Consider the following 57,671-nt stretch of genomic DNA (forward strand, 5'->3'; position numbering starts at 1 on the left):
CAATGCAGGGGCACAGATTTTAAAGGCTGAAAACAGGATGAACAGGGCGATGACCAGCGCACCTGCCAAGTCTATCCATGCAAACTGCGGCAGAAACATCGACACCAGCACGGCAATGGCTGCAGGCATGGAACTTAAAGCATCACTGCGGTGGTGCCAGGCGTTGGCAATCAGGGCAGACGAATTAACCTGTTTGCCCTTGTACAAGGTCCAGTGAAACAAGCCCTCTTTTATGACAATAGAAATGAGCGCGGCAATCAGGGCAATGGGCTCAGCACTGGCAATATTTCCCGCATCCCAGGAAACAAAGGCATCCCATGCGATACCGATGCCGGTTCCAACCATCAACAATCCGATAAACAGAGTCACCAGAGTTTCAAAACGCTGATGTCCGTAGGGGTGACAACTGTCAGCAGGCTTTGACCAGACTTTTACGCCAGCCAGAACGGCAAAGTCGCTGACAAGATCAGACAAGCTGTGCAAACCATCAGCGACCACTGCCCGGCTGTTGCCCAGTGTTCCGGATAAAATTTTCAGAATGGAAAGTGCCAGATTAACGATTAAACCGACCCAGGTGGTACCGGTAACCGTTCGGGTGGCCAGTTCTGCATCATGCATAGACGGCGATAGTTGTTTGTCAGTCATTGAATCTACGGTTGTGCGCGTTTTTATGAATTATCTGGCTTGAACCTTAAAGCGATCAGTGTGTTTTGAAAATACCGGATTACCCCATTGACCCCATGCAGAGAGACCGATAAGGTTCACAGCCTGCAAATTATGTACTTTCGTACATATCCTATACCCATTGGATTTGGAGATGTGGGTAGGCGGCAAACGAGCGAAGCCCCGTTATCTCCAAGGATGGAGTGTATGCTGAGCAACGTCAGGAACGTTGTCAGTGAGCCTACGAAAAGTAGGTGATCGGGGTGAGTGACGACTGCATGGATGCAGGAGCTAGAGCAACGCAGGAGCAGTTGCCGTGAGCAGCCAACACCCCCACATCTCCAAAGACGATGGGTATATAAACGACAGCGGTTTCAAACGAGGAGTCTCTTCATGAGTACCCGGGAATACCCACTGCCGAGAATGATCGTATTTTCACTGTTCTTCTCTGGCATGGCCATCGCAGCTGTTCTGGCTGCAAAAATCATCAACATTGCCGGCTTTGCCGTACCTGCCGGGGTATTGGCTTACGCAATTACTTTTGCCTGCACCGACATCATTGGTGAAGTGTATGGCGAAAAGGTGGCGCGTAAAATGGTGCTGGCAGGCTTTGTTGCCATGATTTCAGTGACCTTGCTGATTCAACTGGCCATTGTCTGGCCGGCTGCCTACTTCTGGCAGGGACAGGAAATGTTCGAACAGGTATTAGGCAGCAGTCCACGAATTATCATTGCCAGTATGGCCGCATACATTTGCAGCCAGTATCTGGATATCACCATTTTCAGTCGTCTGAAAAAGGCCACCAATGGTAAACATCTGTGGCTGCGTAACAACGTTTCCACTTTTTCATCGCAACTGATTGATTCTGCCGTTTTTGTAACGGTTGCCTTTTATGGTGTGTTTCCGATCAGTGAAATGATTATTGGTCAGTGGATCGTTAAAATGCTGATTGCGGCGATTGACACTCCGGTTGTTTACATGGGCGTTTCCATGTTGAAGAAACATCCTGTTTCCAAAACACAACCTGCTTACGCCTGATCGGTACTGGTCGTCTGGTAAAGCCAGACGACTTAAGACGCTTTATTTGACCTGCCCTCCTTATTTCTTTGTTTCCCCGAAGATACAATCGAACATTTCCAGCCATTTGCCGGAGTGTGTGAGTGTCTTTTCCATCATCGTATTTCTGTGACTGCTCCCCCAACTGAAGTAGGGGGCTTCTGACTTCAAGGGCTACAGCCAGTCTATAACGACTGGACTTACACAGAAGCCTCCATCAGCAGAACCGGACAGTCCTTCCGGTTTAATTTTAAATTCTGGGCTTTCTAACATTGGTTGTCACTTGGTTTTCGATAACAGCCAATTAAAAGCCAAGAGCAGCATAGAGTACGATAAGAGCTATGTCAAAATCTCAACCGGAGTCCTTGCGGACTCCCGACTTATATCTCCCTACTCAAAGTAGGGAGGCTTACGTCGAAAATGCTAAAGCCCTGTTGCTGGTTGCCATCTGTACGGTTTCTTTTCAAGCTGTCTCTGCGCCACAGAATTTCTCACAGGCCAAACGAGAAGCTGAAAAAATTTACGAAAATAATATGACCAGTTTTTATTGCGGCTGCGATATCAGGCGTGAAGGTAAAAGGTTGGTGCCTGACCTTGAATCCTGTGGTTACGAAGTACGAAAGCAAGAAGTTCGTGCGAATCGCATAGAGTGGGAGCACGTTGTACCCGCCTGGGAGTTTGGTCATCAGCTGCAATGCTGGCAGGACGGTGGCCGCAGAAACTGTGGACGCAATGAGAAGTTTCGCCGGATGGAGGCCGACCTGCACAATCTGGCACCGGCAGTGGGCGAAGTGAATGGTGATCGATCCAACTACCGGTTTGGCTTTCTTCTGGATACGCCGGAAATGTATGGGCAATGCGATTTCAAAGTGAATTTCAGGGAGCGTAAAGCACAGCCTCCTATTGCCAAGCGGGGCAAGATTGCCCGAATCTACCTGTATATGGAAGATCGCTATCCGTTCAGGCTGAGCGATGGTCAACGAAAACTGTATGAATCCTGGAATAAGTTGTATCCACCCACCGAGTGGGAGTTAAGGCGCAATGACAAGATTTCGCGGGTTCAGGGTTGGGAGAACCCTTACGTTTCAGCACATGCCGGTTAGTCTGATATCATAACTAGCTGACTATTTAACGCTTCCGGGTTTTATCAGAATGGAACAAACCGTTATTGGCGACGACGGAATAGAACGCCAGTCATTGCGCGCGTATACAGAAAGCGCTTATCTGAATTATTCCATGTATGTCATTCTGGACCGGGCTTTGCCTCATATTGGCGACGGTCTCAAGCCGGTACAGCGGCGCATTGTTTATGCAATGAGTGAGCTGGGGCTGAAAAACACAGCCAAGTTCAAAAAGTCTGCCCGTACTGTGGGTGATGTGCTGGGTAAGTTTCATCCCCACGGTGACAGTGCCTGTTATGAAGCCATGGTACTGATGGCGCAGCCGTTTTCCTATCGCTATACGCTGGTGGATGGTCAGGGTAACTGGGGTTCTCCTGATGACCCCAAGTCGTTTGCGGCGATGCGTTACACCGAATCCCGCCTGACCAAATACTCGGATGTGCTTCTGGGTGAGCTGGGGCAGGGTACCGTAGACTGGGTACCTAACTTTGATGGAACTCTGGAAGAACCGTCTATCTTGCCAGCTCGCCTGCCGAACCTGCTGTTGAATGGTACAACCGGCATCGCGGTGGGCATGGCGACGGATGTGCCCCCCCATAACCTGAGTGAAGTCGCGGATGCCTGCGTGCATTTGCTGGAAAACCCTAAGGCAACGGTTGCTGATCTGGTTGAGCATATTCAGGGACCGGATTACCCGACGGAAGCCGAGATTATTACGCCCCGTGAAGACATTCTGAAAATGTACGAACAGGGTCGTGGTTCTATTCGCATGCGGGCGGTTTACCAGAAAGAGTCTGGTGACATCATCATCACTGCCCTGCCTCATCAGTGTTCCGGTGCCAAGGTGCTGGAACAGATTGCAGCCCAGATGCAGGCCAAGAAGCTGCCGATGGTGGCAGATCTGCGTGATGAATCTGACCATGAAAATCCGACTCGTCTGGTGATTGTGCCCAAATCTAACCGCATGGATGTGGAAGGACTGATGAATCATTTGTTTGCGACCACGGATCTGGAAAAGACCTACCGCGTGAACATGAACATGATTGGCGTCAATGGTCGTCCACAGGTGAAGTCGCTGGATCGTATGCTGACCGAGTGGCTGTCGTGGCGGACGGATACGGTGCGCCGTCGTTTGCAGTATCGTCTGGACAAAGTGCTGGCTCGCCTGCACCTTCTGCAAGGTTTGTTGGTAGCGTTCCTCAATATTGATGAAGTCATCGATATTATTCGCAACGAAGACAAGCCCAAAGAAGCCCTGATGGCGAAATTCGGACTGTCTGAACTTCAGGCTGATGCTATTCTCGAAATCAAGCTGCGTCAGCTGGCGAAGCTTGAAGAGATGAAGATTCGTGCCGAGCAGGAAGAACTGGATAACGAACGTAAGCAACTGGAGCTGGTATTAAGCTCCGAGCGTCGTTTGAAGACCCTGATTAAGAAAGAGATCATTGCAGACAAAGAGCAGTATGGTGATGAGCGTCGTTCTCCTATCGAGCAGCGTCAGGAAGCCAGAGCGTTGTCTGAGACTGACCTGATGAGCTCAGAGCCGGTTACTATCATTCTGTCTGAAAAAGGCTGGGTTCGCTGTGCCAAAGGGCATGAAGTGGACCCTACCACCATGAATTATAAGTCGGGTGATAAATATCGATTGTCGGCACGGGGCAAGAGCAATCAGTCGTCTGTCTTTATCGATTCCACCGGTCGCGCCTATTCGGTGCAAACCCACAGCCTGCCATCTGCCCGTGGACAGGGTGAGCCTTTGACCGGGCGGGTTAATCCGCCATCCGGCGCGACGTTTGAAGGTTTGTGTGTCGGTGATAACAGCGACTGCTATCTCATGGCGTCCGATGCCGGTTACGGTTTTGTGGTTCAGCATGGCGATATGGTCAGCAAGAACAAAGCCGGTAAGGCGCTTCTGACATTACCTAAAAATGCCCGCGTAATGTTGCCGGTGCCGGTTGTAGGTGATGATCAGTTGTTGGCTGCAGTCACCAATGAAGGGCGCATGCTGGTATTCCCGTTATCTGAATTGCCCAAGCTGGGTCGGGGTAAAGGCAACAAGATAATCAGCATTGCAACGGCAAGGGCAGCAGACCGTGTTGAAATTCTGGTGGCTCTGGCTGTCTTCAGTCGAGATGATTCTCTGGTGTTACGTGCGGGTAAACGTCATGTGAAGTTAAAACCTGCTGACCTTGAACATTATCATGGAGAGCGTGGCCGCCGGGGTAACAAGCTGCCCAGAGGTTTCCAGAAAGTGGACAGTGTTGAAGTAGCAGACGACAGTGAATAGTAAGCTCATTCACTGTCCTGTTGGCTGGAAGTAGTGGATCAGGCGTAGCGCTATGCCTTGACACTATGCCTTGACACTATGCCTTGACACTATGCCTTGACACTATGCCTTGACACTATGCCTTGACACTATGCCTTGACACTATGCCTTGACACTATGCCTTGACACTATGCCTTGACACTATGCCTTGACACCACAGCCTTTGATAACCAGGTTGCACAGATGATCGGTAGCAGCCTGGATATCTTCCTCGCTGAGTTCTTCCTTCCCCACAACGCAGGCTACCTGTGGGTTGTAGTCCACATAGTATTGAGTCGTGGCCCAGATAGTAAACAACAGGTGTAATGGGTCAACCGGATCCATTTTGCCCTGCTCGATCCAGGCTTGAATCACTTTGGATTTTTCGTCGATCCAGTCTTTGAAATGTTTAAAGTGTTCTCTAAGGTGCTGACCTCCGTGAATAATTTCACTGCTGAAAATGCGTGACGCATTAGAGTGAGCCAGACAATATTGCATTTTGGCATTGATGTATTGTCGTAAGGCGCTGGCCGGATCATCATCCGGATTCAAACCACTGAAAACAGCTTCCCATAAGTCCATGATGTGGGAGAGTACGGCACTGTAAAGATCCATTTTGCTGTTGAAGTAGTAGTGCACATTGGCTTTAGGAAGCCCGGCCCGGTTAGCAATATCCCGAATCGAAGCCCCTTTGAACCCGCTGATGACAAATTCGTCTTCAGCGGCTTTTAGTATGACCTGGATATTTTTCTGTCGGACCCGGCTGGTCTTTATTCCTGTATGCCCAATGGTGGATGCAGAAGATTGCATGACAGGTACCATGTTTAAGTTGTGAGTTATGACTGTCGAGTACCAATATAGACAAGGGTTACATAATTGCCATCCAACTATGCCGATTTTTAAACGTCGAACGACTTTTAAATTGAAAATAATAGTTAATATAAACTTATTATTATTCAGTGATATAGAAGGTTGTATTCAAATTATATAAATCAATCGTCGTTTTAAATTAAGGTCTTGGTGCATAGTCGAAAACATCTGAATGCATGTTTTTCCGATTAAAACCCGCATTTTCGATAACGTCAATCGTCGCATAAACCATTTGCGGCGATCCACTTAGATAGATATTGCCGTCCAGCAGCTGTTCCTTGTCAGCCAGAATGGCCTCGTAGAGTAAGCCGTGGCGGCCACACCAGTCGTCATCAGCAATAGCATCACTGACAACAGGGTGGTAATGAACGCCCCTGGCTGACCATTGGATCGGCAGGTAAGGCAAATAGAAACCGGCAGGTGTTCGGGCTCCCCAATACAGGTGAATGCCTTTGGCATGATTCTGGTTCAGGCAATGCTCAACCATGCTTTTCATCTGGGCAAAGCCTGTGCCGGCTGCGACAAACACCAGTGGTGTTTCCGGTAATGGGTCTGGCAAAAAACAGTTCCCTGAAGGCAGGCGTACATCAACACGGCCTTTGTTCAGCTGATCAAACAGTTCGGTCGAGGTTTGACTTTCCGGCAATTGCTGCACGTGGAGCTCAATGTCTTCCTGTTGAAAGGATGGTGCAGAAGCAATAGAAAAAGCACAGGGTTGTCTGCCGGGCAAAAGAATTTCCAGGTATTGCCCGGCTCGATAAGGTGGAACGAAGCCTGAACGGGGTTTCAATTTAATCCGGTAAACGTCGGAACCTGCGGGATGCATGTCGATGACATTAAAAGCCTGTTCCGAAACGATATTACCCATTTTGATTATTCCTCTGGAAAAATACCCAGTTCATGCCAACGGTCATCGACCCTGCTTTTAATGTCATCACTCATGGTGATGACCCTGCCCCACTCTCGCTCGGTTTCTCCCTGCCATTTATGAGTGGCATCAAAACCCACCTTTGAACCCAGACCAGCCACCGGAGAAGCAAAGTCCAGATAATCAATGGGTGTGTTTTCAATAAATACCGAGTCCCGTTTGGGGTCCATTCTTGTGGTCATTGCCCAGATGACATCGTTCCAGTCCCGTGCATTGACATCATCGTCTGTAACAATCACGAACTTGGTGTACATAAACTGTCTGAGAAAAGACCATACTCCCAGCATAATACGCTTGGCATGACCGGGGTACTCTTTACGCATGGTGACGACCGCCATACGGTATGAACAGCCTTCCGGCGGCAGGTAGAAATCCACGATTTCAGGGAACTGTTTTTTCAGAATAGGCACAAACACTTCATTCAGTGCTACCCCAAGTACGGCGGGCTCATCGGGTGGACGGCCTGTATAAGTGCTGTGGTAAATCGGATTTTTACGATGGGTGATGCAGTCAACCGTGAAGACCGGGAAGGATTCAACTTCGTTGTAATAGCCGGTGTGATCGCCATAAGGGCCTTCCTCAGCCATTTCCCCCGGATGGATATGCCCTTCCAGAACAAATTCGGCACTGGCGGGTACCTGCAGGTCGTTAGTTTTGCATTTTATCAGTTCAGTGCGGGAACCCCTCAAAAGCCCTGCAAACGCGTATTCGGATAGTGAATCGGGTACTGGTGTAACGGCTCCCAGTATTGTCGCAGGATCTGCGCCCAGTGCGACGGAGACCGGGAAAGGTTTATCCGGATGTTTCTGTTGCCAGTCCCTAAAGTCCAGTGCGCCACCGCGATGTGAGAGCCAGCGCATGATCAGTTTGTTGGGTCCCAGAAGCTGTTGGCGATAGATTCCCAGATTCTGCCGTTCTTTTTCAGGCCCTTTGGTGATGACCAGAGGCCAGGTCACTAAAGGTGCGGCATCTCCGGGCCAGCAGGTTTGTATGGGCAGCCGGGTTAAATCAATGTCATCCCCTTTTAAAACCACTTCCTGACAGGCCGCCTTGCTGACCATCTTTGGCCCCATGTTCAGAACCTGTTTAAAGATAGGCAGTTTCTGTAAGGCGTCTTTAAACCCTTTGGGTGGATCGGGTTCTTTCAGGTAGGCGAGCAGCTGCCCCACTTCTTTCAGGGCATCCACATTCTCCTGCCCCATACCAAGGGCTACGCGCTTTGGCGTTCCAAACAGGTTGGTGAGAACGGGTGTGTCAAAGCCTTTAGGGTTTTCAAAAAGCAGTGCCGGTCCTTTTTTTCGAAGAGTCCGGTCGCTGATTTCGGTCATTTCCAGATAGGGATCTACCTTAGCGGTAATTCGCTTCAGTTCGCCCTGCTGCTCCAGCAATTGGATAAAATCTCGAAGGTCCCTGTATTTCATGGATTCTACTGCCGGGAAGGTTATCGTTATTGTGCTGAATGTTTTTTTATTGAGAAGGGAGACTATTCCACAGAAACAGCTGCATACAAAACTGCTTCTGTGGACATGAAGAAGGCTTACTTGCGCTTCATCGCCTGGAAGAATTCTTCGTTAGTCTTGGTGTGCTTCATGCGATCCAGCAGGAATTCGATGGCCTGAATTTCGTCCATTGGGTGCAGAATCTTGCGGAGAATCCACATGCGCTGCAGCTCTTCCTCTGTGGTCAGCAGGTCTTCGCGGCGGGTACCGGACTTGTTGATGCCGATCGCCGGGAATACACGTTTTTCAGCGATGCGACGGTCGAGGTTCAGTTCCATGTTACCGGTACCTTTGAATTCCTCGAAAATCACTTCGTCCATCTTGGAGCCGGTATCTACCAGTGCGGTGGCAACGATGGTCAGGCTGCCGCCTTCTTCGATGTTACGGGCTGCACCAAAGAAACGCTTTGGACGCTCCAGTGCGTGGGCGTCCACACCACCGGTCAGTACCTTGCCGGAAGACGGGATGACGGTGTTGTAAGCACGAGCCAGACGGGTGATGGAGTCCAGCAGGATAACAACGTCTTTTTTGTGTTCTACCAGACGCTTGGCTTTTTCCAGAACCATTTCTGCCACCTGAACGTGACGTGAAGGTGGTTCGTCAAAGGTAGATGCCACTACTTCACCACGAACGGAACGTGCCATCTCTGTGACTTCCTCGGGACGTTCGTCAATCAGAAGTACAATCAGGTGGCATTCAGGGTTGTTGCGGGTGATGTTTGCCGCAATGTTTTGCAGCATCAGGGTTTTACCGGCTTTAGGTGGCGATACAATCAGACCGCGCTGACCTTTACCGATCGGAGAAACCAGATCAATAATCCGGCCTGTCAGGTCTTCTGTTGAACCGTTACCCATTTGCATAACCAGACGGTCCTGTGGAAACAGTGGGGTCAGGTTTTCAAACAGGATTTTGTTACGGGCGTTTTCTGGCTGGTCAAAATTAATTTCATTAACTTTGAGCAGGGCGAAATAACGCTCACCTTCTTTTGGCGGGCGAATTTTGCCAGAGATGCTGTCGCCGGTTCTCAGGTTAAAACGGCGAATCTGGCTTGGGGATACATAAATATCATCTGGGCCTGCCAGATAGGAACTGTCGGCAGAGCGCAGGAAACCGAAGCCATCCTGAAGGATTTCCAGAACGCCTTCGCCAAAGATATCTTCCCCGCTGCGGGCGTGGCGCTTGAGGATGGAGAATATTACGTCCTGCTTCCGTGAACGGGCGAGGTTGTCCAGACCCATTTCATTGGCTGTTGCCAGAAGCTCAGGAACAGATTTTTTCTTAAGTTCGGTAAGATGCATAACAGTTTGGAACGTTATATTGAAAGGTAGTGGCCGTCGTAGTTGCAGGAAAATCAGATATTATTGAGATTATTATATTCAGGATCGCTTAATGCCGATCCCTGCGAAAGCTGTTTACAGCCTTCCAGCTACAGCCCGATGTTTTAGGTCATGTTATTGAATTAAGTGAGTTATGGCTCGAAAGAATTCAAAACAAGCCTGGCCGGAAATAATTCTGTTGACTGTCATTGTACCAATTTATGTTGCTTTGGTATCTGACACACGTCACTTCGACAGTCTATATCCTTTTCTGGAAAATAATCAAGAACTAGTGTCTCGTCAACTTTAATTCGGCTTTAATTCGGTTTTATTATTATTTTATCCGTTTCAGGTGTTGATAGACCTGACTAACATTGCTTTGACGTTCATTGAACGTCGGTTTTGATGACTGCGCCAGTCAAACCGCCGGATGAAAACCTCAACAATAACATCCGGCCATTTCTGGCATGTGAACCCCTGATATCAATCAGAGATTGCTATCCAGAAATACGGTCAACTGGGATTTGGACAGCGCGCCGACTTTAGTGGCTTCTACATTTCCGCCCTTGAACAGCATCAGGGTCGGGATACCACGCACACCGTATTTTGGTGGAGTCGCTTCGTTCTCATCGATGTTCAGCTTGCAGATTTTCAGCTTGCCGTCGTAGTCCTGGGCTATTTCATCCAGTACCGGAGCAATCATTTTGCAGGGCCCGCACCACTCAGCCCAGTAATCGACCAGTACCGGTCCGTCTGCTTTCAGTACGTCCTCATCGAAGGAAGCGTCTGTCACATTGACAATATCGCTCATGGAATGGATCTCCTAGCCATTTGCATTCAGTTACGAAATCATAGCAAACGGCCTGCCCGGGAAACAATTGCCGACGTTTTAAATTTGCAGGGTTTTGTACAGACAGACAATAAATAATGATCCGTTATGTGAGATAAGCCGCCTTCTGTTATGCTGAGTCCGGCTTTCAGGTAAACACACCTAGCAGTAAAGGATCATGAGAGAAATCGGTCAAAGTGAGACAGACGGTCAACCGCTAGTGGCGGCTATTGATCTGGGGTCTAACAGCTTTCATATGATTGTCGCCCGGGTCGATCAGGGCGAAATCCGGCCGGTTGAGCGGCTGGGCGAAAAAGTTCAGTTGGCAGCCGGGCTGGCAAAAGATGGCAATTTGTCTGAAGCGGCAATGGAGCGCGGGCTTAACTGTCTGGCACAGTTTGCCCAATATATGAAGGGCAGAACCTTTCAGGCCATCAGAATTGTTGGCACCAATGCGCTGAGAAAAGCCAGAAACAGCGACGAATTTGTACGAAGAGCCGCCAGAATACTGCCTTATCCCATTGAAATTATTGCCGGCCGTGAAGAGGCCCGGTTGATTTATCTGGGCGTTGCCCAGACTCAGGCAGACGATAATGACCGGCGACTGGTGGTTGATATTGGCGGTGGCAGTACTGAGCTGATTGTGGGCGAGCGCTTTGAACCCAAGCTGCTGGAAAGCCTGCACATGGGTTGCGTCACGTTTAATGATCGCTTCTTTTCCGGAGGGCATTTATCCGCTGAACGTTTTCAATCTGCCTATTATGCCGCCCGGCTGGAATTGCTGAACATCGAGAAGGCCTACAGGGAACTCAGCTGGGAGGATGCCGTGGGCTCTTCCGGCTCCATTCGTACGGTCAGCTGTATTCTGCAGGCGATGGGTGAAGGCGATGTTATTACCCGGGAACTGCTGGATAAGCTGAAAAACGACCTGTTGGTGTTTAATCGCACCGATCGTATCCGCTTTCCGGGTCTGAAACCTGAGCGTCAGACCATTTTTCCAGCCGGGCTGGCTATTTTAACAGCCTGCTTCGATGCCTTTGATATTGAACAGATGCAGTATTCCGATGGCGCTCTGCGTGAAGGTGTACTGTATGACATGCTGGGTCGTGACCGGCATGAAGATGTCCGTGGACGCACCATTTCTGCCCTCATGAAACGCTATCACGTTGACCAGACTAATGCTGAAGCTGTCCGGCAGCATGCACTGTACTGTTTTGATCAGGTGGCTGATGAGTGGGGGCTGAGCCAGAGTGAAAGAGAATTGCTGTCATGGGCGGCACAGGTGTGCGAGATCGGTCTGGACATTTCCCACTCCCAGTACCATCGGCACGGAGCTTACCTGATACATCATTCTGACCTGATGGGTTTCAGCAAGGCGCAGCAGCATAAGCTGGCTTTATTGGTCAGAGGGCACCGACGCACAATTCCCCGTTCGCTGATTGATAGTGATGATGAAGAAGGCAGGCTGTTGAAACTGACTATCCTGCTTCGGATAGCCATTGTCTTGAATCATATTCGGGGCACTGATAACCGCTTTACCTTCTCTCTGGAGGCTGGCGATAAAAAACTGAGTGTTTCTTTTCCCAGAAAATGGCTGAAACAGCACCCTCTGACGGCGGCTGATTTTGAGCGGGAGCGAATTGAGCAGATCCGGGTAGGTTATTGGCTGGTTGTTGATTGACAATGATTCATGACGGTCAGGCTAAAGCGAGCTGAGCTTTAGCCTGTCAGCCGATCATCTCTGGAGTGACATCGAAGTCGTGATATTCCTCACGATCTCTGGTGAGCATGATGACAGCCCCGTCAATCAGATTGGTACAGGCATCGTGGACGTGGGCGCTGTCGTTCAGAAGTGAGCTGGCCATATAGGCATCAACCTGACCGGATCGTATCAATTCATTCAGAGCTCTGTTCGTTTGTTCATCCTGTTCTCTGAGTTCCTGCTTTAACTGGTCGGTATGTTCGCGAATATGGCTGTATTGGCGCTTTACTCCCAACAGATCGATCAGTTTCAGAACGGATGCCAGACAAAGTCTGAGCTGGTTGTATTGCTCACGAATCTGTTCGTTTTCCGACTCGGTGTACTTACCCATATTTTTATAGATGTGTTTGACGTGCTTGATGGCCTGCACAAAATCCCTGCAGGCGACTTTCAGGGCAAACAGTTCTTGCGCCTGCTGTTTAGGTAGTCGGCCTTCCAGAGCACCAGAGTACTGAATAATATCAGCGTAAATGCCTTTAATATGGCGAATATAGAGTTCTTTAATAGTCCAGGGGTGTTCTTGTTCTTGCCGGTTAGTGATCAGCTCCTGAAGGTTGTCCGTTTTTCTTAGCTTTTCACCCGAGAGGTGAATGCTGTAACAGATAATTTCCAGAGTGTTTCGGTACAGGTGGGCACACTCACGGGTCATAGCCCGCATCGCCGTGTCTGGATAGCTGAGGGTAACAGGATTCAGATAAATGGATTTTTCAGGTTCTGTTCCATCATGACTGGCCAGGTTGAGCGGAGCGGTTGCACTTTGATCCTTGAACAATGATTGCAGCCATTTGACCATAACCCCCATGAACGGCAGCAATGTGACAATACCAATAATGTTAAAAAGGGTATGGAAAATGGCCAGCTTCAACGTGTAGTTGTCACTGGCAACACCGTGATATTCGGCGATATGGTCAACCAGACTGATCAAAGGGTTAAGCAGACTGATCGCCAGCATGGAGGTAATGACATTGAATGTCAGATGAGCAACGGCGAGTCGCTTTCCTTCAGCATTAGCGCTAATGGCTCCCAGAATGGCTGTAATGGTTGTACCCACGTTTGAACCAATGGCAATAGCCAGTGCATTTTCATAAGAGAGCTGGCCAATAGCCAAGGCTGAAAAGGTGAGCACCATGGTGGCATTGGTTGACTGCATGATGACTGTAGCCAGCATGCCAATCATGGTGTAAACCAGTACTCCGGCGAGTCCGTCCATGGAATACTCGGCAAGGTCAATGGCGCTTTTAAATGCTTCAAAGCCTTCTTTCATGTAGTGAATGCCGAGAAACAAAAAACCAATGCCGAGCAGAATAAAGCCAAAGCCGTTAAGGTTTTTTGCCCGCTGGGTTTTCAGTATCAGGCCAATCACCAGCATGGGCATAGCGTAGGCCGAGAGTTTTACTTTCAGGCCAAATAAGGCAACCAGCCACGCGCCAGCTGTACTTCCCAGATTTGCTCCAAAAATAATGCCGACACCGGCAGCCAGACCAATCAGTCCGGCACTGAGAAACGAGATAACAATAACGGAAACCAGAGAGCTGGATTGCAGAATAGCTGTTGAGACGATACCAAAGCTGAGGCTTTTCCATACCTTGTCAGTGGTTTTTTGCAGAATATTTTCCAGCAGACCGCCGGTGAATACCTTGAAGCCCTGCTCCAGATAAACCATGCCAAACAGAAAGATCGCAACGCCTGCAGCAATGATTTTAAACTCCGGGCTGACCCAGAATCCGTAAATCAATAAGACCAGTGTTGAAGGTAAAAACAATCGACTAAGCATAAAGCCTCATCCAGTTGCAGCTACTCAGGCTATAGGCTCATTTATCGGCGTTACCTGTCAGGCTCTACAGTCTTTCTGTGACGAATTTTATGTTTAGGGGCGGGGGAAAGAGGCGTCTTCAATTAGTCGTAAAAATGTCATTAAAGTGTCTACTGTGGCGACCGATAATAGAAGCTCGGATTTTTGAGTAGGCGAAGATGAACAATGAATGGCAGTTTAAGAGTCAAAGACAGAAATACGTTTGAAGAAGGGCGTCTGTTCCAGAGCCTGAAAACCGGTTGGGTGAAGGTGTTGATGGACAACGGAGAGGTCAGGGAGTATCGCCCGAAAGATCTTATTGCCTCCATAGACACCACGCTTCAAAAGGAATTGCAGAACGTTCCCTTCAGCACCAGAGCGGTTAAGCAAAATCGACCATAGTTACACGAGTGGAAAACATAGCCTTAGCCTGTAGGGCTGGCAAGTCAATTTTTCATGCACCACTGTTGGCTTACAGTTTTATCAGCTTTGCAATAATCTGAAGGCAGTTTTTTTGCATGGGATTCGAATGTCTTCATTTTTATATCATCAATAACATTATTTTTTTCAGGCGCCTGCTTCTCACTGACTCCCCTTGTTTCAAATAACTGATACATTGAAACTATTGTGATTTTTCTCTTAAATAATTTCTAAATCAATTCTGGCAGCTATTATACAGGCTGTTGTTATTATTATTGCGAGTGAGTGTTGATGAAGGAGACACAAAGTCAGTATTAAATGTTGGTCGTATGATTGGTTTCCGGCAGTGCTGAATAGCCATCTGGTGTCATACGTCTCATCAGTGAACTGAACGGTAAATCAAAAGCTGTTTGAGTCCATATATACTCCGTTTGTGTAACCTGTCAGCAGTCATCTGGCGTTCGCGAGGTGGAAGGGTGTTGTTGAATGCTGCAGACCTTCAGTTCACAGGCCTGCCGGTCATTTGGTAATGTACCTTCTATCTGTATTGGCTACCGAGGTAGAGTAATGAATATATTTGAAGAACTTCATCACAGGCTAGGCAGCAAAACCAGAATTCGCTCTTTATTCAAAGATGTGAATGCCGAAGAGATGGAACGAATCATTAATCGGGTTAACGAGGTGCTGCAGGAAAAGCTCGATGAGAAAGAGGCTGAAGAAGCCAAGCGGGAAGAGAAAAAACGCAGCATCGAAGAAATCAAACAGGCAATGGCCGAGCGGGGCCTGTCTATTTCTGATTTAAGCCTGCTGGATGAAATGGGAAAAGAATCCAGGCGCAAGCGCAACGTCAGCAAACATAACTTTGAATATCAAACCATATCGGGTGATACCGTTCGCTGGTACGGTTCAACGACAGGTCGTTTGCCAAAGGATTTTCAGGATTACCTTGATCGTACGAACAAGAAAAGAATTGACTGCATAGTTGATGATGAATAGTTAATCGTAATTGATAAAGGACAGTGTATTATTAATAACCGAATCTGAAAACAGTTTAGTTTTGCAGGTTTACAATCAGGGACCGCATCCATAAAGCTAAATCACTGATGCCATCAAGAATCAAAAATAAAAGTGCGACATCCACTGGATCAATGTGATGTTCAAACTGACAGGCATGATGCCTGATTTCTTGGCTGGTGTCTCTGAGTTCGTCAGTACAGAGCGCCAGCTGTCTGCGCAGGTTCTGCAAAGAGTGGTTATGTTGTTTTCTATAACCACTGACATTCAGCTGCTCCAGTTCATCAATACCCTGTCTGAGTTGATAGATGGTTTGTCCGAACTGACGCGCCAGCACATTAACAGGCACGATTAACTCTGGTGGCAGGTTGAGAGGTCGATAGCTCAGCCGCTCAGACAGACGACAAATTTCATGAGCCAGTGCATTCTGTATCTGCAGAGTGTTAATGACAACATCCCTGGGCTGGGAAGTAATGGAGGGTTGATGAATACGATTCAGAATTTCATGTTCCAGCTTTTCCAGCTGACCTGGAAAGGCCTTTATCCATTCCGATGATTGTGCGTTAAATGGCTGATCCGAGTTCAGACTGTGCAACTGTTGATTCAGATGAAACAGCGCATCCAACACCTGTTCACGGTGTTGCAGTAAAGGCTTGAACGGTGAGCCGGAAAACAGCTTGGCAAAGGTTTTAAGATTCATGAAGGCTCTATCGACCGGTTATCCAGCCAAATGAGCTTACAGAAGCTGTTCACGATCTTATTGAGGGCTGCAAATGTCGATAAATTGCCCCTGTTTTTTGATCTCATTCGTTACGTAGCACCACTACGTGCCTCATGAGATCAAAAAACAGCAACAATTTCTCATCATTTTCGCTTTCCTCAAAAGATCATGAGCAGCTTCTCAGAGCTGTTCATGAAAACCGGGTTACTGAGGAAGGTTGCGCACCAGCAGTGACATTTCGTCAGGCTGAACACCTTCGGGCACAGGGATTTTCACCTGATGGCCGGAGCCCGGAGCCACAGAAACGGATTCACCGTGTTTGTTCTCGATATTGTCCAGAGTGAAGGCTACGTTACCTTTTGGTGTCATCAGTTCCATGGTATCGCCGGTTTCGAAGCGGTTCTTAACATCCACAGTGACCTGCTGTCCGTCGAAATCCAGAATATCCCCGACAAACTGCTGCTTGTTGCCTCGTGAGTTGCCGGTTTCATAATTCTGGTATTCATCATGCACATGACGACGGTAGAAGCCTTCGGTAAAGCCTCTGTTTGCCAGATTTTCCAGTGTGTCCATTGCACTCATATCAAATGGACGTCCAGCGGCGGCATCGTCGATGGTTTTGCGATATACCTGTGCCGTTCGTGCAACGTAGTAGAACGATTTGGTACGACCTTCGATTTTCAGCGAGTGAATCCCCATATCGGTCAGACGATGCACGTGTTGTACTGCGCGCAGGTCTTTGGAATTCATGATGTAAGTGCCGTGTTCATCTTCAAAAGCGGGCATGTACTGGTCCGGGCGACCTTTTTCCTGCAGAAGAACGATCTGGTCAGTGGGGGCGCCCTGCCCCAGAGTTGGCTCAACGGTTTCCGGTTTTGCCAGTGGTATCACTTCGCCGGTGTAGCTCTCTGTCGCTGCATGAGGCTGATATTCCCAGCGGCAGGCATTGGTGCAGGTGCCCTGGTTCGGATCACGCTTGTTGATGTATCCGGACAGAAGACAACGGCCGGAGTAAGCAATGCACAGGGAGCCATGGACAAACACCTCGATTTCCATCTCCGGTGCTTCTTCCCGAATCTCCTGAATTTCATCCAGAGACAGCTCCCGGGACAGAATGATGCGCTCAACGCCCTGTTTTGCCCAGAACTTAACAGTGGCAAAGTTCACCACGTTTGCCTGTACTGACAGATGCACAGGCATATCCGGCCAGGTTTCACGAACCATCATGATCAGGCCGGGATCCGACATAATCAAAGCGTCCGGCTTCATTGCGATCACCGGTTCCATATGTTTCAGAAAGGTTTTTACTTTGCTGTTATGGGGTGCGAGGTTGCTGGCGAGATAGAACTTCTTACCCTGGGCATGGGCTTCGTTAATGCCGTTTTCAAGGTTTTCCAGCTTGAAGTCATTGTTGCGAACACGCAGGCTATAGCGCGGCTGGCCAGCGTATACCGCGTCGGCACCGTAAGCGAAAGCGTAACGCATGTTTTTTAAAGTGCCAGCGGGAGAAAGAAGTTCTGGTTTCATAGATTTGATTGATGCTGTTTGCAGGACAGGGGGCGCATTATATCAGCGAGAAAGTCCGGGGAAATAAGCAGTTTTGCAAACAGCTCCGGGAGTAGTCAGGTGTTTATGGGGTCAACTACCTGACTTATCGACACTCATTCAGATATCGAATGTTTGCATAAGGCGAGTGCCGTCTTTCATGCACAGGTGAACATGAACCCTGCGCCAGAGCACGTTACCTTCTTTAATCATCACCCTTGCCATAGGGCCTGCCGGAGTCAGGTCAGCAGTTACAACAATTTTTCCACCACACTCGTGCTGAAACTCGGCCGAGGCGCCTTTATCCAGATAAACCTGAACGGCCAGTTCTTCAGCCTGCACGGCTTCCGGCGTAGAGAAGCGTTCGTTTAATACTTCAATCTGGTCGAAAACGGTGGCTGTTTCGTTTGAAGCTTCAGATAACGTGTTGTTGTATATCATGGTCAGTCAAAGCTCTTCTGAGAGGATTGTGCGCGCTTATGATGAAGAAATAGCTCGCACTGGTCGAGAGGGTTTGTACTGAAAACGATTACAAGTTGTATTTTTTTCGGACATAAAAAAACCAGACCGGATGACATCGGGTCTGGTTTTTCAGAAACCGTCGATCTTACTTGATCTTGTGTTCCTTGTACTCCACGTGCTTGCGCACAACAGGATCGTACTTCTTGAATACGAGCTTGTCTGGAGTGTTACGCTTGTTCTTGTTGGTGGTGTAGTAGTGACCAGTACCAGCCGTAGAAACCAGCTTAATCTTCTCGCGAATACCTTTTGCCATGACTTATTGCTCCCGCTGTCTTAGATTTTTTGACCGTTGGCGCGCATGTCAGCCAGAACAGCGTCGATGCCTTTCTTGTCGATGATGCGCATGCCTTTGGAGGAAACACGCAGGCGTACGAAGCGGTTTTCGCTTTCTACCCAGAAACGCTTGGAGTGCAGGTTAGGCACGAAGCGACGACGGGTTTTGTTTTGCGCGTGGGATACGTTGTTCCCGGTAACCGGGCGCTTGCCGGTAACCTGACAAACTTTGGACATTATGATGGCCTCTCAAAGCTATCTGTCTAAACAATGATCCAGCCATCAGGCCGGAAACTAAACTGAATTCCAGAGTCTGCTTATTTCAGCCCAAACAGCCATGAGCCAGAAAACACCGCTTTATTAAGCCCTTTATCAAGCTATAAAACCGCATTTCCGTATTAAATCATGAGCCAGAGCTCTCAGCAGTTACCCTCAAACAAAGATCGGGCTTTATACCAGAGTCAAGCCTGAATCGCAAGTTGGTCACGGGTGAACTTCTACCTACAACCCCTCTAAAATGCTGGTCTGGCAAGACATTGAGGCCATCAGCCGAGGATTTATTGTACGGTTGACTTAAGTAAGCAAACCTCTTTCAGCCAGGGACACAATCTGACCCCGACCGACAATCATATGATCCAGACACTTAATGTCAATCAGTTCTAATGCCTGTTTAATGGTTTGAGTGATACGAATATCAGCCTGACTGGGTTCCGGGTCACCGCTGGGATGATTGTGGCTTAGAATCACCGCGCTGGCATTTAACGCCAGTGCCCGCTTCAGGATTTCCCTGGGATAGACCGCTGCCGAGTTGATGGTGCCGTAAAACAGCGTTTCCAGAACAATGACCCGATGGCGCGTATCCAGAAACAGACAGGCAAACTGCTCGCTGGTTTGTCCTCTGAAATGCATCTGCAGGTATTGCCGGGTATTGTCCGGGCTGGTCAGCGCGTTCCCGTGCCTTACCCTGTGTTCAAGGACTCGCTGACAGACAGCCAGAATGGCCTGCAGCTCGGCGATTTTAGCTTGTCCAAGACCCTTGAATCGTCTCAACTGGGCTGGTCTGGCCGTTAACAGCTCATCCAGAGACCCGAAGTGTTGAATCAGTGTTCGTGACAGCTCTATGACGCCGATGCCCTTTGAGCCGGTTCGCAGCAGTATGGCAAGGAGTTCTGTATCACTTAATGACTCAGCGCCATTGCTTAATAGTTTCTCTCTGGGGCGCTCAGGAAGGGGCTGAGTGATATTGCATTGAGTGTCAGGCATGAACGGCGACTTCTTAAATTGTGCGTGTTCTTTTCTGACAAGAGAGGCGGGATAAAATTCCGGAAATGTTGAGCAGTAAAACGACAGGCGTGACAAGGCGTGGTACAGATGCTCAAGGTATTCATACCAATTCCCCTTTCTAAACATGAATTGCGCAGCCATTCTGAATCACGGGAGCTGCGTTGGAACTCCTCGCAATAGCTCGCTATTACTCGTCGTTCCGCCTTTATGCCCTTTAGGGTATTGTCCCGCGACCCAGAATAGCTTGCTCATGGTCATATTTAGAAAGCGGAATTGGTATCGCTGTGCCAGCCGTCGTCACGCTTGTCTTAAATCGTGGGCTTAAATAGCGGGCTTAAATAGCGGACTTAAAGAGCGAATTCGCTAACCAGCTGACGAACCGCTTCGCCGTCCTCTGCATTCAGGCACTGTTCCGCCAGTGCTTCCAGATTGGCACTGCTCTGTGCTCTCAGAACCTTCTTTATCTTCAGAACGGATGGCGCAGACATACTGAATTCATCCAGCCCGAGACCGGCCAGAATCAGTGCTGCCTGTTCATCACCGGCAAATTCACCGCACATGCCTGTCCATTTACCAGCGGCATGAGACGCATCGATAACCCGTTTGATGGCGCGCAGTACCGAGGGTGAGAAGCTGTCATACAGGTGGGCAATGCTCTCGTTACCACGGTCAACCGCCAGAATGTACTGGGTCAGGTCGTTGGTGCCAATGCTGAAGAAGTCCAGCTGGGCAATCAGCTGATCTGCAATCATCACGGCAGCCGGAGTTTCGATCATAATGCCGACTTCGATCTGTTCATCAAAAGTCACAGCGGCTTCCCTCAGGGACGTTTTGGCCTGTTCAACATGGGCTTTCAGCTGTTTCACTTCCTGTACCGAAATCACCATTGGGAACATGATACGCAGCTTGCCAAAGGCACTGGCTCGTAAAATAGCACGCAACTGGGTTTGCAGAATTTCAGGACGATCCAGACACATGCGAATGGCGCGCCAGCCAAGGAATGGATTCAGCTCGCTGGGCAGATCCATATAGGGCAGCTCCTTGTCGCCGCCAATATCCAGAGTGCGGATAATCACCGGCTTGTCCTGCATCGTTTCAGCCACCGCTTTATAAGCTTCAAACTGAACCTGCTCGGAAGGCATACTGCTGCGATCCATAAACAGGAACTCGGTGCGATACAGACCAATGCCCTCGGCACCATTTGCAACAGCACCTTCAGCATCTTTAGGTGTGCCAATGTTGGCGCACAGCTCAAAGTGCTTGCCATCCAGCGTAACCGCAGGGGCATCTTTCAATTTCAGCAGTTCGCTCTTTTCCGCGATCAGCTTGTCCTGACGCTCACGAGCCTGTGTCAGCTGTTGTTCGGAAGGATTGGCAATCAGTTGATTGTTGATGGCATCTAGAATAATCAGTTCGCCGTCCTTAATGTCTGAACAGGCTTTCTGACAGCCCACCAAAGCTGGAATTTCCAGCGAGCGAGCCATAATGGCCGAGTGGGAAGTGCGACCACCAATCTCGGTGACAAAACCCAGCACCTTGTTCAGATCCAGCTGGGCAGTATCAGACGGTGTCAGGTCATTGGCGAGAATAATAGAGTTGTCGTCCAGTTCGTTCAGGCCGGTTGTCGAAATACCCAGAATGATTTTGATCATGCGGGAACCTACATCACGGAAATCGGCAACCCTTTCCCTGATATAGTCCTTATCCACTTCCAGCAGCATGTCTACATTGCTTTCAATGGCTTTATGCAGGGCAACGGCAACAGGAAGGCCTTGCTGAATGAATTCCAGAACCTCTTCTTCCAGCGATTCATCATCAGCGATTTCCATGTGGCCTTCAAAGACTTCAGCCTCTTCTTCGCCGAGTTTTGCCAGTACATCGTTGTACAGTTTATCCAGCTGGCTAATCGCTGCAGCCTTTGCTTTTTTGAACTGATCAAACTCGGCCTGAACATTCTCTGTAGCAACGTTGTATTCCGGCAGAACCAGTTCCTGCTCAACGTGGATAACCGCTTTACCAATCGCAATGCCTTCAGAGGCAATAATTCCGTTCAACATATCAATCTACTTCCTGAATTCCATGGCGGTTAGCCGCCGGAGGCAGACGTTCCGTCTGCCTTCTCAAATTGATTATTTACAAAATGGCTTCTGCTGTTTTGACAATGTTTTCAACGGTAAAGCCGAACAATTTGAACAGTTCGCCAGCGGGTGCAGACTCACCAAAGCCCTTCATGCCCACTACCGCACCATCCAGACCCACATACTTGTACCAGTAGTCTTCAATCAGGGCTTCAACGGCAACACGGGCCTTCACTTCGGCAGGCAAAACGTGCTGACGGTATTGGGTATTCTGTTTCTCGAACACTTCAGGAGAAGGCATGGATACAACGCGAACCTTACGACCCTGTGCTGTCAGTTTGGCCGCCGCGTCCACTGCCAGAGAGACTTCGGAACCCGTCGCCAGCAGAATCAGTTCCGGTGTTCCTTCACAGTCCTTGAGGATGTAAGCCCCCCGGGCAATATCCGCCAGCTGTTGTTCATTTCGATCCTGATGCACTAGCCCGGATATTTCATAAACAAGCAGCAACTACCATCCCATCCTCTTAATTTTGGACTTTTCCGCAAGCCTGTTGCTCTGTTAACCATGTGAAAGACATTGCAGCCCATACTTGCTTACAGATTAGACGCTAATCAACGAATCCTGCTATTTCAGGATAACGGAAAGCCCCAGGGCTCTTTCATCTGGTTGCTATGTACCTTGATTGAGTCTTATGAAAGTTGCTACCCCGGTCGAAGTATCGGCATCTGGTAAAAGACTTCTGTCACATGCTGCAAAAGCCTCTTGAATGGGCAGCTACGCGGCAGATGAAGTTTAATTCGGTCTTTATATTCAACCACTTTGACTGCAACTTTACAGAGCTTCATGATCACCGTTGATGGCTGCGCTTTTTCCAGCTCCGTACCTTTCAAAGTCTTGGTTCTTAACTCATAGTGCAAAACATAAGCGGCACAGGCATAAAACATTCTCAAATGGTTAGCCAAAAAGCCCTGATCGGACAATCTGTCGCCGGACAGATCACTTTTCAGATGTTTGATGAAGTTCTCATCCTGTCCTCTTGGACAGTAAAGCTCTTCATAAATTACCTCTGGAGAAGCTTCCTTCATCGACGTCACAATGAAACGAGGGTTGTCGCCTTTTTGGTTGACCTCCGCCTTGTAAATTATCCGGGTATCGATACCTTTCCAGCTCTTGGCCTGGTATTCTGCTTCCCCGTAAAGTCTGAGCCGATCAGGTTCTGGCATGTTGTTCAGTCTTGCCAGCTCAGTCTTGACCTTCAGAGCTTGACGCGCTTCATCCAACAACTCTTTGGCTTTTGGCCGCAAAGCCGTTTTGTGGCCTGCACCTTTGCCCAGGACATAATCCGAATGAGGGGCATTCTGAACCACCCACATTAACTCTGGTTGAGCGAAGTGGCTGTCTCCCCGAACCAGTAGATGGGTTTTCGGCCACTTTTTCCGAAGCAGCCGAATGACCCGTTCGAGAATGGCTGCATTTTCCTTGCCCGTTGGGGTTTTCCCCGGACGAAGAATCGCCGTAATCAGCTTGCCGCTGAGTCCCTCAAAAATCATCAGGGGCAAGTAGCAGTAGTCCTGATATTTGGCATTAAACAGGTTCATCTGCTGGCCACCATGAGTAATGGCCGGTGTATGATCAAGATCGATAACGATCACCGGAGGTGGCAGCTTGTAACTGCTGATAAAGTGATGCACAAATGCTTCAGCCATCCTGTAAATGTCGGAGCGGGTCATAGATTGTCCCAGCCGGGTAAAAGTGGGCGCTGATGCGAGATGGTTATCGCTGTCCAACGGATTGCGACCAGTGGCCAGTTTGAACATAGGGTCTTTACGCAAACGGTTACTGTCGTTGGCATCTTCATAGCCGCAGGCCATTTGCAGAACCCGCTGAACCAGAAGTTCTTTCAGGGAGTGGTCGATATAGGATTGATGGCGTCTGTCATTGATGGCATCAGTCATTTTGCAGATAAGACCGCTCTGCAGAATGGTTTCCCGTAGCAGCAGAGTGCCAAAGTCAGAAGATAACTCCCCACCATTGAAGTCTGCCCGGATGGTTTTTCCATTTGAGGGATGAAAACGAAGCTGTTCTTGTGTAGATTTGGGCATGGCAAGTTCCGGTTTGCTTCTTCCGAAGCTTTCTTTTGGTCGACCCAATTATATCAAGTGATTGGGCGGAACTTGCCTCCTTTTATGAAATATTCGGGCTAGGTTCTGGCGGGACAGAATCAGTGCAGTAGGCGCTGTGTCGGTCTCAAGTGCTGATTTCCATGCGACAGCCGTTTCAACCGTGTCACAGGGACGCCAGGTCACCATGTTCGGTGTCATACGCAAGTTGGCAACCTGCTCCACAGGCTGGTGGGTCGGGCCGTCTTCACCCAGACCAATGGAGTCGTGGGTATAGACGTGAATGGTGCGCTGTTTCATCAGGGCGGACATACGCAGGGCGTTGCGGGCGTATTCCATAAACATCAGGAAGGTGCCGCCATAAGGCACAAAGCCACCGTGCAGGGCAATGCCGTTCATGATGGCACTCATACCAAACTCGCGCACACCGTAGTTCAGGTAGTTACCCGAAGCCTCTTCTCTGGAAATAGACTGACAATCTTTCCAGAAGGTCAGATTTGATGGTGCGAGATCCGCAGAGCCACCCAACAGTTCCGGCAGTTCCGGGCCAAACCGGTTGAGTGCATTCTGGGAAGCCTTGCGACTGGCAATCACCTCGCCCTTTTCCTGACAGGCTTTGATATAGGCATCGGCTTTTTCAGAAAAATCGTCTGGCAGTTCGCCTTGCATACGACGTTGGTATTCTTCAGCCAGTTGTGGGTATTCGGCGCGGTAAGCATCGAACGTCTGCTGCCATTCATGTTGCAGGGCGGTGCCTTTTTCAATGCCGTTCCAGACGCTGTAAATGGTTTCAGGCACTTCAAAAGCTTCGCCTTTCCAACCCAGACGCTCTTTGGTCAGACGAATTTCTTCGGCACCCAAAGGCGCACCGTGGCAGTCTTCCTTACCTTCTTTATTAGGAGAACCAAAACCGATAATGGTTTTGCAGCAGATCAGCGTCGGCTTTTCCGTTTCTGCCTGAGCGGCTTCAATGGCCGCTCGAATCTGTTCCGGGTCGTGGCCGTCTACCGCACGTAATACCTGCCAGCCATAGGCTTCAAAACGCTGGGCAGTGTCGTCGGTAAACCAGCCTTCCACTTCACCGTCAATGGAAATACCGTTGTCGTCGTAGAACGCAATGAGCTTACCCAGTCCCAGTGTTCCCGCCAGCGAACAGACTTCGTGGGAAACACCTTCCATCATGCAGCCGTCACCCAGAAAGGCGTAAGTGTGGTGATCGACAATGGCATGCTGGTCACGATTAAACTGGGCTGCCAGTGTCTTTTCCGCAATCGCCATACCTACCGCGTTGGCAATGCCCTGCCCCAGTGGCCCAGTGGTGGTTTCAATACCGGGTGCATAACCGTATTCCGGGTGCCCCGGTGTTTTGGAGTGCAGTTGCCGAAATCCTTTCAGATCATCGATAGACAGGTCGTAGCCGGTCAGGTGCAGCAGCGAGTACAGCAGCATGGAGCCATGACCGTTGGACAGCACAAAACGGTCACGGTTGGTCCAGTCCGGATTGGCGGGGTTATGTACCAGAAACTCACGCCATAATACTTCGGCGATATCTGCCATCCCCATTGGGGCACCCGGATGTCCGGAATTGGCTTTCTGTACAGCATCCATACTCAATGCACGGATGGCGTTAGCTCGTTCCCTGGCGGTTGTCTTTGTCATCTCTTACTCCAGAATCTTATAATCAGGCGGCTGTCGTGCAGTCAGCGCCGGTAACGTACTTTTCAATCAGGCTGGCAATGCTGTCGTCGTCATTGCTGCCAATAAACTCATCTGCAACCGATTTCAGAGTTTCGCTGCAGTTGCCCATGGCTACACCCAGACCAGCCATGCGAACCATGCTGATATCATTGTCGTTGTCGCCGACAGCAATAATATTTTCACGCTCAATGCCCCATCGTTCTGCCAGTCTCAGCAAAGTGCTGCCTTTGGTATTGCCACTGTTGGCAATATCAATCCGGTCTACCCAGGAACGCTCACAACTGACGTCAGTCATCGTCTGAATATGCTGGTAGGCAGAAAGGAACTGTTCCTGATCAGTGTGTGATAAGACGAACTTATGAATAGTGCTGGCCGATTCCATAACGGCCAGGGCATCATCAATCTGCTTTATATTGGGTCTTACGATTTCAGGTTGTGCCTTTGCCCAGTTGGACAGCCTTTCCATATGCGGATTCAGCACTTCATAGGTCATGGCATCCTCGACATACATCAGAATGTGCATATCCCGATCACGGGCGATTTTGATAATCCGGCGTGCCTGATCTTTTGACAGCGGGTTGCTATAAACAGGCTCTGGCTGACTGAAATCCATGATGTACGCGCCATTGCAGCAGATAGCAGGCGTATCCAGTCCCAGTTCATAATGGTAAGGGCGAACCGCGACATGATGGCGACCGGTTGCCAGTACCACTTTTGCTCCGTGTGCCCGGGCTTCCCTGATTGCTTGTTTTGAGCTTTCCAGAATAGTGCCTTTGCTGTTGAGCAAGGTGCCGTCCAGATCAAAAGCAATTAATTTTTTGCTACCCATCGTCATTCCTGAATGCTTGATTGGGAAAACCATTTTCAATCACGAGTATTAAGAATGGCTTTCAGAACGGTGAAATAAAAAGGCAGCCATGAATGACTGCCTTGTTCAAAGTTAACCTTCCAGCTGGGCAACAAAGTCGGTGAGGTACTTCACCGCTTCAAACTCATCCGCACCGTCTGCATGAATCTGAATCACGTCGTCTTTGCAGATGCCAGCGCCCATCAGCTTCATCAGACTTTTACCACTGACTTTTTTCTCGCCTTTCTGCACCGTGATATCGCTTTCAAACTGCTTGCAGGCTCTGACGAAGTTCTTGCCGGGACGGGTGTGCAGGCCGTTTTCGTTGACGATGGTGACTTCTACTGTTTGCATGGTCTTACTTCCTGAATTCTGGTCTTGAATACTTTCTTTATTACTTCTGGCTTTACTACTTCTGACCGTAATAAGCGTTCGCGCCGTGTTTGCGCAGGTAATGCTTGTCCAGCAGGGTGCTGTCGATATCAGACAATCTTGGATTAATGGTGATGGAGCGAAATGCCATCTTGGCCACTTCTTCCATGACGACTGCATTGTGAACCGAGTCCATAGCATTCTTGCCCCAGGCAAAAGGCCCGTGCTGGAACACAATGATGCCCGGAATCGACATCGGGTCCTGATCGGCAATGGTCTCAATGATCACATTGCCGGTTTCCACTTCATATTCGCCCTGGATTTCGTCTTCCGTCAGTGCACGGGTGCAGGGAATCTCGCCGTAAAAATAGTCGGCATGTGTCGTTCCCAGTGCCGGAACCGCACAACCTGCCTGAGCCCAGGAGGTAATGTAGGATGAGTGGGTATGAACAACTCCCCCGATCTGTTCATACGCTTTATAAACCTAAATTCATCACTTGAGAATCCCGACTAAACTGTAACCCCATCTGCGAAGAGGGATACAGATGATTTTTCCACCAAAATCTGTTCACCCAAAAGGTGAACTTAAAGAACTCAGCAAAAAGTGCTCAACGACCTCTCTTGAAGTGGACACGTTTGAGGGAAAAATCCATGTTGAGTGGGAACCTGGCGCATCAGTCACACCAATGGGGCAGTTACCCTTTTTTATTCAGTTTTTAAAAACAGGTTGTAGATTTGAACCATGGGTTGAAGATTGCCCTTTAACTTACAAAAGCAATAACGCACCTGAAAAAGTTAATGTAATAGGTTCCCTTTTTCTCTCAATACTCTCAGGTCACAAACGTTATGCTCATATTGGAACGTTAACCGGGGATGGAGTGAATCCCAAATTACTGGGTATGACAAAGGTAGTCAGTGATGATTCTGCTCGTCGGGGTTTACTCAAAATAGATGAGAAAGAAGGTGTTGAATGGATGCAGCATCATTTGCAGGAATGCTATGAACCCTTATTAAAGTTACCATGGATATTAGATGTCGACGTTACGATAAAAACCATTTACGGAAGTCAGGAAGGAGCAGAAACAGGTTATAACCCTCATAAGAAAGGGCGTCCTTCACATACTTATCATTCTTACATGATGGCTAATTTAAAGCTGGTTCTTGATGTTGAAGTTCAGCCCGGTGATAAAGGAAACAGTAAGCATTCATTGCCCGGTTTAATAAATCTATTAAACCGTCTACCAAAAGAGTGTTGGCCTGAATTTGTTCGAGGTGATTGTGACTGGGGCAGTGACAGAGTGATGTCAGAACTCGAACAAGCAAATTGTGGTTATCTATTCAAAGTAAAGAAGACAGCCAACGTCAAAAAGTCCATATACCATGCGCACTGTAGCGGGGGATGGGTTCGCTACAACAGATATTGGGAAGGCAAGGAGTCAGAATTAAAACTAGGTGGTTGGGAGAAATCAAGACGAATCATTATTGTTCGAAGAAGATTATCAGGTGATTCTCTGTTGCTGGAGAAAGAGAATAATAAGAAGCAAAAAGAAATCGCTTTTATCTCAGACCCTGAAAACATCAAACTCTTTGAGTACTCAGTATTAGTGACCAGTCTTGATAATGACGTTGTATCCATCATAGATCATTACAGAGACAGAGCTGACTGTGAAAATAATTTTGATGAAATCAAAAATCACTGGGGATGGGGAGGTTACACAACCAAGGATATAAAGCGATGTCGTATTCTATCAAGGATGGTTGCACTGGCATATAACTGGTGGACTTTGTTTGTAAGACTGAGCAATCCTGATTCGCATAAAGAAGCAATAACCAGCAGGCCATTATTGATGAGTGCTATTGGCAAGTTAACAGAGAGTGGGCGTAAGAAAAAAATAACGATTACCAGTCAGCATAATTTGATAAAAAAGATCCAAACAATGCAGGAAGATCTCTGTGTATTTTTTGATGCCATTAAGAAGACTGCAGCGCAGTTGACTCCAATTGATATCTGGTGCCGAATATTAACGAGGGCTGTGTCGAAATTTTTAACAAAAGGTGAAATTATTACGCCTGTCCAGCTTATTAACTCAAGTTAAGCGAAAGCAAGGTTTAGCAGGATAGTAGCTGGCATTGCTCTCTTAGAGCGCGGTGGGTAATCGCTCAACTGCTGAATTTAGGTTCAATGGTGAAGCAGTCGTCAAAACCGCGAGGGTGCTGATATTCCATACGACCCAGGTCGGTCGGGTAGGTGTATTTGCCGCCTACCTGCCAGAAGAACGGAGCAAACTGATATTGCAGACGGTCTTTCTTCATTTCCCACAGAACCTTGATTTCACGCGGGTCGTTCTGGAAGTTTGCCCAGATGTCGTGATGGAAAGGCATCACCACCTTGGTCTTCAGGGATTCGCCCATGCGCAGGATATCGGAAGCAGTCATCTTGTCGGTGATACCGCGCGGGTTTTCGCCGAAGGAACCCAGGGCAACGTCAATCTGGTGTTCGTTACCGTGCTTGGCGTAGTAGTTGGAGTAGTGGGAATCACCGCTGTGGTACAGGTTGCCGCCCGGGGTCTTGATCAGGTAGTTCACTGCACGCTTGTCCATGCCGTCAGGCAGCTGGTTTTTGGCTTCAACGCCTACGGGCAGTGTGATCAGGGCTGTACGGTCGAAAGATTCCAGGGCTACAATTTCCATGTCGCCTACTTTCACGGTGTCACCGGGCTTAACTGTAATGCAACGCTCGGCTGGAACGCCCCACTCTGTCCACATTTTCACACAGGCTTCAGGGCCAATGAAGGGAACCGAGTCGTCGCAGTTTTGCAGAACAGCAGCAGCTACGTTGATATCAATGTGGTCGTTGTGATCGTGGGTGGACAGAATGGCATCCACTTCCTTAATGGCGAATGGGTCCATTACGAAAGGAGAGGTGCGCAGGTTAGCCCGGATATTTCATAAACAAGCAGCAACTACCATCCCATCCTCTTAATTTTGGACTTTTCCGCAAGCCTGTTGCTCTGTTAACCATGTGAAAGACATTGCAGCCCATACTTGCTTACAGATTAGACGCTAATCAACGAATCCTGCTATTTCAGGATAACGGAAAGCCCCAAAGCTCTTTCATCTGGTTGCTATGTACCTTGATTGAGTATTATGAAAGTTGCTACCCCGGTCGAAGTATCGGCATCTGGTAAAAGACTTCTGTCACATGCTGCAAAAGCCTCTTGAATGGGCAGCTACGTGGCAGATGAAGTTTAATTCGGTCTTTATATTCAACCACTTTGACTGCAACTTTACAGAGCTTCATGATCACCGTTGATGGCTGCGCTTTTTCCAGCTCCGTACCTTTCAAAGTCTTGGTTCTTAACTCATAGTGCAAAACATAAGCGGCACAGGCATAAAACATTCTCAAATGGTTAGCCAAAAAGCCCTGATCGGACAATCTGTCGCCGGACAGATCACTTTTCAGATGTTTGATGAAGTTCTCATCCTGTCCTCTTGGACAGTAAAGCTCTTCATAAATTACCTCTGGAGAAGCTTCCTTCATCGACGTCACAATGAAACGAGGGTTGTCGCCTTTTTGGTTGACCTCCGCCTTGTAAATTATCCGGGTATCGAGACCTTTCCAGCTCTTGGCCTGGTATTCTGCTTCCCCGTAAAGTCTGAGCCGATCAGGTTCTGGCATGTTGTTCAGTCTTGCCAGCTCAGTCTTGACCTTCAGAGCTTGACGCGCTTCATCCAACAACTCTTTGGCTTTTGGCCGCAAAGCCGTTTTGTGGCCTGCACCTTTGCCCAAGACATAATCCGAATGAGGGGCATTCTGAACCACCCACATTAACTCTGGTTGAGCGAAGTGGCTGTCTCCCCGAACCAGTAGATGGGTTTTCGGCCACTTTTTCCGAAGCAGCCGAATGACCCGTTCGAGAATAGCTGCATTTTCCTTGCCCGTTGGGGTTTTCCCCGGACGAAGAATCGCCGTAATCAGCTTGCCGCTGAGTCCCTCAAAAATCATCAGGGGCAAGTAGCAGTAGTCCTGATATTTGGCATTAAACAGGTTCATCTGCTGGCCACCATGAGTAATGGCCGGTGTATGATCAAGATCGATAACGATCACCGGAGGTGGCAGCTTGTAACTGCTGATAAAGTGATGCACAAATGCTTCAGCCATCCTGTAAATGTCGGAGCGGGTCATAGATTGTCCCAGCCGGGTAAAAGTGGGCGCTGATGCGAGATGGTTATCGCTGTCCAACGGATTGCGACCAGTGGCCAGTTTGAACATAGGGTCTTTACGCAAACGGTTACTGTCGTTGGCATCTTCATAGCCGCAGGCCATTTGCAGAACCCGCTGAACCAGAAGTTCTTTCAGGGAGTGGTCGATATAGGATTGATGGCGTCTGTCATTGATGGCATCAGTCATTTTGCAGATAAGACCGCTCTGCAGAATGGTTTCCCGTAGCAGCAGAGTGCCAAAGTCAGAAGATAACTCCCCACCATTGAAGTCTGCCCGGATGGTTTTTCCATTTGAGGGATGAAAACGAAGCTGTTCTTGTGTAGATTTGGGCATGGCAAGTTCCGGTTTGCTTCTTCCGAAGCTTTCTTTTGGTCGACCCAATTATATCAAGTGATTGGGCGGAACTTGCCTCCTTTTATGAAATATTCGGGTTAGGCTGCAGCTTCTCAACACCCGCCATGCGCTGCATCTGGTGTTGCTTTTTCATCAGAGGATTGCCGTGGGTGCGCTTGCCGGTACCACACCAGAAATCAACACAGATGTTGGTGCTACCTTCAGACTTTACCCAGATGCCGGTGCAGCCCAGCCACCACATGGCGAACGTGCCGGGCTGAACCTGTTCCTGTTCAATCTCTTCATTCAGCCAGGTTCCCCACTCGGGGAAAGTGTTTAGGATCCAGGACTCTCTGGTAATATCGCTGACACGGTTCATCAATCAATCCTCTACTTCTAACTGGTCAAGCAGTGTTCTGCTCTGTTGTGAGCTGTTGTGATTTGCTAATCACTGTAATGACCTAAGTTGATTATTTAAAGTGATCTAAGTCAATTGTTTTCATTTGTAATCATTAAGATTGACATGAATCATCAAAAACTTGCATGGAAAAATAGAAAAACAGGCATATAAGTAACAAAAAAGTTTAATAAAATCAGATAGATATATGAATTTGTCAGATAGGGATTGAAAAAGATGCATCCAGCAAGGATTTCTAATCATTTACAATCATAAAAATGATCATATAATCATTTATGTAATCATGGCGGCAGACAGGTAAGAACCTATATGAGCCTTGAAGAACGAGGCCGTGAATAACAATGGTGCAACGATATGAACGAACAGCTCAGGCACTCGGAAATACTGAGTTACTTGAAAGAAATGGGGCAGATCAGTGTGCAGGAGCTGGTCAGCCAGTTTTCAATTTCTCCTGCAACAGCCCGACGGGACATCAATAAATTAAACGACCTTGGGCGTTTGCATAAGGTTCGTAACGGGGCTGTTAATCTGGAGAATACACCGGAAACAGCTCAACCGGTGCCTGCACCGGTTTATCAGCTGATGAGTCCACCGGCTGACGCCGTTCATAATCCCGTAGAAAAAAACCGCATTGCAGAAGTGGCTGCCAGTCTCTGCAAAGAGGGAGAAAGTGTCATCATCAACTGTGGCACAACCGCCTTTATAATGGGCGCGAAACTGGCCGGGCGTGATGTGCAGGTTATTACCAACTACCTGCCACTGGCAAACCACCTGATCATTGAAAAGCATGAGAAGGTCATCATCCTGGGTGGTCAGTATTATGCAGGTTCAAGCAGTACCATGACGCCGTTTGAAGGTGATGCCCAGCTTTATTCAGCACATTACATGTTTACCAGTGGTGCCGGTCTTACTGATCAGGGGCTGACCAAGGTCGACCCCATGACAGTGATGGTTGAGCAGAGAATGCTGAAACAGGCCGACAAGCTGGTGGTGCTGGTTGACAGCAGCAAACTGGGAGTAAGGAGTGGCTTGCTGTTTTGTCGCGCCAGCGAGATAGATATTCTGATTACCGGACGGGAAGCTGATCCGGACATTCTGAAAGCCCTCGAACAAAAAGGGATAGAGATTGTATTAGCGTAGGTTGGGGAGCCTGCGTTTTGAAACAGTAAAACAACCGGAGTAATTGTATGAAAAGCCAGTTGGATCAACTCAGGAAGCTCACCAAAGTAGTGGCAGATACGGGAGATATTGAGGCTATTCGCCAGTATCAACCGGTTGATGCCACCACCAACCCGTCTCTTATTCTCAAGGCCGCAGCACTGCCGGACTATCAGCCGTTGCTGAAAGAGAGCATTGAATGGGCACAGGCTCAGGGTGAAGAGGATATTGCTGCCCTTGCCTGTGACTGGCTGACTGTCAATATTGGCAAGGCCATTCTGGATGTTGTGCCCGGGCTGGTGTCAACCGAAGTGGATGCACGATTGTCTTTTGATACCGAAGCCACTGTTAAGAAAGCTCAGAAAATAATTGAGCTTTATCGCTCTATCGGTGTGGATACAGATCGCGTCCTGATCAAAATTGCTTCTACCTGGGAAGGAATTCGTGCCGCCGAAACTCTGGAACAGCAGGGAATCCGGTGTAATCTGACGCTATTGTTTTCTTTTGCACAGGCTAAAGCGTGTGCAGATGCCGGCGTTTACCTGATCTCGCCTTTTGTCGGTCGGATAATGGACTGGTATAAAGCCAGTCAAGGCGTGGAACGTTTTGCACCGGAAGAAGATCCTGGTGTTCTTTCAGTGAGTAAGATCTACAACTATTACAAACAGAATGGCTTCAAGACGGTTGTGATGGGTGCCAGCTTCAGAAATATTGATGAAATACGACAGCTGGCAGGTTGTGACTGCCTGACCATTGCTCCGCCATTGCTGGACGAATTAAGTAATAGCAAAGAGCCTCTTGCTCATAAACTACAGAAGCCGTTTGAAATATCTGACAGACAGCCTGAAGCTATCACTGAATCCGTATTCCGCTGGGAGCACAATGAAGATGCCATGGCGACAGAAAAGCTGGCAGAAGGCATACGACTGTTTGCCAAAGATCAGCAGAAGCTGGAAGGCTTGTTGAGTAGTTACCTATAAGTAGTTACTTGAAATAAGTCGATGGTCGATTGATCATCAGAAAGCCTAACCATTCAGGGTTTTAGTTATAAACCCTGAATGGTGTAATCAGTGACTTCAATAGCCGATGCACTCCCTGATTAAGATGACAGCCTGAGACTCATCGTCGCCTGAAATGCGTAGCGTGACGTTTTCATCCATCTTCATGGTACTGATCAGTTTTCTGCCTGACTGAATATCAACGACATTGTTGTTCGCTTCAAACATTACTTTACTGTCGAAAAGGCTGCAGACCTTCATTAGTTTGTGGTACCGGCTTGTAATGTTCCTGGCGGTTCCCGGGTTAATCGTTATGGTCTTCATAATTCTGCGAGAAAGCTGTTCGCTTTCTTTCCCCCTGTATAAATGATGCATGACCTGTGCAGGCACAGATCCGCCGTTGGTCAGACGTGTTGCTGTTATGGTTCTTGGCTGCTTGCCGCAGGTAATCCCGTTACGGCGTCAGGCATTAGAGATCTGTTTCTTGTTGTAAAAGTAGGATCATATGATCTGGTTGTGTTCATATGATTGACGATTTTGGTGTACGTTATTTTGATCTGCGTCAATTATTTCATATGAAACTGAAGCAGAAGGTGTTCATACGATCTTGTGCTGAACATAATGATGCCGCTCAGCAAACAATGAGGAAAAAATGGAGTCTATTGATTGCGCAGAATGTGACACGGAGCTACTGACCAGAGTTTCTATTCTTTACTATCAGGAAGGCTGGACTCAGGATCACATTGCCAGAGAGCATAAAATATCAAGGATTAAAGTCGGTCGCCTGCTGAAAAAAGCCAGGGATCATGGCATTGTCGAGATCAATATCAGGCATCACCCCGTTTACAGCACCAATCTTGAGCATCAACTGCAAAAAGCGTTCGGCTTAAAGACGGCACTGGTTGCCATTGACCAGTCATCGGAAGAAGAACAAAGAAATCAGGTGGCCCGAGTGGTGCTGAAGTACCTGTCGGACACGTTAAGGGATGGTGATGTCGTTGCTGTTGGTCAGGGACGGAATATTGCCGCTATCGCCGAGACCAGTACATTTGTTCACCCCCGTAACGTTCGTTTCGTGTCGGCTATTGGCGGTACGCATCCGGCGGGTGACGAGATCAATGCCGATCATATTTGTCGTAAGCTGGCCAAACGTTTTAACGGGGTATCCGAAACTCTCTATGCCCCGGCTTATGTTGGCTCTCCGGAACTGGTCGAACAGCTGATGCAGAACGATACCGTTAAGCAGACGCTGGATCGTGCACGCAAAGCCGATATCGGCATTGTAGGTATCGGGGATCTCAATGAAAACAACCATACGGTGAAGTTGGACTGGTTTTCCCCACAGGAGCTTGCCAAGGTACGACGTGAGCAAGGTGCCGTGGGCGATATGATGGGTTACGATTTTTTCCGGCTGGATGGGCAGTACGTTGAATCCGATATAAAAGGCAGAATCATAGGGCTGACGACGTCTGAACTAAAACAAATGCCGGAAGTGATTGGCATTGCCAGCGAAAGCTCGAAAGTGCTGGCTACCTTTGGCGCGCTTCAGACCGGGAGTATCAGTATACTCGCCACCACCGTTAATAATGCGCTTGCCTTACTCAGTCTGGCTGAAAAACATTTGTAGCCAACAGCTTTGGCATTGGGCCGTTTAAAACGGCTTTTGTGGAAGAAAGGTCGCTGGTAAACCGTTGTTGCTGTAAGGGGAGGTTGAAGCATCATCGTCCGGATTGATGGGCTGCTCTGGACGGCCTGTACTGTTTGGTTGGCCATTGCTGGAAGAAAAAGCTGAAGCAGCGCCGCCCGGGTAAGAGTCTTGTCCTGAGCCGACCGTAGTGGACTGGCGATGCTGAGAATTAGACAGTAGTGGGTTTTGGCCTGGCCTAGTGAAGCGGTGCCAAACATGGCGGTTTTCGTTTTCTAATCGTTGATAACTCAGGATCAGCGTTGGCTCAGAGCGTTCATAGTCATTAAGATCCTGCCCATCTTCAACAGATTCCGCTTTAGTCTGGTTTGGGTCGGCACTGATACGGTATACACTATGACGGCCGGTTGTTTCAGATGGAGGAAGAATCAACATGATAGGCCTGCGCAGGTAGCAGGCAAGTGATTTAAGAAAAAGACGTATAGAGTTTACGATTTCGCTCTCTGCTCCACGATAATGATCTCGAAAAGAGCGAAGATGACTGATCATTTGATTGACCGTCACAGTTCTCGGATCTATTCCGTTTTGATTAAGAGCAGTCAATAAATGCTGTATATCGGGGTTGTTTACGTTGTTTACGTTGTTTAGCAATTCATGTAAAAAAGCATTGGCAGAGACTTGAGTGGACTCTTCTTCAGAAGAAACAGTATTTTCTTCTCTGGCAAGTGATGAGAGCAGGTCAAACAAATTACCAAAAGTTTCATACTGAAATTTCAGACTTTGTGCAAGCGACTTTGTTGCGTTGTCTGCATACTCGCGCCCGGGATCAAGAGGGTTATTGGCATTGTCCAGTTCCATCATCAGCATAGATAACAGGCTGAGCGGTGCTGCATTGTAATGGGGCAAATTGGGCTGGTTGTTTGCGTGCAAGTTCTCGAGCATGGAAGAAATTACGCTACAGTCAGAAAGCCATTGCTGGTACAGCGCTGAATCAGTGCTTACCTGTTGTAGTGGACTTAGTGGGCCGGGAGCGCTCGCTCCTTCAGTTTCAGACGGGTTGATCAGAATTGGATTAATCAGTCTTTGCAGTTGTTGGTTAAGCGCTTGCATTCTCTCCAGAGAAGACAATTCATGTTGCTCTTGATTTTCAAGGATAAATTTCTGCCGTTCATATTCAAAGTAAAGAATAAAAAAAAGATTGTATGTTAACCAGAGATGTTGCTCACTGCCACTATCCAAGTTTGCCATGTAGGCTTCCAACTTTTCGATATAGTTGTCGGGAAAAAATGTCATAAGGTGGTCAAGCAAATCACGCTCACCCATAAATTCAGCTGCCAGAACAGCCCAGATAAATGAAAAAATAGCATCAGGATTGTTCTCAAAGTCGAAGGTACAATGTGACAATTTGTCTTTCAGGGGGCCTTCATGCTCCTTAAATCGAGCCTTGATAGTGTAAAGAAATGATGTGGTAGAAATGTTTTTATTTTTATAACTCCCTGCTTCTTTAGATAGTGATGTTATAGTGTCAAGTATTGATGGATTGGAAAAAGATCCCAACAGGAAAAACAATGGTGATCCTGTCTGCATTAAAGCGGGAAACTGGCTGACCAGGTTTATCCATAATTGCAAATGTTTTGACGTTAAGATCGCAGTTATGCTATCGCCAAAGAGTTTATCTTTTAGCTCCTGGGCAGGGTTTGGGTTTGGAGATGGATTTTGTGTTTCTTGATTGGAACCTAGGGGATTTATTATTATCAAACTTGCGTCTAATACATCAAACATACTCTGTTCAAGTTCCTTCTTCAGGTAACGTGCAGGTTCTTCAGGTTTTTGATAATCGTTATGTTCCCCCTTGAGGAATTTTTCGCAATGTAAGTTGATCATTTCTGCTTTCTCCATAGTCCCCTCAAAGTTGGCATTATTTTCAACAGATTTTTGATCATATTGTCTATCAGCTTTACCAGTAGCTATGTTATCTTTTACTGTTTTCTTGATGTTTAACTTTTCTCTTTGTATTTCTTTTCTTAAAATATCGAACGATTTCGGAAATTCAGTTGGAGTCTGTTGTTCAGGCTGCTCTGGTAATAAAGTTAGCATTGCAAATTCTGTGCTTTGTGTATCAGAATATTCTGAATTGGTTGCACCAGAATGTGGTTTTTTCTTTTTCTTTTTCTTTTTCTTTTTCTTTTTTTCCGTTTTTTCCGTTTCTTCCGTTTCTTCCTCATACTCTTTCGGGTTATCTTGAACTTCGTTGACATAAGTTGGTGTTGTCTGGGGTGTCTGGGGTGTCTGGGGTGTCTGGGGTGATTGTACAATCATCTCCGGGTCCGTTTGAGTACCCATATGATGTTCAGGAGGCAAGGTTTGACTTTCTGCATGAGCATGACGCTGGCTCGAATTAGTTTGTGTCTCCCGAGTGATCTGTTCAGGTTTGGGGGGTAATGCCTTCTGTGGCTGGCTTGCCTTGATTTTTTTAGCCAGCTCTTCATTTGTCGTAGCCAGCTTTTCATTTGTCGTAGCCAGCTCTTCATTTTTCTTAGCCAGCTCTTCATTTTCCGTAGCCAGCGCATTCGTCTCGCCCGTCTTTTTTTCCAGTTGTGCAGTGGTTTTTTGCAGTTCCTCCTTCAGTTGATCAATTGTGTTCTGTTGGCTCGAAACTTGCTTTTGTTGTTTTTGTAACTGACCGGAAAGATGATTATTTTCAGCTTGTAATGTTCGATTTTCACGGGTTGGTTTAGAGTTTGTTCCGGAAGATTGATCATACCAATAGTTTCGCTGTGGTATGAATTGGTGTGAAACAGAGTTGGCGGTGGAGGGCTTGGAAAAATGCCCTTGGCCGCCAGGTGCCACCAAACCAGTAACTGGTAACATCGGGTAATAATAAGTAGCTTGAGGCGCCACGAAAGGAGTCGCCGGAAGTGTCGGCGGAGTGTTTGGCCAGTAGGTATACTGAAGGGGGGTATTAGAGTATCGATGTAAACGTGGAAGAAAATAGCGCAGGCCATCAATTTCCAGACTGTATTGTTGTTGGTGATGCTGACCATGTGCTGCTATCTCTATGTCCAACCCATGAGCATTGCCCGAATTATCCCTAACAATGAGCCTTGCACGTTGCCCCCAAGTGTGAATGAAACAATCAGACGGCAGTTGCAGCATATTATTGTTGACTGATATACCAAAGTTGCTTGTAAGGTATTGCAGACTATAGGCGTTAAGGTATGAACACGAGAAATATGCTGAAAAAAATAGCAAAAAGCGAAGTGTCATATTTTTTACCATTCTGAACATTTTTCTGAACATTTTTGTCTGGGTTTTTTGGCAACATTCTTACGACGTATCTCAGTATTACTTTTTGTCCGATTGGTTGTCAGAGACGCCCATGTGCTGCGAGAGCAAAAAACATAGTTTAGAATTCGTCCGATCTAAAATAGTTGTTTTTTTGGTTATGTCCATCCATGGAATGCCGGTTATGCATGCAGGGGCAAGACAACAAAACAACAAAACAGGAGAACGACTGTTATCTTTCGGGTAATTCAGACAAAATAGCCCGAACAAAATTCTGTACTAACTTTTCAGGAACCTCCATGCAACGCTTATGCAATAAACGGATTGTCCTCGGCGTGACCGGTGGGATTGCCGCCTATAAAAGTGCTGAGCTGATCAGGTCACTCACCAGGCTGGGTGCAGATGTCAGAGTTGTTATGACGAAAGCAGCCTGTGAGTTCATCACTCCGCTGACACTTCAGGCGCTGTCTCATAACCCGGTACACCTCGACCTGCTGGATACTCGTGCAGAAGCGGCCATGGGGCATATTGAACTGGCGAAATGGGCGGATATTGTTCTTGTTGCCCCGGCAACGGCTGATTTCATTGCCCGTCTTGCCGGTGGTCAGGCCGATGACCTGCTCACTACGTTGTGTCTGGCAACAGGCGCGCCAATCTGTCTGGCGCCTGCCATGAACCAGGGTATGTGGCGTGATGAGACCACGCAGGAAAACGTTGCAAAGCTGGCGAGCAAAGGGCTGAAAATGTTTGGCCCGGCTGATGGCAGTCAGGCCTGCGGTGACGTGGGACCAGGTCGTATGCTGGACCCTGACGAAATCGCTGTGCATACCGCTGAAATGTTTACTCACGATATTTTCACGGGGCAGAATGTCCTGATTACAGCAGGTCCCACCCGGGAAGACATTGATCCGGTTCGATATATTTCCAACCATAGTTCAGGAAAAATGGCCTATGCACTGGCTGAAGCCGCTGTGGAAGCGGGTGCCAGAGTGACAATGGTCAGTGGTCCGGTGACCCTCGACAAGCCTGACCGTGTGAAAGTGGTTGATGTGATCAGTGCCCGTGAAATGCACGATGCCGTTATGGACAACATTGACGACATTGATCTGTTCATTGGTTGTGCTGCCGTGAGTGATTATCGTCCGGTTGAAATCCTGAAAGACAAGATTAAGAAAGACCCCGGCAACTCTGAAGAAATTCTGGAGCTCAAGCTGGTGCGTAATCCGGATATCGTTGCGTCTGTCGCGGCGCGGGAGAATGCTCCGTTTGTTATTGGGTTTGCGGCTGAAACCAGCCATGTCATCGAATATGCGACCAGCAAAATGCAGAAGAAAAAGCTGAATATGATTGTCGCCAATGACGTTTCGGATCAATCCATTGGTTTTTCCAGTGATAGCAATGAAGTGACCATGCTGGCTGAAGGTATGCAAACCGCGCTCCCGAAAGCATCCAAAAAAGTGCTGGCCCGTAAGATTTTGAATGTAGCCTCTCGTGGCTACCATCAGTGGAAAAGTCATCAGTGGAAAGAAGAGCAGGAATCATGAGATCCATCAAAACCCGTATTCTGGATAACCGTCTGGGCAACGAATTCCCACTGCCTGCCCATGCGACCGATGGGTCTGCAGGCATTGATTTGCGTGTCTGTGTCGATGAAGCCATCACACTGGAACCGGGTCAGACTGAACTGCTGCCGACTGGTATGGCGATTCATATTGAAGACCCTTCTCTGGCAGCCATGATTCTGCCTCGCTCCGGTTTGGGTCACAAACACGGCATTGTACTGGGTAACCTGATTGGTCTGATTGACTCTGATTACCAGGGACAGTTAATGGTCTCTTGCTGGAACCGTGGCAATACCACTTTTACCGTTGAGCCGGGCGAGCGTATTGCCCAGCTGGTGCTGGTGCCTGTGGTACAGGCAGAACTGGATATTGTTGACAGTTTCGAAGAAAGTGATCGCGGTGCCGGTGGCTTTGGACATACCGGTAAACACTGATCAGATGTGAATGAATAATCGCTTTTGGTTAAACAATATTGGTTTTAAGTCTTGTACTATGACCGTCGAAATGAATAATTATGCTTTCTTTTTTTGACTGGTGATTCAGACAACCATCAGTGATTCTAAAAATAAGGTACAAACAGTACCGGAGAAGTAATGGAAAAGACGACCATGTCCACAAACGTGGATTTTCAGGACAGGGCGTTGGTGCTGACTGAAGCACTGCCTTACCTCCAGCGTTATGCTGGCAAAACCATTGTCGTTAAATACGGCGGCAATGCGATGGAAAATGATGAGCTGAAGCGCAGCTTTGCCCGCAGTGTGGTGCTGCTGAAAGCGGTTGGTATCAACCCGGTTGTGGTACATGGTGGTGGACCTCAGATAGGTGAAATGCTGAACAGGCTGAATCTCGAAAGCCGGTTTGTTCAGGGTATGCGAGTGACCGATTCCAGCACCATGGACGTTGTCCAGATGGTGCTGGGAGGACTGGTCAACAAGGAAATTGTTACCCTGATCAACAGTAGCGGTGGCAGAGCCGTAGGGATTACCGGAAAAGACGGTCGTTTCATACGAGCCAAACGTCTTAAGGTCACCCACAAAACTCCGGAAATGACGGCACCTGAGATTATTGATATTGGACAGGTCGGTGAGGTGGAGTCGGTAGATACCAGCATTGTTGAAATGCTGCAGGACTCTGACTTCATTCCCGTTATCGCTCCCATTGGAGTCGATGACAGCGGCGCGTCTTACAATATTAATGCTGATCTGGTGGCCGGTAAGCTGGCAGAAGCCTTGCAGGCTGAAAAACTGCTGCTGCTGACCAACACCCCGGGATTGCTAAGCAAGGATGGCGAGTTGCTAACCGGTCTGAATGCTGAACAGGTTCAGACCCTGATTGATGATGGCACCATTTATGGTGGCATGTTGCCCAAAATTCAGTGCGCCCTGAGCGCTGTCGGTAATGGGGTTAACACAGCACTGATTATTGACGGGCGGGTGCCCCATGTATTGTTGCTGGAACTGTTAACCGATCGGGGGGTTGGTACCCTGATTACCGGAGAACATGTGGAGACGGTATCTGGCTGTAATGGTTAAACCACAGAAAATTTCTCGCAAAGATCAAATCCTGCAGGCTCTGGCGCATATGCTGGAAACATCACCAGGTGTTCGAATCACGACTTCTGCACTGGCCAAGGAAGTTGGCGTATCGGAAGCGGCGCTTTACCGGCACTTTCCCAGTAAGGCGAAAATGTTCGAAGGATTGATCGAGTTTATAGAAGAAACCCTGTTTTCCCGCATTGCACTGATTCTGGACGATGAGCCGGAGGCCCTGAAGCGTTGCGAGAAAATTCTGACATTGCTGTTAACGTTCTGCGAGCGTAACCCGGGGCTGACCCGCATCATTAACGGTGATGCGCTGGCAGGAGAGCCTGACCGTCTGCGACACCGTATGATCCAGCTGTTTGACCGTCTGGAAACCCAGATCAAACAGATTCTGCGGGAAGCGGAACTCAATGAAGGTCTGCGCACCCGTTCAACCGTTGGAACAACATCCAACATGATTCTGGCACTGGCAGAAGGACGCATCGGTCAGTTTGTACGCAGCGAATTTAAACGCAAGCCTACCGAGCTGTGGCAGGATCAGTGGCGGGATGTGTCTGCTGTTGTATTCCGGTAAACGTATCTTGCCTGTGTCGTCTTGAAAAAGCCCCGTGTGGGCTTTTTCTGTATCCGGACACTGAACATTTCAGCCTGTTTCCTGTCGGTGACTGGAAACATTTACATATCGAGCCCTGTTTTATTCCCCCCGATAATGAAGCCTGAATAAAATCAACAGGGGAAAGGTATGAAGAAGTCTCTGCTGGCTGTAAGTATCAGCGTATTGCTGGCCAGTTGTGTTTCAACACCGGAACAGTCAGCACCCGGAAATACACCATCAAACGGACAGGTTAAAGACTGGGTGGAAGTGGCGGGTGCTTTGGGAGAGCAGGAAAGCCGGTTAGCCTGTAACAATGAGTCAGGTTCAAAAGCCCACTCGGCGTTTTGTGATCTGCGCATTTTCCATATTATGACCGAAGCGTTTATCGACGGTGATGCTGATAAAGGCTTTGGCGATGGTTATGGTACCAGTCACCATCGCGGTGATCTGGCGGGGGTTACCCAGTCGCTGGATTACATCAAGGCATCTGGTTTCAATGCCATCTGGCTGACGCCGATTTTCCATAGTGTCCCCATGGATGGTCAGGATGTCTGGGCGGATAAACTGGATGCAACGGGTTATTACGCCAGTCATTTCTTTGAGATTGATCCCCGTTTTGGTTCTATGGACGACGTTCGTCATCTGGTTGAAGAGGCTCATGCCAGAGGATTGTACGTTTTCTTTGATGGTGTTTTCGGGCATTTCAAAAACAATGCCAGCGACTACCCTTCTCCTTCCGGACACAAACTCTCAAAAGGTGGAGAGCCACAAACCAGTATCGGTCGTCAGGCCATCTACCCACAGGATCTGGATTTCTTTAAAGAAGTGGCAACCTATTGGATTAAAGAGCTGAAGATCGATGGCTGGCGACTGGATCAGGCCTATCAGGTGCCAGTAGAATTCTGGCCTGAACTGCGAGCTGCGGTTGAAGAGGCTTCCCGGTCAGTGACCTATGAAAATAACGAAGGCGAAATGGTTCATCCGTTAGGCTATATGGTGGCGGAGATCTGGAATGATGCCGGTTATATTACTGAAACCGGCTATGGCACCGATGAAACGCCTGCTCTTTATTCAGCCTTTGATTTTCCGGTGAGAACCGCTGTCGTGCAAACCTTTGGCAGCGACAAGGAAGGTAACCATGGTCGTCCCGCGACCCATCTGGCCAATGCCATGGAGATGTCGGTTAACTATCCGGATCACGCCATGCCAAACCTGATGCTCAGTACCCACGATGTTCCCCGATTTGGCAATTTGCTGAAACGTGCGCAGCTTACAGATTACGGCTCTGAAGAATACTGGGCTCGTCATCGGGCGGCCATGAGCTTTATGGCTGCGTATTCAGGCCCACTGACGCTACTGTATAACGAAGAAACGGGGGCTCGTACGGAAGGGTTTATTCAGCCTGTTGATGACGACATTTGTGCCATGAAAGGTTTGTGTGATGATCATGTAGGGCGGATTTCAGGGCGTAATGATGCCTCGGAACTCTCTGAAGACGAAGCGGCTTTGCGACATTACTTTAATCAGTTAATGCAACTTCGTAATGACTACCCTGCATTATCCAGAGGTGCCAGAACCCATATTCACTCCGATGACCGGATTTATATGGATCGCAAGGATCTGGACGACAGCCATCTTCTATATATTGTGAATGCCAGTGCTGATGATGTGCTGTTGAGAGTGAATGGTTCTGCGATTGGCAGCAGCGGCTCTCTGGTGGATCTGATGCATGATACAGAGGTGGTTGATGAACAGGGCATTTATACCATTCGGCTGAAAGGCTTCGAGAGTCGCTTCCTGAATATCGAATCAGCCACCGATATTCAAACCGCTGATGGGCAGGTGTCGATGATAGCCGATGATATGGCTCGCTGTGATATGCCCGATGCTCAAGGTAAAGGCCCTCTGGGTAAAGACATGTGGGTTCGGGGAAGCTACCGGGGAGGGAATAATTTTCTTGCCACGCCGGACAGTCGAAGATTTCGCTATAAGGGAGGCAACCTGTATCAGGTCGTCGTGAACGAGCCACGTTCTACAGCCTTTTCGTTTAAGTTTGCCAGCGACAACTGGAGTCCGGAGATGGCAGTGAGCCGTTCGGCACCGGTGCAGCTGGGAACCATTCAGGATATGGCTACAGCATCTGGCTATGGCACGGAGTCCAGTATTGTGATTCCGGAAGCGGGTGAATACGTTTATAGTTTCAGAATTGATCAGGCTGGTCGTGGTGGAAGTCTGTATGTAGGGCGCTGTCAGTAAAAAGGTCAGTGTCGTTAGAGTGCTCACTGGAAAGGCTTCCTGTGTCGTACAGGAAGCCTTTCTCCGTCTGGATTACTCTACACCGTACTGCTCACGGTAAGCGCGAATAGCCGGAGCAAACTGCTTGAACGCTTCTGTGCCTTCTACGTAGGTCAGAAGGTCTTTGAGTTTGATAATACTGACAACCGGAATGCCGAAGTCGCGCTCCACTTCCTGAATCGCAGACAGTTCACCCTGCCCTTTTTCCTGACGATCCAGTGCTATCATTACAGCGGCAGGACTCGCATCTGATGGCGCAATGATCTGCATGACTTCACGCACAGCGGTTCCTGCACTGATGACGTCATCGACAATGATCGCACGGCCTTCCAGAGCAGCACCTACAATATTGCCGCCTTCGCCGTGATCTTTCACTTCTTTACGGTTGAAGCACCAGGGGACATTACGCCCATGTTGTTCAGACAATGCTACTGCAGTCGCGGTTGCCAGCGGAATGCCTTTATAGGCGGGTCCAAACAGAATATCGAATTCGATCCCGGAATTAACCAGCGCCTGAGCATAGAACTTACCCAGTTTGCTCATGGCTTCACCGGTATTGAACAGGCCTGCATTAAAAAAGTAAGGGGATTTTCGACCGGATTTGAGCGTAAACTCACCAAATCGAATGACTTCCTGCTCCAGGGCAAACTCGATAAATTCTCTCTGGTAATCAAACATTAGCTTATTCAACCTGTTCCACATTGGTTAATGGCTGCGCATTCTATTCGCCGTAAGCCCTCATGTATAGCACACGGTGCGGCAATTTATGATCATCAGTCATGTTCGGAGTGTGCTTGTCAGCCTCTGTGTATGCCTGTCTGGTGAGGAGCCGCATTTATGCGGATAAACAAAGATTTGCCGAACCTGTATGATTCGTGCGATATAGTTCCCCATTTTTTCCTGATACTGCCTATTTCGATCGGTCGAATTTGACCGGCGGCTGGTTTTGACCAGAGTGCTAAGCCGTATCAGGCAGGTCTGGCAATGGTGATGACGATACGTCGTTACTGGCCAGACTTTTGCTTTATGTCCGCAGCGTCTCTGACCCGGACAAGGTGTAGTCAATAATGAGAGTTATCAGTTTCAATTGCGAAGGCATTAATAACGCGCGAGAAAAAGGCCTGTTTGATTGGCTCAATGAGCAGGATGCCGACGTTATCTGTCTACAGGACATCCGTGAGGATGACTATACGTTGGAGCAGGACAAGTTCCAGCTCGATGGTTACTTCTGCTACGCCTATGGTGGCTACCAGAGACCGGATCGGGGCGGTGTGGCGATTTATACGCGTCAGGCGCCAAAGGCCATTATCAGCGGGTTGGGTTTTCCTGAAGCGGACGAAACCGGACGTTATCTGCAGGCGGATTTCGACAAAATCAGCATTGCCAGCATCTATGTTCCGGAAGGTCACGACGACGAAAGCCAGAACTTTAAATATCGCTTCCTCGACAACTATTCTCACCATCTGAACAAGCAGCGCCGCAAGCGTCGCGAGTTTATCATGGCGGGTACCTGGAACATTGCGCATCGTAAGATCGATGTAGCCAACTGGCGTGAACAGGAAGAAATGTCCGGTTTCCAACCTGCTGAACGTGGATGGATGGAAGGTCTGCTGGGCGATATGGGCTTTCACGACGCCTATCGTGAAATGGATCGTGAATCTGGCAAATACAGTTTCTGGGCAGACGATTCGCTGCGTAATGACAACATGGGTATCCGACTGGACTACCAGATCATCACTGCCGGTATGCGCAGTCGTGTGCTGAATGGTGGCATCTATAAAAACCAGACCTTCTCCAAACATGGTCCGGTGATTATCGATTACGACTGGGAGCTGAGTCTCTAAGCCGGATTTTATAGTTAGCTCTCACGCCACAGGCGTGGGAGCTAAACCGGTTAACCAGTCCTGCACTTCCCCAACTCTTGCCTCTGGCGTTTCACTTTTGACCGATAACAACCTGCTGTCGGGTATTTCCAGCTCCTGAATACATCGTTTTATCCACTGGTCTACATCCTGCTGAAAAATAGGGTCAGCGGAACGCATTGTGTCTTTCTCAATGGGAAAGTGATTGCTTGGAAGGTAAACATAGCCGTCTATCTGGTCAGAAACTTTCCGGCAAAGATGCAGCAGGTAGGGTGAAACGGTTTTTTTACAGACGGCCATCCAGTAACGTTGATAAGCCAGCAGCGCAGGAGGCCCCAGGTCAATATAACCATCCGGTGCATACAGGCTGAACCATTGCTGCATAGCGCCCAGTGCTGCTGATGTCATGGCCGTAATGGTGTTGTCCCTGTTCGGGCTGTCTTCCAGAAGAATATCCCTTGGCCGACTGTAACCCAGACTTTTGGCGGTGCTTCTGTAGTAATCGGTAAACACTGGCCAGTCATTGCCGGGATGTCGGCGCAACTGGTTGATCAGAGTCGTTTTACCGGTTCCGTGAGAGCCAATCAGTGAAATCAGCATAACGATAACAACTTGTACTGTGCTTTTAATGCGAAGCCTTGGGTCTAATTCCCCGCAGCTTGCTGCGAACTACTCAAGAGCTAACTTGATACCCCGGAGCTTGCTCCGGGGTAGTTCATTTTACAGATACAAGAGTAGTGCGGTTTTGAGACTCTGTTTGGGGAGCTGTTGAATGGGTGCTTAGCGGAGTGGATTCTTTGAACTTCAGGCAGGTTTGAATAACCAGCCTGAAGTTCAATACTGCAATTACTCGTCCAGTGCCTTCTTTTGCAGAACAACCAGTTCTTCAATGCCGGATTTTGCCAGTGCCAGCATGGCCGTCATTTCGTTCTGGCTAAAGGGGGCGGCTTCTGCAGTACCCTGAATTTCGATAAAACCACCCTCTTCAGTCATCACAACGTTCATATCCGTACCGGCGTTGGAGTCTTCCGGGTAGTCCAGATCGAGCACCGGGCTGCCTTTGTACATGCCCACGGACACAGATGCGATCAGCTGAACAAACGGGTCTGTTTTGATCATCTTTTTACGCTGCATGTGACGAATCGCATCCACCAGAGCCACGCAGGCACCGGTAATGGACGCGGTGCGGGTGCCGCCGTCGGCCTGAATGACATCGCAGTCGATATTAATGGTGTTTTCACCCAGTTTCTTCATATCAACAGCAGCACGCAGGGAGCGGCCAATCAGGCGCTGGATTTCCAGAGTGCGACCACCCTGCTTGCCACGAGCGGCTTCACGACCCATACGGTCGGTGGTGGAACGGGGCAGCATGCCATATTCTGCGGTTACCCAACCCTGACCGGAACCTTTCAGAAAACGCGGTACACCTTTTTCAACGGATGCAGTACAAATAACCTTGGTATTTCCGAACTCCACCAATACAGAGCCTTCTGCGTGCATGGTGTACTCTCGGGTGATTTTAACTTCGCGCAGTTGATCAGCTGTTCTGCCGCTAGGACGCATGGTATTACCTTTTACCGCCGGAAATGGAAAGGCGAGATTATAACCCAGACTGTCAGGAAGGCTAGAAGGCTGTCCGAGAATAGTCTGCCCTTCTGCGGTCAGTCCGGCTGGCTTCTGGCAATGCTCTTAATGATGCCGGAAGACCGGGCTTGCTGTTTTGAGGTTTGTCATCAACAATTTTCAGCCTGTAAGCCCACTTTTTTATTGATGAGATTGTTTTAATTGTGGATAAACTTCCGGATAATCGTACAATCCGTCCCTTTTTCTCATCTGCAAGCCGACTCTGGAAGGCTTCAGGGCATTTTTTTATCGTAAAAGATGGTGATACTCCTTGTTCGGGTTGGTTCATCTTTTATTTGCTTGGCCTTGTGGTTGAGCACAATAGTTCGAAAAGAGTTATTTATGACTTCCAGTATGACCGCTTTTGCCCGTGTTCAAGTCCAGGAAGACTGGGGCAGTCTGGTGTGGGAAATTCGTTCTGTTAACCATCGATATCTGGAGCCTCACTTTCGCTTGCCGGAACAGGCTCGTGAAATTGAGCCAAAATTACGTGAAGTTCTGCGCAAGCAGCTTAACCGGGGCAAGATTGAATGCAGTCTTAGATTGCAGCTGGCAGAAGGCACCCAGAAACTGAACCTTAATGAAGCCGTTCTGGAAGATGTTCAGGCGGCTGTGAACAAGGTAGAAACCTGGTTTATCAATGCGGCCGGTGTTAATCCGCTGGAAATCCTGCGCTGGCCGGGTGTGATGGAGAGCGAAGAGACGAACCTCGCTCCGGTTCATGCCGCTGCCCTGAAAGCGTTTGAAGAGGCCATTGCCCAGCTGATCAGTATGCGTCAGCGTGAAGGTAGCGAACTGAAACAGTTTGTCCTGACTCGATTGGATAACATCAGCGAAGAAGTGGGCACGATCCGCAAGGTTCTGCCAGAGCTGATTCAAGGTCAAAGGCAGAAGATTCTGGATCGTCTGGAAGAAGCCAGGGCTGAGCTTGAGCCTGAACGTCTGGAGCAGGAGATGGTGATGTTTGCCCAGAAGATGGATGTTGACGAAGAGCTTGATCGTCTCGATACCCATGTTCAGGAAGTGAAACGGACACTGGACAAAAAAGGCGGCATTGGTCGTAGACTGGATTTCCTGATGCAGGAACTGAACCGTGAAGCTAACACATTGTCGTCTAAATCTGTGAATGCAGGGCTGACCCAGAGTGCGGTTAACCTCAAGGTATTAATTGAGCAGATGAGAGAACAGATTCAGAACATTGAATAATGTTGGGCGGCTGCCCGGCTTTTGGAGCAATCATGGCTAATAAAGGCAAACTCTATATCATTGCGGCACCTTCCGGTGCGGGAAAAACCAGTCTGGTTAAGGCAATGGTAGAGTCTACGCCGCACGTTAAAGTGTCGGTATCCCATACCACCCGCGCGCAGCGTCCGGGTGAGGTGGATGGTGTGAACTATCACTTTGTCTCTACAGAAGCATTTCAGAAAGAACTGGGCGAAGGCCTTTTTCTGGAACATGCCGAAGTGTTTGGAAATTACTACGGCACTTCTGAAACCTGGGTGCGTGAACAGCTGGCTCAGGGTGAAGATGTTATTCTGGAAATCGACTGGCAGGGTGCCAAGCAGGTGCGCCGCCTGATGCCTGACGCAGTGAGTATTTTTATTCTGCCGCCTTCTCTGGAAGCATTGCGTGAGCGCCTGATCGGTCGCGCTACCGATGACATGGAAATTATTGATCGTCGTATGGCGCAGGCCGTGAGTGAAATGTCGCACTACGGTGAATTTGATTATCTGGTAATCAATGACGAATTCGACCTGGCGCTGCGTGATCTGCAAACCATTATTCGCAGTCGTCGTCTGGCGATTGGATGGATGCAGCACTACAAGGCTGACCTGATTAAAGGTTTGCTGAATTAAGCCCTGTTACTCTCAAATCTCCCTGTATCTATTTGCAGGGAGGTTTTTCAATCAATCCTGCTGTTGAACAAGCGACGACATGGCTTTTTTCAAGCATTTCCTTTCCTCAGTCGTGACCTCTTTTTTTGTAATAACCTCCAGAACGTGATTTTCATCATTATCATGTGCCGTGGCACGCAGACCGTAAAATGCGGTTTTCATACAAAAAAACTCGTTATCATCCGTTCTGTCGATTAATTGTTGTAATGTTGGTTGAAGTTGTTCGGCAGAAACCGTTACTCGCTCATAAGTAATCTGGCTAGTATTGGCATTACCTTCATAAAAAAGATGGCCTTCCAGTGATCCGGTTGATCGTTTACCCAGCTTAGGAACAGTGCCTTTGCCGTTATGCATGTCCAGATACCAGCGTTCCCTTTGTTTTGATCCTGCAAGATAACCAGGCAAATACATATACTGGTATTGATTGAAGTTCTGATCCTGATACCGGTACTCGAACATCATGTTTTCATCGCCTGGTAAAATCACGGTCGATCCCAGTGAGATGCCGGGGTGTGAGGCAGTGATAAAAACGCTCGTTTCAGAAGGTTGTGGCACGATAGATAAATACACACCGTAAGTGTAGGTCGAAGTCTGTGGAAGCAGGTTCAGATATGACTGAATGGCAGCTTCAATCGATTGACCATTGCCTGAAAAAAAGACCTTTGTGTGAACGACCGCGTTAGAGGGCAGCTTTTTTAGCCACATATAAATAGCTGGAATAGTCGTCGATTGATCTAAAAGACAATTGTCGTTCTGATCAATATGGTGGCATTTTGATAACTGATCCGTTCTTTTTTCTAAGCGGTGGTATTCAGGAACGTAGTGCAGAGGATGCTGGGCAAGCCCGGCAGTAACAAAGCTGTTTATTGGGTAAATGAGCGACCGTCTTATTGACCAGTCCGGGTTGTGAGAAGCTGAATAGGGAATGTACTGGGAATCACCATTCATTTGACCTTTAACGCAACCAATGACGGCCTTCCAGCTGTAGTTGCCTTTTGTCTTGACCAGAATTCGTTCGTTTTCACTCTCTATAATTTCACACACAGGGTTGGAAGGTTTGTCAGGCTTTTTCTGGTGTTTAAGAATGAGTGTGTGCTCTTTCACTTCCTCGGTTGTACTGCTGTGACATCTGAGTGAGGTTTCTCCTGTTTCGGTATCTACCTGTTCACAGTAGCTGCTGGTATCCGCTTCCAAGCCAGCTGTTTTGCCCAGAGGAAATGCATGTACTAAAGGAGTCAACAACGTCAATGCCGAGATAAAGAAATGGTTTTTATATTGCATGCTCTATCCAACTCTAATTATTTTTGGCTTAAACAAGCGGAGCTTTTCAAGATAGGCGTAAACAGGCGTTGTGCAGAGTTGTTTGGAAGAGTTTTAAGCCTGCCCGGTTTCCAACAGAGAAAGCCGGGCAGTTTAATGGTCAGAACGTTTGTGTTGCTTTGTTTAACCAGTCAAGGTCATCACCACTGAGCAGTGGTGACAGTTCTTCTCGTACTTTACTGTGATATCCGTTTAACCAGTCAATTTCAGACTGGGTCAGCATCTCCCGAACAATAGGACGCGTATCCATCGGTGCCAGAGTCATGGGCACCAGTTTGTAGAATTCACCAAACTCGGTGGTGATGTCTTCAGCTACCCGCATAATATTTTCAATGCGAACACCGTGTTTGCCATTGCGGTACATGCCGGGTTCATTGGTCAGCAGCATGCCCACCTGCAAAGGCTGGTCAATCCATTTAGGGCTGACACTGTGAGGCCCTTCATGAACATTCAGGAAATAACCAATGCCGTGACCGGTTCCGTGGTTGTAGTTTTGTCCGGCTTCCCAGACTGGCTGACGAGCCAGCATGTCCAGCTGCATGCCACGGGTGCCTTTCAGGAAGCGGGCTTTTGCCAGATTGATATGAGCCTTCAGAACCAGCGTGTAGTCCTTCTGTTCTTCTTCAGTCATCGGGCCGCAGGCAAAGGTGCGGGTAATGTCTGTGGTACCGTCCGGGTATTGTGCGCCGGAATCAACCAGCAGCAGACCTTTTGGCTCCACATTCAGGCTGGACTGCTCATCGGCACGGTAGTGGATGATGGCACCGTTGGAAGCGTAACCGGCAATCGTCGGGAAACTGGGCCCTTTAAACTCGGGTGCCTGTGCCCGGCTGGACTGTAGAAATTCATCCAGCGATAGCTCGGTGACATTGCCGCCGGGAATATTGTTTTCCAGCCAGCGCATAAAGCGCACCATTGCAGCACCATCGCGACGGTGACAATCGCCCATACGCTCAATTTCGACATCATTTTTGATGGCTTTCAGCAGCAGGGTCGGGCTGGCACCTTTAATGACTTTCACCGATTCCGGCAGGGCATTCACCAACCATTGGTTAGTGGACGCCGGGTTCATCAATAAACGGGTATCACTGTCCAGACTGCGAATATCATCAGCAATGGCATCATACGGCAGCAGTTCAATGCCAGATGCTTTCAGTGCCTGCAGTGCGTCTGCTTCAATGCGGCTGTTATTGACGTAGAGTTTTACCTGAGTGTCGGTCAGGAGGATATAAGACAGAAACACCGGGTTGCATTCAATGTCACTGGCACGAAGGTTCAACAGCCAGGCAATATCGTCCAGCATGGTGATCAGCAGGTGGCTGGCACCTTTCTTAGCCATACCCTGACGCACTTCTGCCATTTTTTCTTCGCGGGTTTTACCGGCAATGCTGTCGTCGTGTAGGAAGACGGAAGTGGCAGGCATGGCCGGGCGGTCCGTCCAGACTGAGTTCAGAAGGTCTTTTTCAACCTCAATGGTTATAGCTTTGTCGGTAAAGGCAGCCAGTAATTTTTCTGTCTGATGATGATTCATGACTTTACCGTCGAAGCCAACCACACTGCCTTTGGATAATGAGCTTGTCAGCCAGTCCGGAATGGCCGGTACTTCAGGCATGCCATCACGCATCAGCTCTATGCCCGAGTTTTCCAGCTCCTGACTGGCCTGCAGAAAATAACGACCGTCAGTCCACAGCGCTGCTTTGTCTTTCAGAACGACCACGGTTCCTGCTGATCCGGTAAAACCGGACAGCCATTCCCTGCCTGCCCAGTGATCGGAGCTGTATTCACTTTCGTGAGGGTCCGAACTGGGGATAATCCAGGCGTCAATATGGCTGGCCTCCATGGCGGCTCTCAGAGCCGAGAGCTTTTCTGGCGTGCTCATCATTGCTTATTCACTCCAAATGACATCAGTCTGAATCAATTATCCGGACTATAACCCTTAATTTGCCGGAAATACCATCGGCGGTGCATTCTGGAAATGAAACTGCGGTATAATTTGCCTCTGTGGTAAATTAAAGACGTGACGAAAATAGAATGGGCAGGCAGCGTATTTTCGGTGAATTAATGATTAATACCAATCCCGCCTTCTAAACATGAATTGCGCAGCCATTCTGAACCGCGGGAGCTGCGTTGGAACTCCTCGCAATAGCTCGCTATTGCTGTCGTTCCGCCTTGTCCCGCAATCCAGAATGACTTGCTCATGGTCATATTTAGAAGGTGGCATTGATATAACTGGTTGAATCATTTCATTTGAAAGTTCGCTCAGGCTTGTTTGAAAACAGGTCGTAAAGTAGACTCTAATGTCGGCAAAAATATATCACGTCGTAACTGGCAGCTCGTTCACTCAAGCAGCCATAGCAAAGAAAACCGTTTATTCTGAATAACGAGAGGTGAATTAGTGGCTCGAGTAACCGTAGAAGACTGCCTGGAAAACGTTGATAACCGTTTTGAACTGGTTATGGTTGCTTCCAAGCGCGCCCGCCAGCTGTCTATTGGTGGCAAGGACCCAAAGCTGGAATGGGAAAATGACAAGCCAACCGTAATGGCCCTGCGCGAAGTTGCTGAAGGTCTGGTAACTGCAAGCAATGTTGATGAACGTATTGTTGATGAAGACGATGCAGCTATGTTTCTGGCTGGTGTAGAAAGCTAACAGTCGGGAAAGCCTCTGATGTCCGGAATGCTGCACAGGAGGAGCGGGCTTTGCTGACTATCGATGAGTTTGCCGGCCGCTTGAAGTCCTACCTGACCCCTGAACAGATTAATCTTGTTCGCAGGGCTTACTATTACGCCGAACAGGCCCACGACGGGCAGATACGACGCAGTGGTGAGCCATACATCACCCATCCTCTGGAAGTGGCAGCCATTCTGGCCGACATGCACATGGACCATCACAGTTTGATGGCTGCCATGTTGCACGATGTCATCGAGGATACCGGCATTGAAAAAAGTGCCATTGTCCAACAGTTTGGTGAAATAGTGGCCGAACTGGTTGACGGGGTCAGCAAACTGACCCACATGCACTTCGAGAACAAAACCCTGGCCCAGGCCGAAAATTTCCAGAAAATGGCACTGGCCATGGCCAAGGATATCCGGGTTATTCTCGTCAAGCTTTCAGACCGTTTGCACAATATGCGAACGCTCGGAGTTCTGCGACCGGACAAGCGTCGCAGAATTGCCCGTGAAACCCTCGATATTTATGTCCCCATCGCCAACCGTCTTGGCATGCACAACCTGCGGATCGAACTGGAAGATCTCGGATTTGAAGCCATGCACCCCATGCGTTCACGCATGATTCGTCAGGCGGTGAAAAAGGCCCGGGGCAATCGCAGGGATCTGGTGGGCAAAGTACAAAAAGCCATTGCTGCCCGACTGGAAGAAGAAGGCCTTAAAGGCAGAGTGGTTGGCCGGGAGAAGCATCTTTATAGTATTTATAAAAAGATGCGCAGCCAGAGCAAGTCCTTTGCTGAAATCATGGACATGTTCGCCTTCCGCATCATTGTCGATAGCGTTGACAGCTGTTACCGCGCCTTCGGCATTGTCCATAACCTCTACAAACCCATCCCCGGTCGCTTCAAAGATTACATCGCCATTCCCAAAGCCAACGGTTACCAATCCCTGCACACCACACTGTTCGGTATGCACGGTGTTCCTGTGGAAATCCAGATTCGCACACAGGAAATGGAAGACATGGCCAATAACGGCATTGCTGCGCACTGGCTCTATAAGTCAGGTGACGAAGCATTGTCAGGCAGTCATGCCCGTACACGACAGTGGTTGAAAGGTGTACTGGAACTGCAGAAAAATGCCGGTGATTCGCTGGAATTTATCGAGAACGTCAAAATCGATCTGTTCCCCGACGAGGTTTACGTCTTCACACCACGAGGCGCTATTCTCGAATTACCGAAAGGTGCGACAGCGGTTGATTTTGCCTATGCCGTTCATACGGATGTTGGTAATACCTGCGTCGCCTGTCGTATTGATAAACGACTGGCGTCACTCAGTCAGCCTTTGCAAAGTGGACAGACGGTAGAGATTGTCACAGCCGAAGGTGCCAGCCCAAATGTTGCCTGGCTGAACTTTGTTCTGACCGGTAAGGCTCGTTCCAATATTCGTCACTTCCTCAAACATCAGCGTCGCAATGAATCCATTGCCCTGGGTCGTCGCCTGTTGAACAAGGCGCTGGTCAGCTTTGACACCCGGGTTGACCGATTGGATCAGTGCATACTGCAGCAGCAGTTGGAGAACTTTAAACTGAGTTCTCTGGATGAACTGCTTGAAGACATCGGTCTGGGAAACCGCATGGCGTACATTGTTGCCCGTATGCTGGTGGAGCCTCAGGAGTCTGACGTTGAAGACAAGACGGCTCTGGATGTAGAAGATATTGAACAATCCCTGACCATTCGCGGTACCGAAGGCATGGTGATCAGCTTTGCCAAGTGCTGCCACCCTATTCCGGGTGATCCGGTGGTGGGACATGTCAGCTCGGGTCGCGGTATTGTTATCCACACCGACAGCTGTAAGAACATTGCAGAAATTCGCCACAACCCTGAAAAGGTTCTGGAAGTCGATTGGGATAAGAATGTGTCCGGTGAGTTCACCGTGGATCTTCAGGTTGAGCTGGAACACCACCGCGGCATGATTGCTTCTCTGGCAACCAGTATTACGGCGGTAGAAGGCAATATTGAAAAGATCAGCATGGAAGAACGTGACGCCAGCTTCTGTATGGTACAGCTTTTGGTCAACGTTAAAGACCGTGTTCATCTTGCCCGTATTATTAAACGACTGCGTGTGATTAAAGGGGTTCACTCCATCACCCGTCGCAGAGAGTCTTAAGCAACAGACCCTGTTATCTGGCAGGGTTTTTGATTCTCTTGATCTGGCTCATGATCGCCTTCAAATCCACTTGCAATATGCAGGGTCTTCCCTACTATCAAACTTTTTGGAAGGTGGAAGATATGAGTAACCGACAGATCATTAATACTGAAAGAGCTCCAAAGGCCATTGGTACCTACTCTCAGGCAGTTAAGTCCGGAACCACTGTTTATATTTCCGGTCAGATCCCTCTGGTACCTGAAACTATGGACGTTCAGGAAGGCGACTTTAAAGACCTGACCCGTCGTTGTTTCACCAACCTTAAAGCCATTGCCGAAGCAGCAGGTGGCACTCTGGAAGATGCCGCTAAAGTGAATATCTTCCTGACCGACCTGAGCAACTTCGCTTCTGTCAATGAAGTGATGGCCGAGTTCTTCGAACAGCCCTACCCTGCACGTGCGGCTATCGGCGTAAAAGAACTGCCAAAAGGTGTACCGGTTGAAGTGGATGCTGTTCTGGAGCTTAAGTAATCGACAGTATTGTCTTGAAACAGAGCTTCACTGGAAGCTCTGTTCTCCTCCTTCCCATGGCAAATCCCGATAGTCATCCGGATATCTCAGTCGCTGTTTATTGTTGATGGAAAGGGTTGAATCAACCATCTTTGCCGGTGATTTGATGCCTGCCAGTTTTGCCAGATGACCCAGTTGTGCAATGCTTCTTCTTTGGCGAATGGAAAAGCTCACTCGCCCTGAACTTTGCAGCTCTAAATGTTCCGCCGCAAATTGACGTTGTATTGCATTAGGCAATAGTATTTTCCCCTGCAAATAGCCAGCAATCACTTTAGCCTGACAGTGATACAGGATAAAAGGCGCGCTGGCCAATTCCATGCCTGTTACCGCTAGTTCAGGGTATCGGGGATGAAACAGGTTCAGGTAAAGTGGAGCCAAATTGTTTTTATCGCCGGATAAGCCAATACTTGGCAGGGCTTGCCTGAAAACAGGGTCTGGCTGATAGCCTGTGCATAGAATCAGAACATCAATATCCCGCAGTTTTTTACCATTCTCCAGAATC

Annotated in this window: 51 protein-coding genes and 1 pseudogene (2 of these 52 cut by a window edge); 21 read left to right on the plus strand and 31 right to left on the minus strand. The window is 48.5% G+C overall.

The window, feature by feature from the left end:
- A protein-coding gene (locus tag EZMO1_RS00545) for a cation diffusion facilitator family transporter (protein ID WP_201772233.1) crosses the window boundary here: on the minus strand, positions 1-645 show its 5' portion. It extends 273 nt beyond the left edge of the window; the window shows 645 of its 918 coding nt (coding positions 1-645); the start codon lies at positions 643-645; the stop codon falls past the left edge of the window.
- Positions 646-1,056: 411 nt separating this feature from the next.
- Between EZMO1_RS00545 and EZMO1_RS00550 the strand changes: the two genes are divergently transcribed.
- The 3 genes from EZMO1_RS00550 (at position 1,057) to parC (ending at position 5,127) form a co-directional block, all read left to right on the plus strand.
- Positions 1,057-1,701: a queuosine precursor transporter gene (locus EZMO1_RS00550; protein ID WP_034879073.1), complete on the plus strand. Its 645-nt coding sequence runs from the start codon at positions 1,057-1,059 to the stop codon at positions 1,699-1,701.
- Between the two features lie 551 nt (positions 1,702-2,252).
- Entirely contained in the window at positions 2,253-2,822 is a 570-nt protein-coding gene (locus EZMO1_RS00555) for an endonuclease (protein WP_420809914.1), read from the plus strand.
- A 49-nt stretch (positions 2,823-2,871) separates the two neighbouring features.
- Complete coding sequence (gene parC / locus EZMO1_RS00560) at positions 2,872-5,127, plus strand: DNA topoisomerase IV subunit A (RefSeq protein ID WP_034879074.1); 2,256 nt, start codon at positions 2,872-2,874, stop codon at positions 5,125-5,127.
- A gap of 180 nt (positions 5,128-5,307) precedes the next feature.
- On the opposite strand, the gene EZMO1_RS00565 is transcribed toward parC, so the two are convergent.
- The 5 genes from EZMO1_RS00565 to trxA form a co-directional block, all read right to left on the minus strand.
- Positions 5,308-5,955 (minus strand): TetR/AcrR family transcriptional regulator, encoded by a 648-nt coding sequence (locus EZMO1_RS00565; RefSeq protein WP_051790654.1) that lies wholly within the window; start codon positions 5,953-5,955, stop codon positions 5,308-5,310.
- Between the two features lie 199 nt (positions 5,956-6,154).
- Entirely contained in the window at positions 6,155-6,883 is a 729-nt protein-coding gene (locus EZMO1_RS00570; protein WP_051790592.1) for a hypothetical protein, read from the minus strand.
- Between the two features lie 5 nt (positions 6,884-6,888).
- Positions 6,889-8,364 (minus strand): 4-hydroxy-3-polyprenylbenzoate decarboxylase, encoded by a 1,476-nt coding sequence (gene ubiD / locus EZMO1_RS00575; protein WP_034879075.1) that lies wholly within the window; start codon positions 8,362-8,364, stop codon positions 6,889-6,891.
- Between the two features lie 116 nt (positions 8,365-8,480).
- Positions 8,481-9,740 carry a transcription termination factor Rho gene (rho, locus tag EZMO1_RS00580; protein WP_034879076.1) on the minus strand — a complete coding sequence of 420 codons (1,260 nt, stop codon included), beginning with the start codon at positions 9,738-9,740 and terminating at the stop codon, positions 8,481-8,483.
- A gap of 505 nt (positions 9,741-10,245) precedes the next feature.
- Complete coding sequence (trxA, locus tag EZMO1_RS00585) at positions 10,246-10,569, minus strand: thioredoxin TrxA (RefSeq protein WP_034879077.1); 324 nt, start codon at positions 10,567-10,569, stop codon at positions 10,246-10,248.
- Between the two features lie 196 nt (positions 10,570-10,765).
- On the opposite strand from trxA, the gene ppx reads away from it, so the two are divergent.
- Complete coding sequence (gene ppx / locus EZMO1_RS00590; protein ID WP_051790594.1) at positions 10,766-12,268, plus strand: exopolyphosphatase; 1,503 nt, start codon at positions 10,766-10,768, stop codon at positions 12,266-12,268.
- A gap of 46 nt (positions 12,269-12,314) precedes the next feature.
- Here the strand turns inward: ppx and EZMO1_RS00595 are convergent, their stop codons facing one another.
- Entirely contained in the window at positions 12,315-14,123 is a 1,809-nt protein-coding gene (locus tag EZMO1_RS00595) for a Na/Pi cotransporter family protein (protein WP_051790596.1), read from the minus strand.
- Positions 14,124-14,327: 204 nt separating this feature from the next.
- On the opposite strand from EZMO1_RS00595, the gene EZMO1_RS00600 reads away from it, so the two are divergent.
- Together EZMO1_RS00600 and EZMO1_RS00605 are read left to right on the plus strand one after the other, a co-directional pair.
- A complete protein-coding gene (locus EZMO1_RS00600; protein ID WP_034879078.1) occupies positions 14,328-14,543 on the plus strand; it encodes a hypothetical protein in 216 nt (71 codons plus the stop codon).
- A 585-nt stretch (positions 14,544-15,128) separates the two neighbouring features.
- Positions 15,129-15,557, plus strand: a complete 429-nt coding sequence (locus EZMO1_RS00605; protein WP_082212347.1) for an H-NS family histone-like protein — start codon at positions 15,129-15,131, stop codon at positions 15,555-15,557.
- A 55-nt stretch (positions 15,558-15,612) separates the two neighbouring features.
- Here the strand turns inward: EZMO1_RS00605 and EZMO1_RS00610 are convergent, their stop codons facing one another.
- From EZMO1_RS00610 to EZMO1_RS25170, 13 genes and pseudogenes are all read right to left on the minus strand, one after another.
- The gene (locus EZMO1_RS00610) at positions 15,613-16,275 is read right to left on the minus strand and encodes a DUF47 family protein (protein WP_034879081.1); all 663 of its coding nucleotides are present in this window, start codon (positions 16,273-16,275) and stop codon (positions 15,613-15,615) included.
- Positions 16,276-16,500: 225 nt separating this feature from the next.
- Positions 16,501-17,823, minus strand: a complete 1,323-nt coding sequence (gene trhP, locus EZMO1_RS00615) for a prephenate-dependent tRNA uridine(34) hydroxylase TrhP (protein WP_034879082.1) — start codon at positions 17,821-17,823, stop codon at positions 16,501-16,503.
- A gap of 138 nt (positions 17,824-17,961) precedes the next feature.
- A complete protein-coding gene (locus tag EZMO1_RS00620; protein ID WP_034879085.1) occupies positions 17,962-18,282 on the minus strand; it encodes a hypothetical protein in 321 nt (106 codons plus the stop codon).
- Positions 18,283-18,448: 166 nt separating this feature from the next.
- Positions 18,449-18,616, minus strand: a complete 168-nt coding sequence (rpmG, locus tag EZMO1_RS00625) for a 50S ribosomal protein L33 (protein WP_034879088.1) — start codon at positions 18,614-18,616, stop codon at positions 18,449-18,451.
- 20 nt (positions 18,617-18,636) lie between these two features.
- Positions 18,637-18,873: a 50S ribosomal protein L28 gene (gene rpmB / locus EZMO1_RS00630; RefSeq protein WP_034879091.1), complete on the minus strand. Its 237-nt coding sequence runs from the start codon at positions 18,871-18,873 to the stop codon at positions 18,637-18,639.
- A 336-nt stretch (positions 18,874-19,209) separates the two neighbouring features.
- Positions 19,210-19,899: a RadC family protein gene (gene radC, locus EZMO1_RS00635; RefSeq protein ID WP_051790597.1), complete on the minus strand. Its 690-nt coding sequence runs from the start codon at positions 19,897-19,899 to the stop codon at positions 19,210-19,212.
- 368 nt (positions 19,900-20,267) lie between these two features.
- On the minus strand, positions 20,268-21,977 hold the full coding sequence (ptsP, locus tag EZMO1_RS00640) for a phosphoenolpyruvate--protein phosphotransferase (RefSeq protein WP_034879093.1): 1,710 nt from the start codon (positions 21,975-21,977) through the stop codon (positions 20,268-20,270).
- Positions 21,978-22,053: 76 nt separating this feature from the next.
- On the minus strand, positions 22,054-22,506 hold the full coding sequence (locus tag EZMO1_RS00645) for a transketolase-like TK C-terminal-containing protein (protein WP_061509240.1): 453 nt from the start codon (positions 22,504-22,506) through the stop codon (positions 22,054-22,056).
- A 194-nt stretch (positions 22,507-22,700) separates the two neighbouring features.
- On the minus strand, positions 22,701-24,101 hold the full coding sequence (locus EZMO1_RS00650; RefSeq protein ID WP_061509757.1) for an IS1380 family transposase: 1,401 nt from the start codon (positions 24,099-24,101) through the stop codon (positions 22,701-22,703).
- A gap of 99 nt (positions 24,102-24,200) precedes the next feature.
- Positions 24,201-25,778 (minus strand): annotated as a pseudogene (tkt, locus tag EZMO1_RS00655) (transketolase); the annotation flags it as partial.
- Between the two features lie 22 nt (positions 25,779-25,800).
- Positions 25,801-26,646 (minus strand): pyridoxal phosphatase, encoded by an 846-nt coding sequence (locus tag EZMO1_RS00660; protein ID WP_034879097.1) that lies wholly within the window; start codon positions 26,644-26,646, stop codon positions 25,801-25,803.
- 111 nt (positions 26,647-26,757) lie between these two features.
- Positions 26,758-27,018 (minus strand): HPr family phosphocarrier protein, encoded by a 261-nt coding sequence (locus EZMO1_RS00665; RefSeq protein ID WP_034879098.1) that lies wholly within the window; start codon positions 27,016-27,018, stop codon positions 26,758-26,760.
- A gap of 55 nt (positions 27,019-27,073) precedes the next feature.
- Complete coding sequence (locus tag EZMO1_RS25170) at positions 27,074-27,499, minus strand: class II aldolase/adducin family protein (RefSeq protein WP_082212329.1); 426 nt, start codon at positions 27,497-27,499, stop codon at positions 27,074-27,076.
- 82 nt (positions 27,500-27,581) lie between these two features.
- Here EZMO1_RS25170 and EZMO1_RS25175 point away from each other — a divergent pair, with 82 nt between their 5' ends.
- Positions 27,582-29,132: a transposase gene (locus EZMO1_RS25175; RefSeq protein ID WP_082211531.1), complete on the plus strand. Its 1,551-nt coding sequence runs from the start codon at positions 27,582-27,584 to the stop codon at positions 29,130-29,132.
- A gap of 64 nt (positions 29,133-29,196) precedes the next feature.
- On the opposite strand, the gene ulaG is transcribed toward EZMO1_RS25175, so the two are convergent.
- From ulaG to EZMO1_RS00690, 3 genes are all read right to left on the minus strand, one after another.
- Complete coding sequence (ulaG, locus tag EZMO1_RS00680) at positions 29,197-29,946, minus strand: L-ascorbate 6-phosphate lactonase (RefSeq protein ID WP_086936368.1); 750 nt, start codon at positions 29,944-29,946, stop codon at positions 29,197-29,199.
- A 247-nt stretch (positions 29,947-30,193) separates the two neighbouring features.
- Positions 30,194-31,594, minus strand: coding sequence for an IS1380 family transposase (locus tag EZMO1_RS00685; protein WP_034873155.1), 1,401 nt, complete (start codon positions 31,592-31,594; stop codon positions 30,194-30,196).
- A gap of 82 nt (positions 31,595-31,676) precedes the next feature.
- Positions 31,677-31,973: an MBL fold metallo-hydrolase gene (locus EZMO1_RS00690; protein ID WP_201772234.1), complete on the minus strand. Its 297-nt coding sequence runs from the start codon at positions 31,971-31,973 to the stop codon at positions 31,677-31,679.
- A 393-nt stretch (positions 31,974-32,366) separates the two neighbouring features.
- On the opposite strand from EZMO1_RS00690, the gene ulaR reads away from it, so the two are divergent.
- Both ulaR and tal read left to right on the plus strand, forming a co-directional pair.
- Positions 32,367-33,152, plus strand: a complete 786-nt coding sequence (gene ulaR, locus EZMO1_RS00695; RefSeq protein WP_034879099.1) for an HTH-type transcriptional regulator UlaR — start codon at positions 32,367-32,369, stop codon at positions 33,150-33,152.
- A 47-nt stretch (positions 33,153-33,199) separates the two neighbouring features.
- Positions 33,200-34,150: a transaldolase gene (gene tal / locus EZMO1_RS00700; RefSeq protein ID WP_034879100.1), complete on the plus strand. Its 951-nt coding sequence runs from the start codon at positions 33,200-33,202 to the stop codon at positions 34,148-34,150.
- Positions 34,151-34,246: 96 nt separating this feature from the next.
- On the opposite strand, the gene EZMO1_RS00705 is transcribed toward tal, so the two are convergent.
- The gene (locus tag EZMO1_RS00705; RefSeq protein WP_034879101.1) at positions 34,247-34,492 is read right to left on the minus strand and encodes an HPr family phosphocarrier protein; all 246 of its coding nucleotides are present in this window, start codon (positions 34,490-34,492) and stop codon (positions 34,247-34,249) included.
- A 328-nt stretch (positions 34,493-34,820) separates the two neighbouring features.
- Between EZMO1_RS00705 and EZMO1_RS00710 the strand changes: the two genes are divergently transcribed.
- On the plus strand, positions 34,821-35,795 hold the full coding sequence (locus tag EZMO1_RS00710; RefSeq protein WP_034879103.1) for a sugar-binding transcriptional regulator: 975 nt from the start codon (positions 34,821-34,823) through the stop codon (positions 35,793-35,795).
- A 24-nt stretch (positions 35,796-35,819) separates the two neighbouring features.
- Here the strand turns inward: EZMO1_RS00710 and EZMO1_RS26435 are convergent, their stop codons facing one another.
- Complete coding sequence (locus tag EZMO1_RS26435) at positions 35,820-38,969, minus strand: coiled-coil domain-containing protein (RefSeq protein ID WP_222842169.1); 3,150 nt, start codon at positions 38,967-38,969, stop codon at positions 35,820-35,822.
- 428 nt (positions 38,970-39,397) lie between these two features.
- On the opposite strand from EZMO1_RS26435, the gene coaBC reads away from it, so the two are divergent.
- From coaBC to EZMO1_RS00740, 5 genes are all read left to right on the plus strand, one after another.
- Positions 39,398-40,642 (plus strand): bifunctional phosphopantothenoylcysteine decarboxylase/phosphopantothenate--cysteine ligase CoaBC, encoded by a 1,245-nt coding sequence (gene coaBC, locus EZMO1_RS00720; RefSeq protein WP_034879106.1) that lies wholly within the window; start codon positions 39,398-39,400, stop codon positions 40,640-40,642.
- Entirely contained in the window at positions 40,639-41,094 is a 456-nt protein-coding gene (dut, locus tag EZMO1_RS00725; RefSeq protein WP_034879107.1) for a dUTP diphosphatase, read from the plus strand. Before coaBC ends, dut begins: the two co-directional genes overlap by 4 nt.
- A 159-nt stretch (positions 41,095-41,253) precedes the next feature.
- Entirely contained in the window at positions 41,254-42,192 is a 939-nt protein-coding gene (gene argB, locus EZMO1_RS00730; RefSeq protein ID WP_082212330.1) for an acetylglutamate kinase, read from the plus strand.
- On the plus strand, positions 42,185-42,775 hold the full coding sequence (slmA, locus tag EZMO1_RS00735) for a nucleoid occlusion factor SlmA (RefSeq protein WP_034879108.1): 591 nt from the start codon (positions 42,185-42,187) through the stop codon (positions 42,773-42,775). Before argB ends, slmA begins: the two co-directional genes overlap by 8 nt.
- Positions 42,776-42,943: 168 nt before the next feature.
- A complete protein-coding gene (locus EZMO1_RS00740) occupies positions 42,944-45,052 on the plus strand; it encodes an alpha-amylase family glycosyl hydrolase (RefSeq protein WP_034879110.1) in 2,109 nt (702 codons plus the stop codon).
- 72 nt (positions 45,053-45,124) lie between these two features.
- Here EZMO1_RS00740 and pyrE read toward each other — a convergent pair whose 3' ends face one another.
- Positions 45,125-45,769, minus strand: coding sequence for an orotate phosphoribosyltransferase (pyrE, locus tag EZMO1_RS00745; RefSeq protein WP_034879111.1), 645 nt, complete (start codon positions 45,767-45,769; stop codon positions 45,125-45,127).
- A gap of 389 nt (positions 45,770-46,158) precedes the next feature.
- Between pyrE and EZMO1_RS00750 the strand changes: the two genes are divergently transcribed.
- Complete coding sequence (locus EZMO1_RS00750; RefSeq protein ID WP_034879112.1) at positions 46,159-46,935, plus strand: exodeoxyribonuclease III; 777 nt, start codon at positions 46,159-46,161, stop codon at positions 46,933-46,935.
- 21 nt (positions 46,936-46,956) lie between these two features.
- Here EZMO1_RS00750 and EZMO1_RS00755 read toward each other — a convergent pair whose 3' ends face one another.
- Both EZMO1_RS00755 and rph read right to left on the minus strand, forming a co-directional pair.
- Positions 46,957-47,553 (minus strand): AAA family ATPase, encoded by a 597-nt coding sequence (locus EZMO1_RS00755; RefSeq protein ID WP_034879113.1) that lies wholly within the window; start codon positions 47,551-47,553, stop codon positions 46,957-46,959.
- Between the two features lie 246 nt (positions 47,554-47,799).
- The gene (gene rph / locus EZMO1_RS00760) at positions 47,800-48,516 is read right to left on the minus strand and encodes a ribonuclease PH (protein ID WP_034879114.1); all 717 of its coding nucleotides are present in this window, start codon (positions 48,514-48,516) and stop codon (positions 47,800-47,802) included.
- 402 nt (positions 48,517-48,918) lie between these two features.
- Here rph and EZMO1_RS00765 point away from each other — a divergent pair, with 402 nt between their 5' ends.
- On the plus strand, positions 48,919-49,782 hold the full coding sequence (locus EZMO1_RS00765) for a YicC/YloC family endoribonuclease (protein WP_034879115.1): 864 nt from the start codon (positions 48,919-48,921) through the stop codon (positions 49,780-49,782).
- A gap of 32 nt (positions 49,783-49,814) precedes the next feature.
- Positions 49,815-50,432: a guanylate kinase gene (gene gmk / locus EZMO1_RS00770; protein WP_034879285.1), complete on the plus strand. Its 618-nt coding sequence runs from the start codon at positions 49,815-49,817 to the stop codon at positions 50,430-50,432.
- 51 nt (positions 50,433-50,483) lie between these two features.
- Here the strand turns inward: gmk and EZMO1_RS00775 are convergent, their stop codons facing one another.
- Positions 50,484-51,752, minus strand: a complete 1,269-nt coding sequence (locus tag EZMO1_RS00775) for a hypothetical protein (protein WP_034879116.1) — start codon at positions 51,750-51,752, stop codon at positions 50,484-50,486.
- Between the two features lie 139 nt (positions 51,753-51,891).
- On the minus strand, positions 51,892-53,673 hold the full coding sequence (locus EZMO1_RS00780) for an aminopeptidase P family protein (RefSeq protein WP_082212331.1): 1,782 nt from the start codon (positions 53,671-53,673) through the stop codon (positions 51,892-51,894).
- A gap of 513 nt (positions 53,674-54,186) precedes the next feature.
- Here EZMO1_RS00780 and rpoZ point away from each other — a divergent pair.
- The 3 genes from rpoZ (at position 54,187) to EZMO1_RS00795 (ending at position 57,130) form a co-directional block, all read left to right on the plus strand.
- Positions 54,187-54,438, plus strand: a complete 252-nt coding sequence (gene rpoZ, locus EZMO1_RS00785; protein ID WP_034879120.1) for a DNA-directed RNA polymerase subunit omega — start codon at positions 54,187-54,189, stop codon at positions 54,436-54,438.
- Between the two features lie 50 nt (positions 54,439-54,488).
- A complete protein-coding gene (gene spoT / locus EZMO1_RS00790) occupies positions 54,489-56,621 on the plus strand; it encodes a bifunctional GTP diphosphokinase/guanosine-3',5'-bis pyrophosphate 3'-pyrophosphohydrolase (RefSeq protein WP_034879121.1) in 2,133 nt (710 codons plus the stop codon).
- 122 nt (positions 56,622-56,743) lie between these two features.
- Positions 56,744-57,130, plus strand: coding sequence for a RidA family protein (locus EZMO1_RS00795; protein WP_034879286.1), 387 nt, complete (start codon positions 56,744-56,746; stop codon positions 57,128-57,130).
- Positions 57,131-57,157: 27 nt separating this feature from the next.
- Here EZMO1_RS00795 and EZMO1_RS00800 read toward each other — a convergent pair whose 3' ends face one another.
- A protein-coding gene (locus tag EZMO1_RS00800) for a flavin-containing monooxygenase (protein WP_034879123.1) crosses the window boundary here: on the minus strand, positions 57,158-57,671 show its end. It continues 752 nt past the right edge of the window; the window shows 514 of its 1,266 coding nt (coding positions 753-1,266); its start codon lies beyond the right edge, outside the window; its stop codon occupies positions 57,158-57,160.

Origin of the sequence: Endozoicomonas montiporae CL-33 (genome assembly GCF_001583435.1) — a bacterium.
Lineage (GTDB): Bacteria > Pseudomonadota > Gammaproteobacteria > Pseudomonadales > Endozoicomonadaceae > Endozoicomonas_A > Endozoicomonas_A montiporae.

Bases quoted from the DNA above. Each gene is read 5' to 3' on its own strand.
- parC (WP_034879074.1), top strand. From the start codon at position 2,872: ATGGAACAAACCGTTATTGGCGACGACGGAATAGAACGCCAGTCATTG.
- rpmB (WP_034879091.1), bottom strand. From the start codon at position 18,873: ATGTCCAAAGTTTGTCAGGTTACCGGCAAGCGCCCGGTTACCGGGAAC.
- ppx (WP_051790594.1), top strand. From the start codon at position 10,766: ATGAGAGAAATCGGTCAAAGTGAGACAGACGGTCAACCGCTAGTGGCG.
- EZMO1_RS00690 (WP_201772234.1), bottom strand. From the start codon at position 31,973: ATGAACCGTGTCAGCGATATTACCAGAGAGTCCTGGATCCTAAACACT.
- EZMO1_RS00650 (WP_061509757.1), bottom strand. From the start codon at position 24,101: ATGCCCAAATCTACACAAGAACAGCTTCGTTTTCATCCCTCAAATGGA.
- coaBC (WP_034879106.1), top strand. From the start codon at position 39,398: ATGCAACGCTTATGCAATAAACGGATTGTCCTCGGCGTGACCGGTGGG.
- EZMO1_RS00550 (WP_034879073.1), top strand. From the start codon at position 1,057: ATGAGTACCCGGGAATACCCACTGCCGAGAATGATCGTATTTTCACTG.
- EZMO1_RS00605 (WP_082212347.1), top strand. From the start codon at position 15,129: ATGAATATATTTGAAGAACTTCATCACAGGCTAGGCAGCAAAACCAGA.
- EZMO1_RS00685 (WP_034873155.1), bottom strand. From the start codon at position 31,594: ATGCCCAAATCTACACAAGAACAGCTTCGTTTTCATCCCTCAAATGGA.
- ubiD (WP_034879075.1), bottom strand. From the start codon at position 8,364: ATGAAATACAGGGACCTTCGAGATTTTATCCAATTGCTGGAGCAGCAG.
- pyrE (WP_034879111.1), bottom strand. From the start codon at position 45,769: ATGTTTGATTACCAGAGAGAATTTATCGAGTTTGCCCTGGAGCAGGAA.
- EZMO1_RS00775 (WP_034879116.1), bottom strand. From the start codon at position 51,752: ATGCAATATAAAAACCATTTCTTTATCTCGGCATTGACGTTGTTGACT.
- slmA (WP_034879108.1), top strand. From the start codon at position 42,185: ATGGTTAAACCACAGAAAATTTCTCGCAAAGATCAAATCCTGCAGGCT.
- radC (WP_051790597.1), bottom strand. From the start codon at position 19,899: ATGCCTGACACTCAATGCAATATCACTCAGCCCCTTCCTGAGCGCCCC.
- EZMO1_RS00565 (WP_051790654.1), bottom strand. From the start codon at position 5,955: ATGCAATCTTCTGCATCCACCATTGGGCATACAGGAATAAAGACCAGC.
- EZMO1_RS00600 (WP_034879078.1), top strand. From the start codon at position 14,328: ATGAATGGCAGTTTAAGAGTCAAAGACAGAAATACGTTTGAAGAAGGG.
- argB (WP_082212330.1), top strand. From the start codon at position 41,254: ATGGAAAAGACGACCATGTCCACAAACGTGGATTTTCAGGACAGGGCG.
- EZMO1_RS00795 (WP_034879286.1), top strand. From the start codon at position 56,744: ATGAGTAACCGACAGATCATTAATACTGAAAGAGCTCCAAAGGCCATT.
- EZMO1_RS00755 (WP_034879113.1), bottom strand. From the start codon at position 47,553: ATGCTGATTTCACTGATTGGCTCTCACGGAACCGGTAAAACGACTCTG.
- ptsP (WP_034879093.1), bottom strand. From the start codon at position 21,977: ATGTTGAACGGAATTATTGCCTCTGAAGGCATTGCGATTGGTAAAGCG.
- EZMO1_RS00555 (WP_420809914.1), top strand. From the start codon at position 2,253: ATGACCAGTTTTTATTGCGGCTGCGATATCAGGCGTGAAGGTAAAAGG.
- ulaG (WP_086936368.1), bottom strand. From the start codon at position 29,946: ATGGACCCATTCGCCATTAAGGAAGTGGATGCCATTCTGTCCACCCAC.
- EZMO1_RS00665 (WP_034879098.1), bottom strand. From the start codon at position 27,018: ATGCAAACAGTAGAAGTCACCATCGTCAACGAAAACGGCCTGCACACC.
- rho (WP_034879076.1), bottom strand. From the start codon at position 9,740: ATGCATCTTACCGAACTTAAGAAAAAATCTGTTCCTGAGCTTCTGGCA.
- EZMO1_RS26435 (WP_222842169.1), bottom strand. From the start codon at position 38,969: ATGCTGCAACTGCCGTCTGATTGTTTCATTCACACTTGGGGGCAACGT.
- EZMO1_RS00705 (WP_034879101.1), bottom strand. From the start codon at position 34,492: ATGAAGACCATAACGATTAACCCGGGAACCGCCAGGAACATTACAAGC.
- rph (WP_034879114.1), bottom strand. From the start codon at position 48,516: ATGCGTCCTAGCGGCAGAACAGCTGATCAACTGCGCGAAGTTAAAATC.
- ulaR (WP_034879099.1), top strand. From the start codon at position 32,367: ATGAACGAACAGCTCAGGCACTCGGAAATACTGAGTTACTTGAAAGAA.
- dut (WP_034879107.1), top strand. From the start codon at position 40,639: ATGAGATCCATCAAAACCCGTATTCTGGATAACCGTCTGGGCAACGAA.
- EZMO1_RS00620 (WP_034879085.1), bottom strand. From the start codon at position 18,282: ATGATATACAACAACACGTTATCTGAAGCTTCAAACGAAACAGCCACC.
- EZMO1_RS00750 (WP_034879112.1), top strand. From the start codon at position 46,159: ATGAGAGTTATCAGTTTCAATTGCGAAGGCATTAATAACGCGCGAGAA.
- EZMO1_RS00710 (WP_034879103.1), top strand. From the start codon at position 34,821: ATGGAGTCTATTGATTGCGCAGAATGTGACACGGAGCTACTGACCAGA.
- EZMO1_RS00610 (WP_034879081.1), bottom strand. From the start codon at position 16,275: ATGAATCTTAAAACCTTTGCCAAGCTGTTTTCCGGCTCACCGTTCAAG.
- EZMO1_RS00780 (WP_082212331.1), bottom strand. From the start codon at position 53,673: ATGATGAGCACGCCAGAAAAGCTCTCGGCTCTGAGAGCCGCCATGGAG.
- trhP (WP_034879082.1), bottom strand. From the start codon at position 17,823: ATGAAACCAGAACTTCTTTCTCCCGCTGGCACTTTAAAAAACATGCGT.
- trxA (WP_034879077.1), bottom strand. From the start codon at position 10,569: ATGAGCGATATTGTCAATGTGACAGACGCTTCCTTCGATGAGGACGTA.
- rpmG (WP_034879088.1), bottom strand. From the start codon at position 18,616: ATGGCAAAAGGTATTCGCGAGAAGATTAAGCTGGTTTCTACGGCTGGT.
- EZMO1_RS00595 (WP_051790596.1), bottom strand. From the start codon at position 14,123: ATGCTTAGTCGATTGTTTTTACCTTCAACACTGGTCTTATTGATTTAC.
- EZMO1_RS00765 (WP_034879115.1), top strand. From the start codon at position 48,919: ATGACTTCCAGTATGACCGCTTTTGCCCGTGTTCAAGTCCAGGAAGAC.
- EZMO1_RS00660 (WP_034879097.1), bottom strand. From the start codon at position 26,646: ATGGGTAGCAAAAAATTAATTGCTTTTGATCTGGACGGCACCTTGCTC.
- EZMO1_RS00570 (WP_051790592.1), bottom strand. From the start codon at position 6,883: ATGGGTAATATCGTTTCGGAACAGGCTTTTAATGTCATCGACATGCAT.
- EZMO1_RS00740 (WP_034879110.1), top strand. From the start codon at position 42,944: ATGAAGAAGTCTCTGCTGGCTGTAAGTATCAGCGTATTGCTGGCCAGT.
- gmk (WP_034879285.1), top strand. From the start codon at position 49,815: ATGGCTAATAAAGGCAAACTCTATATCATTGCGGCACCTTCCGGTGCG.
- EZMO1_RS25175 (WP_082211531.1), top strand. From the start codon at position 27,582: ATGATTTTTCCACCAAAATCTGTTCACCCAAAAGGTGAACTTAAAGAA.
- tal (WP_034879100.1), top strand. From the start codon at position 33,200: ATGAAAAGCCAGTTGGATCAACTCAGGAAGCTCACCAAAGTAGTGGCA.